The organism is Arenimonas sp. (assembly GCF_035312645.1).
Classification (GTDB): domain Bacteria; phylum Pseudomonadota; class Gammaproteobacteria; order Xanthomonadales; family Xanthomonadaceae; genus Arenimonas.
Genome location: NZ_DATGBO010000103.1, coordinates 1 through 56127, shown reverse-complemented (window position 1 = coordinate 56127; position 56127 = coordinate 1). Strand labels below are relative to the sequence as shown.

Below are 56127 nucleotides of genomic sequence, written 5' to 3'. Positions count from 1 at the left end.
AACCCGCTTGCCGGCCTGCGTCATCTCGATCTGCTTTTTCCCACGCGTCGACGCTATCGCGGTGTCTGGGAAAATTGCCGGCTCGCAACGATCGAGCGGCAGTTGCTGGGAGTGATCCGCGAAGACGATCTGCCAGGCGCCGAAGCGCCGCGCGCCTGGCGCGACTATCTCCAGGGCGGTGACGCCCGCGACTTGCGCCGCGTCGTCGCCCACAACGACCAGGACCTGCGCAGCCTCAGCGCCTTGTTGCTGCGGCTGGCGCAGGCCTGATGGACTACTGACGATCAGCGGCGGCGATACAGATCGCTGAACATCGAATGGCCGTTGGCGGAAGTCGCTGGCACCGCCTGCGCAACATCCCAGTGCTCGACCAGCTCGAAACCAACCACACGATACAGATCGCAAACCGCCGCGCCGGCGAATTCGTTGGCCGGATCCACGCCCGGATCGGTGTTCTGCGAACACACCAGCGACAGGTCGCCGTCGGCCATCGACTTCACCACGCGGTAGTTCGAACCCGCCGGCGCGATGTAATCGATGACTTCCTTGAGTGCGGCGCGACCATTGCCGACATAGGGATTGTGCTGGATATAGTTCTGCGCCCAGAACGTGTCCAGCAAGGCGAAATTGCGGTTGCCGAATACCTGTTCGGAAAGATTCTTCACCAACAGGCGGTTGAACTCTTCGTGCGCTTCATTGCTGCGCGGCACCGGGCCGGGATAGACATAGAGATTGCTGAACATCGAGTTGCCGCTTTCGGTCTGTGCCGGAACACCGCTGCGCACCGCCCAGTGTTCGACGATCACGCCGCGATCGAGGCGGTAGATGTCGTAGCGATTGCTGCCGCTCATCTCGTTGCCCGGCGTTGCCGATACCTGCGAATGCACCAGCACCAGGTCGCGGTCGGCGAGGACATGCTTGATCGTCAGCGTGCGCGCCGGCACCAGTGCGCGTTGTGCGCTGATCCACTGCAACATCGCCGCACGACCATCCTGCACGGCGGGGTCGTGCTGGATCAGATCACTGGCGAAGAATGTTCCGAGTGCGTTGATATCGCCGTGGCCGAGCAGGTTGTTGGACAGCAGCGTGATCAACTGCTTGTTCAGGCCTTCGATGACCGGGTCGCGCGAAGGGAGCGACGCGATGTTCGACGGCGCCGAAGTTGCCGCACTGCCGGAGGTGTCGGCGACGGCAGCGGTCGAGAGCAGCGCAAGAGTGAGGGCGAAGGCGAGTTTCGAGAAGGCGTTTTGCATGCACGATCCTTTGGCGGAAAATCCAGCTTGGAGCCGGCATGCCATGGGGCGTTGCCGGCGGTATAGCCCCGCCTGACAGAGGCCCGGGCCAGACCAAGCTGCCCCCACCGCCGCTTCCGCGCTGCGGTTCTGGTGCGAACCGTGATTAATCCGGTGCCAGTCCCGACGAAAGCATCACAAAATAGACCCGGGTCCGGTACCGTGCCCTACCCACTCCGCCCAATCCGATTTCCAGTTCCCCGTCAGCAAGGAAAGCCCCATGGATTTTCGTCTCGCCAAGCGTCTCGCCTATTGGGGCGCCTGGAGTCTGGCCGCCTTCTACAATTTCTGCCGGGACGTGTTCAGTGGCTCGATCGGCTACCTGGCGGTCTTCAACCTGGTGCATTTCTTCCTGTGGGGCTGCCTGGGCCTGGTGGCGATTCCACTGATCCGGCGTTACCCGATCCGCTGGCACTGGCAGCCCTGGCTGCTGCATCTTCTGCTCGGCACGGCGTTTACCCTGATCGATATCGTGCTTGGGCACTGGATCACGTTCCGCCTGCTGGGCGTCGGTCGCCACATGTCGCTTTCAAAAATCGCCATGGTGGCGTTCGAGAACTGTTTCCACCTGGGCCTGCTCACTTATGCCTTCATGGTCGGAATCGTCCAGGGGCTGGATGCGCACGAATTATCGGGTCAGCGCGCAGTCAAGGCCGCGCAGCTGGAAGCGCGACTGGTGCAGGCGCAACTGCAGTCCTTGCGGATGCAATTGCAGCCGCACTTTCTCTTCAACACGCTGCACGCGATTTCCTCGTTGATGCATTACGACGTTGCGACCGCGGACCGTATGCTCAATCGCCTCAGCGAATTGTTGCGGATTTCGCTGCAGGAATACGACGGCAAGGCGGTCAGCCTGCGCCAGGAAATGTCGTTCATCGAAGCCTATCTGGAAATCGAGAAACTGCGCTTCGAACAACGATTGCGCATCGCCTGGGCGATTCCCGAGGATCTGCAAGGCAACGTCATCCCGCCCTTCATCCTGCAACCGTTGGTCGAGAACGCGATCAAGCACAGCATTTCACCGCGCGCCAAGGGTGGCGAGATCGTCATCCGCGCCTACACGGAGGGCAGCGAGCTCATGCTGGAAGTCGAGGATGATGCTCCGGCGCAACTGCCCAAGCAGGTCGGCTTCGGTATCGGCCTGCGAAACACGCGATCGAGGCTGGAGACTTTGTATGGCGTTGGTCAACGCTTCGAATTGATCCGCGCCGGCATGGGAACGATCGCCCGCCTCCGCCTGCCTCTCGCCGAGCCGATCGCGGTGCCGGCATGAAGACCGCCATCCGCGCGCTCATCGCCGATGACGAAGCCCCGGCGCGTCGCCGTTTGCAGCAATTGCTCGCGAGCGAAACCGACATCGAGGTAGTGGGTGAAGCCAGCGACGGGTTGGAAACCGTGAACGCGATTGAACGGCTGGCTCCCGATCTTGTTTTCCTCGATGTCCAGATGCCGGAACTTGACGGCTTCGACGTGGTGGCAACCATCGGCATCGCGCGCATGCCGGCGACGATTTTCGTGACTGCGCATGATCACTACGCGCTGGCCGCCTTCGAAGCCAACGCCATGGACTACCTGCTCAAACCTTTCGATCAGGAGCGTTTTCTGAAGTCCCTGCGCAAGGCCAGGTCGTGGCTGCGCAGCGAGAAAGCGCTGGAACTGCAATCGCAACTTCGCAATGTATTGAACGAATTTTCCAGGGAGAAGAAATTTCCCGAGCGCATGCTGGTGCGTGCCGGCGACTCGCACCAGTTGATCAGGACTGCCGATCTCCAGTACGTGAAAGCTGAAGGAAACTACGTGCGCCTGCATACCATCGATGGCCAGTCATTGCAGATGCGGGAAAGCCTGCGCGGCATCGAGGAACGGTTGGACCCGCAGAAGTTCCGTCGGATTCACCGTTCGCACATCGTCAATCTCGACCAGATAAAGAAACTGCTGCCGTGGTTTGGCGGCGATTGCCTGGTGATGATGGCCGATGGCTGTCGCCTTACCCTGAGCCGAAGTCATCGCGATGCGCTCAAGGAATTCATGTAAACGAAATTCGTTGCGGCTCGATCAAACAGACCCGCAGGTCATCAATGTCCGTCGGCGCAGAACGCCACGACCTCGTCGTAGGGCAGCGCGACCCGGCCCGGCGCGCAGCGGCGGCAGGCAGGATCGGGCTTGAGTCGGGTTTCGCGGAACTGCATGCCCAGCGTTTCGACATGCAGCAGACGGCCGATCAATGGTTCGCCGATCTGCAGCAGCAACTTCAGTGTTTCGGTCGCCTGCAGCAGTCCGATCAGTCCAGGCAAAACGCCGAGCACACCGGCTTCGCTGCAATTCGGCGCTTCCGCTGCGCTGGGCGGATCCGGGAACAGGCAGCGATAGCACGGTGCGCTGCCGCGCTGACGCCCGGCATCGAACACGCTGACCTGGCCCTCGAAGCGATGCACGGCGCCATAGACCAGAGGTTTGGCAAGCTGCACGCAGGCATCGGACAGCAGGTAGCGCGCGGTGAAGTTGTCGGCGCCATCCACCACCACGTCGACATCGCCGATCAAGGCTTCGACGTTGTCGGCAGCGAGTCGTGTGGCGATGGCCTCGATTTCGATCTTCGGATTCAGAGCCGACAACGTTTGCTTCGCCGAATCAACCTTGAGTTGGCCGACACGGTCATCAGTGTGCAGAATCTGTCGCTGCAGGTTGCTTAGTTCGACGCGATCGTCATCGACCACACGCAGGAAGCCGACGCCGGCCGCTGCGAGATAGTAGGCCGCAGGTGAGCCGAGACCGCCGGCACCGACAATCAGGACTCTCGCCGCCGCGAGTTTTTTCTGGCCGGACACACCGACCTGCGGCAGGCGCAGATGCCTTGCGTATCGCTGCAGGAAATCCGGCGACTCGGAAGAAGCGATCGGCAATCCCTCCGCCTGCCAGCGCTGGAAGCCGCCGATGACCGAATAGAGTTGCCGATAGCCTTGCGACGCGAGACTTTCCGCTGCAAGCAATGAGCGACGGCCACCGGCGCAGATCAGCAACAACGCCTGCGTTTGGTCCGGATGATATTGCGCGGGATCGGCTTCGAGTCGTGCGCGCGGCACCGGCGCAGCAGCCTCGGGCAAGCCGAGTGCGTGTTCGTCGGCTTCGCGCACATCGATCAGGGGCGCGCCTTTTTTCTGCAACTGCAGCGCTTCGGCAGGGGTGATTTCGCGGATGCTCTGAGTCATGCGGTCGGCCTGGTGTGATCAGAAGCCGCTGAGAGGAAGCACATCGACCACCTGCCCCGCCGACCATTCGCCGGCTTCTTCGGGCAGGATGATCAGCGCATTGGAATCAGCGGCGGCGCGCAATCGATGCGAACCGTCGGCGGGATTGGGCATCACCCGTAATTGTCCGTTCTCGTCACAACGCAGCAGACCGCGCAGGAATTCCAGGCGCGGGTGCGTCTTGCGCACCGGACCATCGAGCAGAGCGCGAACGTTCGGACGGACATCACGCCGACCTTGCAGGCCATCCAGCAATCGCCGCGCCAGCGTTAGATAGGTCGCGAATACCGAAACCGGATTGCCGGGCAGGCCAATGAAGTGCGCGGCATCAAGTTTGCCGAACAACACTGGCATGCCCGGGCGCATACGCACTTTCCAGAAATGCACTTGCCCATGTTGCTGGATCAGATTCGGCAGATGGTCTTTTTCGCCGGCGGAAACGCCGCCGCAGGTCAGCACAAGATCGAACGAGAAGGCGGCATCACGCAGCACGGGCAACATCCGCGCGGGATCGTCGGGCAGCACCGGCCACGCCACGGGCTCGTAACCATCGGCGATCAGCAGCGTCTGCAGCAATGCGCGATTGCTGTCGTAGATCTGTCCTGGCATGAGTGCCTGGCCGGGCGGGCGCAGTTCGTCGCCGGTGGTGAATACAGCGACCGTGGGGCGTCGCGACAGCGACAGATCGTGATGGCCCAACGCCGCTGCCAGACTGATCTGCGCTGGACCGAGCACTTGTCCGGGCGTGAGCACGACGTCGCCACGACGCACATCTTCTCCGGCGCGACGGACATGATTGCCTGCACGGATGCCGCCGGGAATCGTCACGACATCAGCGTCGATGCGCACGTCTTCCTTGATCACCACCGTGTCGCTGCCCGACGGCATCGGCGCACCGGTGGTGATGCGCACGCATTGCCCGGCGGCGACGGAAAAATCCTGCGACTGGCCGGCGAATTGCTCGCCCAGCAATTTCAGAGTCGCATCGCCATCGCCATCGACATGACGGAATGCGAAACCATCCATCGCGGAGTTGTCGAAAGATGGCAGATCGATGCCGGCGATCACTGGCTCGACCAGTACGCGTTGCAAAGCGCGCGCCAGCGGGACGCGTTCGTTTTCCAGGCGCGACTGCGCGGCGACGCGATCGATGATCGCCCGGGCTTCGGCGAAAGCGATGCGTTGCGGGAAAGCTTCAGTCATCGTTCGCATCCTCGAAATCACCGGGGCTGTTGAGGTTGCCCAGGCGTAGCGGCGAAATATCGTGCAATTGCATCGTCAGGGTTTCGAACAGGCCATGCGCGCTCCATTGTCCGTCATCGAGGCGTCGGCTGACGACCGGCAGCACGGTCGCCACGCGCCAGAGCGCACACAATGGTTGCAGGCCATCGCCGTCGCACAGCGCACTGCCGTCAACGGGCTCGATCGAAGCGAGCGAAGCCAATGCGGACCCCGGCATGCGAGCGAGATCGACCGGCAATGTCAGCAACCAATCGCTGGTACAGACTTGCATGAGTGCTTCGAGACCGGCGAGCGGACCAGGGTGCGCAGGACGCAGGTCCGGAACAGCGCGCAAGCCGAATGCATCGAAGCGCGAGTCCTGTGCAGGATGACTGATGAGCATCTGCGCGTAACCGTTGCCGGTGGCGCGTAAGCTGCGTTCGACCAGCGGCTGCCCGCGATATTCGGCGAAGGCCTTGTCGACACCGCCAAGTCGGCGGGCCTGGCCGCCTGCGAGAATCCCCAGGGAAATCCTCGCCCGCGCGATCACTTTACTTGACGTGGCGGAGCAGGCGCCGGCGTTTCTTGACCTGCTTTTCGGTGAGCGGATTCTTCTTGCCTTCGAAGGGATTTTCGCCTTCGCGGAAGATGAACTGGATCGGCGTGCCGACCAGTTTGAAGCGCTTGCGGAAAAAGTTTTCGAGGTAGCGCTTGTAGGACTCGGCGAGGCTTTTGAGGCGGGTACCGTGGACGATGAAGGTCGGCGGGTTGCTGCCACCCGGATGCGCGTAACGCATCTTCGGCAGATGCCCGCGCACCGCCGGCGGCTGGAAGCTGGCGTAGGCGACTTCCAGTGCCTTGGTGACTTCCGAGGTGCTGAATTCGCGTGTCGCAGAGGTATGGGCACGATGGATGGCGCGGAACAATTCGCGCATGCCAGTGCCATGCTTGGCCGAGATCGTCATGTTCTCGGCCCAGGTGCAGAAGCTGAGCTTGCGGCTGATCAGGGAAAGGGTTTGTTCGCGCTGATAGCTGGTTTGGCCATCCCATTTGTTGACCGCGATCACCAGCGCCCTGCCCGCTTCGAGCACATGCCCGAGCACGGTGGCGTCCTGGTCGGTGACGCCTTCACCGGCGTCGAGCATCACCACCGCGACCTGGCAGCTCTGGATCGATTGCAGCGTTTTGAACACGCTGAATTTTTCCACGGCTTCTTCGACCTTACCGCGACGGCGCAGGCCGGCGGTGTCGATCAGGCGATATTTGCGACCGTCGCGTTCCATGTCCACGGCGATGGAATCGCGCGTGGTGCCAGGAACATCGGAAGCGATCATCCGTTCTTCGCCGAGCAGGCGATTGACCAGCGTCGACTTGCCGACATTCGGACGGCCGATGAAGGCAACGCGCACGCGTTCCGGATCTTCGGCGAGCACTGCGGCATCGCGATCCTCGGGCAGGCGTGGCAGGATCAGGCCGAGCAGTTCCGGCACGCCACGCTGATGCGCTGCGGCGACCGGAAGCGAAATTTTTACGCCGAACTTGGCGAACTCGTCGATGCATGCCGCTTCGTCGAGGCCGTCGGTCTTGTTGACGACGAGGAAGAACGGACGTCCGGTCTTGCGCAGCCAGGCCAGAATGGTCTGGTCGAGTACGGTCGGTCCTTCGCGGCCATCGACGACGAACAATACGAGATCGGCTTCCTCGGCAGCGGCGCGCGATTGTTTCGCGGTCGCGCCGGCGAGACCTTCTTCGTCATCCGATAAGCCACCGGTATCGCAGATCGCGAACGGGCGATCTTCGTCGAGGCGGCAAATACCGTAATGACGATCGCGGGTGACGCCGGGTTCGTCATGGACGAGGGCATCACGCGTGCGCGTGAAAGCGTTGAACAGCGTGGACTTGCCGACGTTGGGCCGTCCGACCAGGGCGACCAGCGGCAGCATGGATCAGTTCCCCAGCTTGTAGGCAGTGAGCTTGCCTTCGTTGCTGACCGCATACAGCACGCCATCCGGGGAAACCTGCGGCGTGCCACGCAACGCCGCGCGTTCGATGCGGGTGCGGGCAACGATCACGCCTGTATCCAGGCGCAACCAATGCAGGTAACCGTCGAGATCGCCGACGACCGCGTAATCGCCCTGCACCACCGGCGTGGTGAGCTGGCGACGCGCGAGGGCATCCTGTTTCCATAGCGAATTGCCGGTGGCGCGGTCCAATGCCCAGACGTTGCCGCCCTTGTCGGACACCAGCACCTTGTCGCCGAGCAAGGCGATACCGGCGTAGCTGCCGACCGGTGCGGTCCAGATCGGGTGGCCGTTAGCCGCCGACATCGCCATGGTCTGATCGTGATAGCTGGTGGCGAATACTTCCTCGAGACCAACCTGCACCTCGCCGTCGATATCAGCCATGCGATCGATTTCAGTGCGGCCGTCGGGTTCGGCAACCGCCTGCTCCCAGACACGCAGACCGTCTTCATCGCGCAGCGCGACCAAGGTGCCGTCGTCGTAACCGATATAGACAATGCCATTGCCCGCCACTGGCGATGCGTTACCGCGAACGGTGAGCAGCGGCAAGCCGCGATCGAACAGCCACTTGCGCGAACCGTCGGCTGCATCGAGGCCGAACACGCGGCCGTCGTTGCTGCGCACGATCACGCGACCGGAAACGATCAGCGGCGCGCTCAACACTTCCGAGCTGACCTTGGCGGTCCAACGCTTGGTGCCGGTGTCGGCATCCATCGCCACGACTTCGCCATTGCGGCCGCCCACGACCACCAGGCCGTTGGCAACGCCGGGGCCGCCGGTGAGGCCTGCTTCGAGTTGCTCATGGCTCCAGAACTTCAGCTTGCTACGCTTGCCCTTCATGTCTACGGCAGAGGACGTCCAGAGTTTCTTGCCGCTGGTCGCGTCGATGGCGATGACCTCGCCCTCGTCATCGATCGCGTAAAGACGACTGCCTTCGAGCACCGGATGCGAGCGCAGCCAGCTGCGGCCTTCGCCATCACCGAGGCTGATCGACCACAGCTTGTTGACCGGCATGGCGTTGCTGAGCTTCTGCAACTCGGCCGGTTCGGCGGGTTTGACCTTGCCGCCGCCAAACCATCCTTTCACGGTGGTGCAGCCGGGCGCGATGGCGATGATGAGCGCAAGCAATGCAATGCGACGAAGCATGTATCAGATCTCCGGCTGGGCAGGCGGTTGGCCGCCAGCATCAATGAGCTTGAATTCGAGCAGGCGACGCTCCGGCGATGCCTGGTCGAGATGGGTCAACGCTTGTTCGTAAGCCTTGCGGGCGAGATCGCGATGACCAAGTTTGGCTTCGACGTCGCCACGCAGTTCCTGCGTGAGTGCTGGGAAGGCAGGCGTCTTGATCGCATCAATCCGCTTGAGCGCGGCATCGGCCTTGCCATCCGTCAGCTGCAGACGGGCAAGCCGCAGGGAAAACATTTCCGCAAGGAGCGGATCGGAAACTTTTGGAACCGCTGCCTCAAGCACCTTGACGGCATCGGCGGTCTTGCCATTCTGTTGCAGGTACGCGGCGTTGCGCAGCACAGCCAGACTTGCGTAGGCAGTATCACCGTACTTGTCGGCGATCACCGCGGCGAAGGTCTTCATCTTCGCTTCGTCCTTGGCTTCAAGGGCATCGGTGTAGGCCAGGTACTGGGTCGCGGCTTCCTGCTGATGCTGCCCGGTCTTGCCCTGCCACCACTGCCAGCCGAACACGCAGGCTAGGCCGAGCAGAATACCGGTAATCAGCGAGCTGCCGTTCTGCCGCAGCCATTTGCGGACTTGTTCGCCCTGTTCGTATTCGTCGAGTTGGTCCATTCGGAGTGACTTCATTGGCCTGCATTGACTGCAGGCGGTGGAAAAAAGTTCAGGAGATCGGCAGCGAGTAGATCAGCCGCCGGGGGGAATGATCTTGCCTTCGGAGGATACCGTAAACCGGGCCACGTTGGCCTCACGAAATGGCGCGAGGCTGATGGTCTGGCCCGATTGGGACACGTCCACGGCCTCGGCATTGCCGACCGTGATGCGCACCGTTTTTCCGGCGCCATAGCGACGCTGGCTGCCAGCAGGGAGCAATCCGCGCTCGACGCGCGCACCGGCGGCATCGACGACATCCACCCAGCTTTCGCCGCGGAAATTGATCACCAGGTCGTCCCCGACAACGGCGGAGGCAGGCAACGAAGGCGCCAGCGATGCCATGACCGTCGGCTGCGCCATGTTCTCGGGCGTCGTCGCAACGGGCACTGCGCTGCTTGCCACATTCGCCGCAGGCGTCGCGGCAATACTGGTCGGCGCGGGCGCGGGCGCGGACAGCGAGGTGCTCGCCGGCGGATCCAGCGGCATCACATCCGCGACCCGTGGCGTCGATGATTGGAAATGCATCGCGAACATCACCACGCTTCCGATGATCGCGCCGGTCATGACCAGGTACGTGAGTTTCTGCACGCCGCGATCGAACAGGCGCGGCTGCCGAATGCCGGCGACGGTCTGTGCAAGCGCTGGCGCGGGCTGGCTGCGCACGACTTCGTCGGCAAGCGACGGCGGCAGGCCCAGCGCTTTGGCGTAGCTGCCGATGTAGCTGCGGACATAGACAGGTGCGCCGAGGCGCGACCATTGCTCAAGTTCGATGGCATCGATGATCGATAGCGGCAGCTTCAATTGCTGCGCGACGGCTTCCTTGCTCCAGCGCAGCTTTTCACGCGCGTGCTTGAAGCGGCTGCCGATCGGGTCCTCGAACAGGGTTTCCTGGAAAGATTCGTTGGTCATGGCTGGCTTGCGCCCTCTCCCGTGGGCAAGTTGGCACCGTTGGACAGGCTTTCGATGCGTTCGCGATACTTTTTTGCCGCCGCGTGGTCGCCGGCGAGGTCTTCGATGCGCGCACCGAGCTCGAGGACGGCACGATCCGGTCCGCCGACGGCCTCGCGACGCTGAATGAAAGCGCGTGCCTCAAGATACTTGCCCTGCGCGAGTTCGACATTGGCGAGCATGAACAGGATGTCGCCCTGGTCGGGTGCCTGCTCCAACGCGCGGCGCAGATACGCTTCCGCCTTGGGCATCTGGCCTGCGTCGTGCGCGCACTTGCCGGCATTGAACAGCGCCTGCGCAGGGATCGTGTAGAACGGATCCTGCACGGCTTTGACGAACGCCGCATCGGCTTCGTCGCTTTTGCCGCGACTGCACAGATAGGTGCCGTAAGCGTTGAGAACGCCGCCGTCGGTCGGCGCCAGCGCGAGTGCGTGCTGGAACTCTTTCTCTGCCTTGGGCTGGTCACCAATCTTGTTGAAGATCAAACCCAGCATGGCGTGGACGTCGCTGGATTCGGGGTCGCTGCGCAGCGCCAGGTTTGCGCGGTCCAGCGCTTCCTTGAGTTCGTTCGACTGGAAATAACTCTGGGCCAGGCCGAGATTGATCTGTCCCGTATTGGAAATCTTTCCGCGCGTCTCCGCGTCGGAGCTCTTGTCGCGGGCAACCGCGCCGGATGCCAGCATCGCTGCCAGCAGGGTTGCGAAAATGGTCAGAACCTCAGGCCGCCGCATCCGAAATCCCCTTGGCTTCTTCGATCTTGCGCTTGAACTCGGCCTGGCGACGGGTGCGATCCATTACCTGCCCCTTGAGTTGTCCGCAGGCTGCGTCGATGTCGTCGCCGCGGGTGCGGCGGACCATCGTCAGCACCTGGCTGTCGAGCAGGATTTTCTGGAATGCGCGGATATCGGCTTCGTCGGAACGCTCGAAGCGTGTGCCGGCGAAGGGGTTGAACGGGATCAGATTGACCTTCGCGCTGTCGCTGCGCTGCACTTGGCGATCCATGGCGTGCATCAGCTTGGCCAGCGCTCGGGCATGCTCGGGCTTGTCGTTGACGCCCTTCATCATCGTGTATTCGAAGGTCACCGACGCACGCGGCTTGCTCAGCGCATAACGCACGCAGGCTGCCATAAGTTCGGCAATCGGATATTTTTTGTTGAGGGGCACGAGTTCGGTGCGCAGGTCGTCGTTCGGCGCGTGCAGGGACACTGCGAGCGAAACGTCGCTGACTTCGGAAAGCTTGTCGATCATCGGCACCAGACCAGCCGTCGAAAGCGTGACGCGCTTGTTGGCAAGGCCGAAGCCGTTGTCGTCGCGCATCAGGCTCATCGCCCGCACGACGTTGTCGAAGTTCAGCAGCGGCTCGCCCATGCCCATCATCACGACATTGGTGAGCTTGCGCTGGTGATGGGTCTTGTTGCCGAGGTGTTTCGAGGTGGTCCAGACCTGGCCGATGATCTCTGCGGTGGACAGGTTGCGGTTGAAACCCTGGGTGGCAGTGGAACAAAACTGGCAGTTCAATCCGCAACCGACCTGGCTGGATACGCACAGCGTGCCGCGGCCCTTGTCGGGAATGAACACCGCTTCGATGGCGTTGCTGGGATCCATGCCGAGCAGCCATTTGTGCGTGCCGTCGGTGGATTCCTTGTCGAACAGCACCTGCGGCGGGCGAATTTCGCAATGATCGTTGAGCTTGGCGCGAAGCGCCTTGCCGACGTCGGTCATCAATTCGAAATCCGTGACGTGCTGGTGGTACATCCACTTCATCAACTGGTGGGCGCGGAAGCGCTTCTCGCCGAGCGTCTCGGCGAAGAAGCGCTCCATGCCCTCGCGATCGAGGTCGAACAAATTGATCTTGGTGGAAACCTCGGTCACGGCTCTACTCGCTTAGCGCGGGCAAACTTCGGTGGCGGCGAAGAAATACGCGGTCTCGATCGCGGCGTTCTCCAGGCTGTCCGAACCATGCACGGCATTGGCATCAATGCTTTCGGCGAAGTCGGCGCGGATGGTGCCGGCGGCGGCTTCCTTGGGATTGGTGGCGCCCATCAGTTCGCGATTCTTGGCGACGGCGTTTTCGCCTTCCAACACCTGGATCATCACCGGGCCGGAAATCATGAATTCGACCAGCGCGTTGAAGAACGGACGCTGCGCGTGCACGGCATAAAAACCTTCCGCTTCGCGACGCGAGAGGTGCTTCATCTTCGCGGCGACAACCTTGAGGCCGGCGTTTTCGAAACGGGCGTAAATCTGACCAATGACGTTCTTGGCGACCGCGTCAGGCTTGATGATGGAAATGGTGCGCTCCAGCGCCATGACAAATACTCCAGCTAACAGGTGTGGGAAGCGGGCAAATTTAGCACAAAACCCTCGTCGAAACACGGGTTTAGCGCCAACTCTGAGAATCGGACTAGGGATCGGGGCGGCCCCTCGGGACGGTCCTGGCCCAAGCGGACGCATGCGGCGTTTGACCGAAGCCCGGCTTCAGTCATAGGATTGAAACACCTGTTTCAATCGAACGCTCGGTGGCTCATGACGACGACCCATTTCAACACCAAGGACCGCATCCTCGGCGCCGCCGAAGAACTGTTCGCCCAACACGGCTTTTCCGGCACCTCCCTGCGCCAGGTGACCAGCCGTGCCGATGTCAACATCGCGGCGGTCAACTACCACTTCGGCTCCAAGGAAAACCTGGTCAACGAGGTCTTCCGCCGGCGCATGGACGAGATGAGCGAGCGCCGCTTGGGCAGCCTGCGGGAAGCACAGGAAGAGCATCCGAACGAGCTCGAGCCGATCCTCGCAGCATTCATTCGCCCCGCCCTCGCCCTGACGCTGGATCGCCACGGATCGGCCTTCGTCCGCGTCCTGGCCCGCGCCTACGCCGAGAAAAACGACCGCCTGCGCAAGTTCCTGTCCGACAACTACGGCCAGGTGCTGCGCGAATTCGCCAAGGCGATCGCGCCCTGCCTGCCTGATCTGGGCAAGGAAGAACTGTACTGGCGCATGGATTTCGTCGCCGGCGCCCTGACTTACGCGATGGCCGATTTCGGCCTGATCAAGCGCCCGGCCGGTGTCAGCGAGAAAACCCATTGCGACAAGGCCGCACAGAACCTGATCCGCTTCGCCGCCGCCGGTCTCCGCGCGGCCTGACCTTTTCCACATCTCCCCCACGGAGCAACACCATGTCGCAACTCCGCATCCGCAAGGTGGCCGTCCTCGGCGCCGGCGTGATGGGCGCGCAGATCGCCGCCCACCTCGTCAACGCCAATGTCGACACGATCCTGTTCGATCTTCCCGCCAAGGACGGCGACAAGAACGGCATCGTCACCAAGGCCATCGCCAACCTAGGCAAGTTGTCCCCGGCGCCGCTGGCGGGCAAGGACAAGGCCGCCGCGATCACTGCCGCCAACTACGACCAGCATCTCGAGTTGCTCAAGGGCTGCGACCTGATCATCGAGGCGATCGCCGAACGTCTGGACTGGAAGAAAGACCTCTACGCCAAGATCCTGCCCTTCGTGGCCCCGAATGCAGTGCTCGCATCCAACACTTCTGGCTTATCAATCAATGCTTTGGCGGAAGTTCTTGATGAATCACTTCACCATCGATTCTGCGGCGTCCACTTCTTCAATCCGCCGCGCTACATGCATCTGGCCGAGCTGATTCCCTGCAAGAACACCGATGCCGCCGTCCTCGAGGGCCTCGAGTCATTCCTGGTCACCACCCTGGGCAAAGGCGTGGTCTATGCCAAGGACACGCCGAATTTCATCGGCAACCGTATCGGCGTGTTCTCCATCCTTTCGACCCTGCACCACACCGCCGCCTTCGGCCTTGGCTTCGATGAAGTCGACGCGCTGACCGGTCCGCTGGTCGGGCGCCCGAAGTCGGCGACCTACCGCACCTCCGACGTGGTTGGCCTGGACACCATGGCCCACGTCATCAAGACGATGGCCGACACCTTGCCGGATGATCCCTGGAAACAATATTTCCTGGCGCCCGACTGGCTGCAGGCGCTGATCGCCAAGGGCGCGCTCGGCCAGAAAACCGGCGCCGGCATTTTCCAGAAGCGCGGCAAGGACATCGTCGTCCTCGACCTCAAGGCGCAGGATTATCGCCCTGCCACGGGCGAAGCCGCCGCAGAAGTCGTCGAGATCCTGAAGATCAAAAATCCCGCGGAGAAATTCGCCAAGCTGCGCGCCTCCGCGCATCCGCAGGCGCAATTCCTCTGGTCGTGCTTCCGAGACCTGTTCCATTACAGCGCCTTTCATCTGGAATCGATCGCCGACACCGCCCGCGATGTCGACTTCGCGATCCGCTGGGGCTACGGCTGGAACCTGGGGCCGTTCGAGACTTGGCAGGCCGCTGGCTGGCAGCAGGTTGCCGGGTGGATCGCCGACGATATCGCCGCAGGCAAGACGATGAGCAATGCCGCCCTGCCCGCCTGGGTGACCGACGGCCGCACCGGCGTACATGAGGCCGCAGGCAGTTTCAGCCCCGGTCGCAAGGCACTGGTGCCGCGCTCGAGCAATCCGGTCTATCAGCGCCAGCGCTTCCCGGACCCGGTACTGGGCGAAGTGTTCGCGCAGGGCGAGACGGTGTTCGAGACCGACGCGGTGCGCATGTGGCACGACGGCGACGGCATCGCGGTGCTCAGCTTCAAGACCAAGATGAATACCGTCAGCGATGGCGTGCTCGCCGGCATTCAGCAGGCGATCGATGCTGCCGAAAAGAATTTTCAGGGGCTGGTGATCTGGCAGACCAAGGAGCCGTTCTCCGCCGGCGCCGATCTCTCGGGTGCGATGGCATCTCTGGCCGCGGGCAAGATCGCCGAGTTCGAGGCGATGGTCGCCAACTTCCAAGCCACCAGCCAGCGCATCAAGTACTCGCTGGTACCGGTGGTCGCAGCGGTTCGCGGTCTCGCACTCGGCGGCGGTTGCGAATTCCAGATGCATTCGGCGCGCAGCGTGCTGGCACTGGAAAGTTATGTCGGCCTGGTTGAGGCCGGCGTCGGCCTGTTGCCGGCGGGTGGCGGTCTCAAGGAAATCGCGACGCGCGTCGGCCTCGCTGCCGGCCCGGGTGGCGATGTCTTCGCCGGCCTCAAGCCGTATTTTGAAGCCGTCGCGATGGGCAAGGTCTCGGCCTCAGCGCTCGAAGCGAAGGAGCTCAAGCTGGCGCGCGACAGCGACCTCGTGGTGTTCAACCAGTACGAATTGCTGCATGTCGCCAAGCAGCAGGCCAAGGCGCTGGCCGAATCGGGTTATCGCCCGATGCTGCCGCCGAAACAAATTCCGGTTGCCGGCGATGTCGGCATCGCAACCTTCAAGATGATGCTGGTGAACATGCTCGAGGGTCGCTTCATTTCCGAACACGACATGGAAGTGTCCACGCGCATCGCCACCGTGCTCTGCGGCGGCGACATCGATCGCGGTTCGCTGGTCGACGAAGAATGGCTGCTCAAGCTCGAGCGCGAACACTTCGTCGCCCTCGCGCAGATGCCCAAGACCCAGGAACGCATCGCGTACATGCTCAAGAACGGCAAGCCGCTGCGCAACTGATGGTGAGCGGTCAGCAGTGAGCGGTGAGTGGGGGAGCATCCCGACTCGATCCGTTCACCAATCACCAATCACCGCTCACCCATCACGCAAACGAATTCAGAGAATCCACCATGACCAAGCAAGTTCAAGAAGCCTACATCGTCGCCGCCACCCGCACGCCGGTCGGCAAGGCGCCGCGCGGCGTGTTCCGTAACGCCCATCCCGCCGATCTGCTCGCGCACGTGCTGCGCTCGGTCGTCGCGCAGTCGCCCGGAATCGACACCCGCCGCATCGACGACATCATCGTCGGCTGCGCGATGCCCGAAGGCGAGCAAGGCATGAATGTCGCACGCATCGGCGCGCTGCTGGCCGGGCTGCCCGACAGCATCGCGGCGCAGACCATCAACCGTTTCTGCTCGTCCGGTCTGCAGGCCGTCGCGCTGGCCGCCGACCGCATCCGTCTCGGCGAGGCCGACCTGATGATCGCTGGCGGCGTCGAATCGATGAGCATGGTGCCGATGATGGGCAACAAGGTCGCGATGACCCCGAGCGTGTTCAAGGACGACAACATCGCCATCGCCTATGGCATGGGCATCACCGCCGAAAAAGTCGCCGAGCAATGGAAAGTCTCGCGCGAGGACCAGGACGCCTTCGCCCTCGCCTCGCACCAGAAAGCTCTCGCTGCGGTCGCCGGTGGCGAATTCACCTCGGAGATTTCGCCCTACAACGTGATCGCTCGCCAGCCCGTGCTGGGCGGCAATACCGTCGCGATCCGCGAGTTGCTGGTGCAGAACGACGAAGGCCCGCGCGCCGATACCAGCCTTGAAGGGCTCGCCAAGTTGCGTCCTGTGTTCCGCAATGGCGGCAGTGTCACGGCCGGCAACAGCTCGCAGATGTCCGACGGCGCCGGCGCGGTGATGCTGGCCTCGGCGCAGGCGATCAAGGATTACGGGCTGACGCCGCTGGCGCGTTTCGTCGGCTTTTCGGTGGCCGGCGTAAAACCCGAGATCATGGGCATCGGCCCGAAGGAAGCGATTCCGAAAGCGCTCAAACAGGCCGGGCTGACGAAGGATCAGATCGACTGGATCGAGCTCAATGAAGCGTTCGCCGCGCAGGCGCTGGCGGTGATCCGCGACCTCGGTCTCGATGCCTCGAAGGTCAATCCGCTCGGTGGCGCGATCGCGCTCGGCCATCCGTTGGGCGCGACCGGTGCTGTCCGTGTCGCCACGCTGACGCACGCCCTGCAACGCCGCAAACTCAAGTACGGCATGGTGACGATGTGCATCGGCACCGGCATGGGCGCCGCCGGCATCTTCGAAGCTTTGTAATTTTTGGTAGGAGCGACGCAAGTCGCGATCCTTCCATATTGCGGAAACAAAAAAACGGGCAGCCTGAGCTGCCCATTTTCTTTTGCAACAACGCCCGGATTACTTGGCGCAGGCGATGAACTTGCCCTTGGCATCGCGGCAACGCGTGGCAGCCGGCTTCTTCGCGCAGGCAACGAACTTGCCCTTCGCGTCGTGGCAGCGCGCCGACGAACCCGCCGGCTTGGCAGCCGGGGCAGCGGCAGTGGTGGTGGCAGCCGGAGCGGCAGCAGCGGCCGGCTTCGCAGCCGGAGCAGCGGCAGTTGCCGGCTTGGCAGCCGTCGCGGCGGCGGTAGCCGGTTTGGCGGCAGGTGCGGTAGCTGCCTTGGCGACGGGCTTGGCAGCAACCGCCGGCTTGGCGGCCGTGGCGGGAGCCGCAGCCTGCGGGGTGGCGGCGCTGGCGCCGAAAGCCATGAACATCAAGGCAGTGGCGAGCGAGAGAGTGAGTCGACGCATGGGTATTCTCCTGGGATTGGTGCCCGACCAACGCCGGGGCAGGCACAGACTGCCGCGCGCCAGGTTACCGATTGCCGCTACCTCGGATTAAATTCTGGTAATGCGCAGCGACGATTACGCCGGTGGCGCCTCTCTTCCCGGTCTCAGCCCCAGCGTGCCTTCCAACCATCCTTCGCCTGCAGCCACCAATAGCTGAGCTGCGCGCCGGCAAATCCCGCTGGTTTCAGCGCCGACACCAACCCATAGCTGGAAAATTCCCGCCAGCGCGGATCGCCCTCGGCAATCGCCGCGGCGAGCACTTCGCCCGCGAATGTCGTCGGTGCGACGCCGTGACCGCCGAAGGCCTGGCCCAGCCAAAGGCCGTCGTCGATCCGGCCGATCTGCGGCATTTCGTGGCGCGCATAACTCATCAAACCCGACCAGGCCGATTCGATGCGCACACCTTCCAGCTGCGGAAACACTTTCATCAGGTCGCGATAAAGCAGACGCTTCACCGCCGCCGGCGAGCGATCGAGCACCGAGATGCGACCGCCCCAGAGCAGCCGCGAATCGGGCAGCGGGCGGTAGTAGTCGAAGGCGAAACGCGTGTCGTAGATCGCCGCGCGGGTGCGCAGGACCTCGTCCATGCGCTCGCGCAGCGGCTCGGTAACCATCACATAGGTGGCAATCGGCAGCACGCCGGCATCGACATCCGCGCGCAGACCGGCGAGATAGCCGCCGCAGGCCAGCACTACTTGCTCGGCCTCGACCTCGCCTTCCGGCGTACGCACGCGCCAACCCGCACCGGAGCGCACGAGCGCGGTCGCCGGCGAGCGCTCGTGCAGGCTGACGCCTTGCGCGGCGGCCGCTTGGGCGATGCCCAATGCATAGTTCAGCGGATGGAAGTGCATGGCATTTCGTTCGAACAGGCCATCGCTGTAGCGATCGCTGCGAATCAATTCGCGCAGTTCCGCGGCCGGCACGAACTGCCACTCGTTGCCGAAGCCATCCTTGAGCATGCGCTGGAAATCACGCAGCACCGCCGGATCGCGAAACCAGTTCGCCCAATACACGCCGGCATCGGTGTGCTGGCAGTCGATCCGGTATTGGTCGATGCGGCGGCGGATCAGGTCAACGGCATCGGTCGTGCCCGAATAGAGATTCCTGGCGCGCTGCGCGCCGAGATCCTTGAGCAGGCTTTCCGGCCCACGCGAAAACCCCGCGAAAACAAAACCGCCATTGCGTCCGGAAGCGCCGAACGCGATCTGCTGTGCTTCCAGCACGACGACGTCGCGGACGCCGCGTTCGGCCAGGCCGAGCGCGGTGTTGAGCCCGGCAAAGCCGCCGCCGATCACGCAGACTTTCGCGGTGCGCTTGCCGCTGAGCGCAGGAAAAGAAACATCCGTCGCTGCCGTTGTGCGGTAGTAGTTGCTCGATTCCATGCTGGATTCGCAGTCGTTTGTCGTCGGCTGGAAAAGCGATCGGATCGCTTCGCCCTGCCCGCTTCAGCGCTCGAGCGCGGCGCGCATATAGGCGCGGGCGGCGTCGGCAAGATCGTCATGGTCGAGCGCGTACTGGATGGTCGCCTCGATCAGACCGATCCGGCTGCCGCAGTCGAAACGCCGGCCTTCGAAACGATATGCCAGCGCTCGCTCCTGTTTCATCAACGCGGCGATGCCGTCGGTGAGTTGGATTTCACCGCCGGCACCGGGACGGGTTTTCTCCAGCAAATCGAAAATTTTTCCGCTCAGGACGTAACGACCCACCACCGCGAGATTGCTCGGCGCGACTTCCGGTTTCGGTTTCTCGACGATCGCGGAAATCAGCCCATGCCGGCCGCTGAAATCCTGCGTCGCGACGATGCCGTAACTGCCGGTCTGTTCGCGCGGGACATCCTGCACGGCGATCACACTGGCCTGCTCACGCTCGGCGAGATCGGCCATCTGCTTGAGCGCGCCGGGGCCGCGGTTCCAGATCAGATCGTCGGGAAGCAGCACGGCAAAGGGCTCATCGCCAATCACCGGCTTGGCGCAGAGCACGGCATGGCCGAGACCGAGGGCTTCGGCCTGGGTGACGAAAACGGCGCGCACGTTACGCGGCAACACGTCGCGGATCAGCGCCAGCAATTCCGATTTGCCGGCTTTCTCGAGCTTCTGTTCAAGCTCGTAGGCCTTGTCGAAATAATCGGCGACCGAATGTTTGTAGCGATTGGTGACGAACACCAGCGTGTCGCAACCGGCCTCGATCGCTTCATCGACCGCGTACTGAATCAGCGGCTTGTCCACGACCGGCAACATTTCCTTGGGCACGGTCTTGGTGGCCGGCAGGAAACGCGTGCCGAGACCGGCGACGGGGAATACGGCTTTTCGGATGCGGAAAGTCATGCGCTTGCGTCGCCATCGCTGGGGGTAATCGTCGCGGGAGTGTACTCGGGGACCGCTTCGCACAGCAGGGCCGAGAGAGCGTCGTCGCTGGCGTCTTCGGCAAGCGCCGCCAGCAGTCGCGTGAGCAAGGCGGTCACCTGTGGCTCCGATGCCTGGCGCGGCTGCGCGCGCAGGATCAGCGGGTTGATCGTTCGGTCGTGGCGTTCGCCGGCGGCGAACAGACGCTCATGCAATTTCTCGCCGGGGCGCAGGCCGATGTATTCAATGCGAATGTCGTCGCCGGCACGTTTGCCGGTAAGCAGGATCATCTGTTCGGCGAGCTCGCGGATCGCCACCGGCCGGCCCATGTCCAGCGTATAGATCGCTGCTGCCGATTCCGGCAACGCCGCGGTCTGCAGGATCAACTGGCAGGCTTCGGGAATGGTCATGAAGTAACGGGTGATTTCCGGATGCGTCACCGTCACCGGACCGCCCTCGGCGATCTGGCGACGGAATAGCGGCACCACGCTGCCGGCGGAATCGAGCACGTTGCCGAAACGCACGATCGACAAGCGCGTCGCCGACCCGGCGAAACAGGCTTGCACGATCAACTCGGCGAAACGCTTGCTGGCGCCGAGCACGTTGATCGGATCGACGGCCTTATCGGTCGAGATCAACACGAAATTGCCGACGCCGGCATCGCGACAGGTCGATGCGAGCACGTCGGTGGCGGCGACATTGTTGCGCAGGCCTTCGCGGATCTGGCCTTCGAGCAACGGCACCTGCTTGTTGGCGGCGGCGTGATAGACGAAATCGGGACGCTGGCGCAGCGCACGCCGGCAGGCGACCGCATCGCCGCAATCGGCAAGCATCAGTTCGATGGGAACCTGCGGAAAATCGTTGGCCAAACCTTCGCTGACCAGCAGCAACGGCAACTCGGCGCGTTCCAGCAGAATCAATCGCGCGGCACCGGCACGCGCGCATTGCCGCGCCAGTTCCGAGCCGATCGAGCCGCCTGCGCCGGTGATCAGCACCGATTTTCCGCCGACGCTTGCGCGTACGCCTTCCCAGTCGAACTTCACCGGATCGCGGCCGAGCAGGTCCTCGATCGCGACCTCGTTCAAGCGCAATTGTCCCGGCGCGGAATCGAGCATGTCGGAAAGACGCGGCACTTTCCGGAATGGCAGGCCGGTGGTCTCGCAAAGATTCACCACACGCCGCATCTGCAAAGGTGTAGCGCCGGGCATGGCGATCACCAGCATCTGCGCCGCGGTTTCGCGCGCGACTTCGGCGACGTCGTCGATGCGACGCAAAACCGGTACGCCCTGCACTTTCCGGCCGATCAGGTCCGGGCTGTCGTCGAGCAGGCCGACAGGCAAATAACGGCCGTCGCTGCGGAAATCACGCAACAACATTTCCGCGGCACGGCCGGCGCCCAGCACCACGACCCGGGTCGCATCGGAATGCCGCGCAGCCATGCGCTGGTCTTTCCAAAGTCGGTAAAGCAGGCGCGGGGCGCCGAGCAGGAACACCAGCACGATCACATACGGCAACAGCACGCGGCGTGGGATATCCGGCAGCATGCCCAACAGCCAGAACACCAGGATGATCAGCGCCAGGCCAAGCAATGCGGCACGGGCGAGATTGGCGAGGTCGGGCAGGCTCGCGAAACGCCAGACGCCGCGATACAGACCGACGGCCCAGAGCATCAGGCCCTGTGCCGCGATCACCACGATCAATTCGGTGATGAGCCCCGGCGCATCGGGCGCACCGGCGACGCTGGCCAGCCAACGCAGCCCGACCCAGGTCAGCGCGACGACGAGCAGGTCGTGCAGCAATACCAGCAGCCGCGGCGCCATCGCCAACATCCAGGTCGCGCGCGTCATGCCGCGCTCCGCCGACGACGTTGCAGCAATCGCCGCCGAAGGCCGGCGTGTGCGATCACGCCGGTTGCGAACAGCAGCAGCGTCGCGATGCATTGCGCCAGCATCGTGGCAGCGCTGAGCGCGAGCGCGATGCCGATCGCGAGCGCGGTCGCTGTTCCGTAAGCCAGGCAAACCTGCCACGGCGCGCGGCCGCAACGCACCGCGAATTGATATAGATGCTCACGATGCGCCTGCCACAGCACCCGCCCCGAACAGGCGCGACGCAGCAAGGTCACGCCGGCATCGATCAGCATTACCGAAGAAATCATCAGCGCTTGAGCGATGGTCAGCGTGTGCAGATGCAGGCTGATCAACAACAGGCCGACCACCCCGCCCGCCAGCACGTGACTGCCGATATCGCCAAGAAAAACCCGCGCGTTCGGAAAGTTGAAAGGGAGGAATCCCAGGCAGGCACCCGCCAGCACGAAAGCAGCGAAGCGCAGGTCCATGTCCTGCCCGGGCACGAAAGCCACCGCGAGCGCGATCAGCGCACCCTGCACTGTCACCAGACCGTGGCTGCCGTCCATGAAATTCCAGACATTGATCACCGCGACCGTGACAAGGCTAGCCGGCAGGAGAATCAAGACGAGCATGGGCATCGGCATTTGCCGGAGCAGCGGGATCAGCATCGCCAACGCCGCCAGCCATTGCAGGCAGAATTTCGGCAGTGCCGAAAGCGAGCGCAGATCGTCGACCAGCCCGAGCACGGTCAGCAGCACGATGCCGATCGCCAATCCACACCAGGCCGATGCCAGCGGTGATGCCTGCAAGGCGAGGATGATCGTCAGCAGCAACAGTACCAGCGCGATACCGATGCCACCGCCGCGCGGCGTGATCTGCGAATGCACGCGCCGGCCACCGGGGACGTCGAACAGGCCGCGCGCATGCGCGAAACGCATCCAGCCCATGCAGGCGAGCGCAGAAAGGATCGCCGCCGCCACCATCAGGATCAGGGCAAACGCCAGGCTTGCGCTCATCAATCGCCTGCCGCGTTCAACAGCGGCTTGATGCTGCCCCAGTGCTTGCAGCTGGGGCACTGCCAGTGGTGCGCGCGCGCGCCGAAACCGCAGCGTTGGCAGCGATAACTTGTGGTGCGTACGACCAGCTGATCGGTGATCTGCTTGATCACGCGCAGCGATTCACCAGGATCGTCGCCGGGATTTTCCAGACTCAGATCGATAAGAGCCGCTTCGCCGCGCACCGACGGACGCTGCTGCAGCTGCCGCGACAGGAAGGCTTGCGCCGCATCGATGCCCTCGTCGCGCTGGATCAGTTGTGCGAGCGCCAGCACCGGCGACACGCCGGGATAGTGCTCGATGGTTTCCTGCAGAAAGCCGCGGGCGCGCGCGGTTTCGCCGCGTTTTTCGTAGCAGGCCAGCAACGGCGCGAGGATTTCCGGGAGGAATTCGATGTCGTGGCGGGCGACGCGCTCGAACGCGCGGATCGCCGCCGCGTCGTTGCCTTCCGCAAGCTCCAGCCGGCCTTCGATCACGCCGGCGCGCACGCTGTTGCTGTCGGCCGAGTACGCCAGGCCGATCTGCTCGCGGGCGATGTCGCCTTGGTTTTCCAGACGCGCCTTGTCGGCGAGTTCGCAATGGAAATGCGCGATCACCCGGCCCATCGGTTCGCCGGAGGTCTGTTCGTAGCGCGTGGCGTGTTCGATCGCCTTGTCCCAGTCGCGCTCGGCCTGATAGATCGCGATCAACTGGCGCAGCGCCTGCGGCGCGTGCACGCCCATCTGCACGAGATCGGTGAACAGCGTCTCGGCACGATCGAGCAGGCCGGCGCGCATGTAGTCCTCGCCGAGCGCGAGCACGGCGCGCGTTTTTTGTTCTTCGCTCAGACCGTTGCGCGCGACCAGGCTTTGATGCAGCCGGATCGCACGGTCGACTTCGCCGCGTCGACGGAACAGATGGCCGAGCGCGAATTGGGTCTCGACGGTGTCCTTATCGACTTCAGCGATCTGCAAAAAGATCTCGATCGCCTTGTCCTGCTGTTCGTTGAGCAGGTAATTCAAACCACGGAAATAAGTGTTGGACAGTCGCGATACGCGCGCACCGCCCTTGATCTCGCCACCACGCCGGCCGGCAAGCCAGCCGCCAGCCGCTGCTGCGGGAATCAGCAGCAACCAGGCCGCATTGGTCATTATTGCCATGACGCATCCTTGTCTTCGCCCAGCTCCTGGATATCCGGTCCAGAGCCCGTGCCGCCGGTCTTGTGCAAGCGTCGCCGCAACGGCCAGACCACACCCGCGGTCACCACCAGGCCACCGATCAACGCGCCGGCCAGAAGAACAGTCAGGAGAATCAGACCCAGGCGCACATCAAAGCTGCGCAGCCACAGGTCTACGTGCACGGTCTGCTTGTTGAGCGCACCGAAAATCACGCCGAAAGCGATGAACAACAGGGCGAACAGGGCTTTGATCAGACGCATCGAACGGCCAGTCTGAGAGGGTGACGGGAGTTTAGCCGTTTGCCGGCGACTTGCTCAGCCCTGACACGCGGCGGGATCAATCCCCGACCGGATCCTTGCCGCCATTGACGCGGTCGCGCAACTCTTTGCCGGGCTTGAAGTGCGGCACGTACTTTCCGGGCAGGGCCACGGAATCGCCGGTCTTGGGATTGCGACCCAGGCGCGGCGGACGGAAATGCAGGGAGAAGCTGCCGAAGCCGCGGATTTCGATGCGGTCACCATCGGTGAGGGCATTGCTCATCATTTCCAGCAGGGTCTTGACCGCCAGGTCCACGTCGTCGGCCTTCAGATGGGCCTGGCGACGCGAAAGTATCTCGATGAGTTCCGACTTCGTCATGTATTGCGATCTCTCGAACGCTGGATTGGCAGTGCGATGGCGACGGTCATGCCTTCATGGCCGTCGCTGCATTCAAGACAAAACATCGCGGCCCGGGCGAACCCGGGCCGCGATTGACGCTTACTCGCTCTTGTTGAGCTGCTCGCGCAGCAACGCGCCGAGCTTGGTGGTGCCGCTGGAAGCGTCGGCAGCCTTGTTGACCTCGGCCATCGACTCGGCCACTTCGGCCTCGTCCTTGGCGCGGATCGACAGCTGCATGACGCGGCCCTTGCGGTCCATGCCGATGTACTTCGCTTCAACGCTGTCGCCGACCTTCAGGTACTGCGTCGCGTCCTCGACGCGCTCCTTGGCGATGTCGTTGGCCTTCACATAGCCTTCGATGCCGCCTTCGAGCTCGATCGTGGCGCCCTTGGCATCCACTTCCTTCACGGTGCCGGTGACGATGGCGCCCTTCTGGGTGGTGGCCATCATGGTGCCGATCGGATCCTGCTCAAGCTGCTTGACGCCCAGCGAGATGCGCTCGCGCTCCGGATCCACGGCCAGGACAACGGCTTCCAGCGTGTCGCCCTTCTTGTAGTTGCGGACCACGTCTTCGCCGGTGGTGTTCCAGCTGATGTCGGACAGGTGCACCAGGCCATCGATACCGCCGTCCAGGCCGATGAAGATGCCGAAGTCGGTGATCGACTTGATCTGGCCGGAAACCTTGTCGCCCTTCTTGAAGATGGCGGCGAACGCTTCCCACGGATTGGACGCGCACTGCTTGATGCCCAGCGAGATGCGGCGACGCTCGGCGTCGACGTCCAGAACCATCACTTCGACTTCGTCGCCCAGCTGGACGACCTTGGACGGGTTGACGTTTTTGTTGGTCCAGTCCATCTCGGACACGTGCACCAGGCCTTCCACGCCCGGCTCGATCTCGACGAACGCGCCGTAATCGGTGACGTTGGAGACCTTGCCGACCAGACGCGCGCCGGTCGGGTAACGACGGGCGATGTTGTCCCAGGGATCTTCACCGAGCTGCTTGAGGCCGAGGCTGACGCGGTTGCGCTCGCGGTCGTACTTGAGCACGCGGACCTGCAGTTCTTCGCCGACGTTGACGACTTCGGACGGATGGCGCACGCGCTTCCAGGCCATGTCGGTGATGTGCAGCAGGCCATCGATACCGCCGAGGTCGACGAACGCGCCGTAATCGGTGAGGTTCTTGACGACGCCGGTGACGATCGCGCCTTCCTGCAGGCGCTCGAGCATCTGCTCGCGCTCGACGCTGTTTTCGCTCTCGACAACTGCACGGCGGGAAACGACGACGTTGTTGCGCTTGCGATCGAGCTTGATGATCTTGAACTCGAGTTCCTTGCCTTCCAGGTAACCCGGGTCGCGCACGGGACGCACATCCACCAGGGAACCCGGCAGGAACGCGCGAACGTCGCGGATGTCGACGGTGAAACCGCCCTTGACCTTGCCGCTGATGCGGCCGGTGACGATTTCGCCGGCTTCCATGGAGGTTTCCAGCTCGTCCCAGACCATCGCGCGCTTGGCTTTCTCGCGGGACAGGACGGTTTCGCCGAAGCCGTTTTCCATGGATTCGAGGGCGACCTTGACGGTGTCGCCAACGGCGACTTCCAGTTCACCCTGCTCGCTACGGAACTGTTCGATCGGAACGATGCCTTCGGACTTCAGACCGGCGTTGATGACAACCACGTCGGAGCGAATTTCCACCACCACGCCGGAAACGATGGCGCCGGGCTTGAGCTTGGCGAAGCCGATCTGGCTCTGTTCAAACAGTTCTGCAAATGATTCGGTCATTGTTATATCTCGGTTGAACACACGGGTTGCCGACATTCGTTGCCGGGCCCACCTGTTGTGCGCAGATGCGCGTTGGGTTGTCCCGCACCGTCTGGTGCGGGGGTTTTCTGCCTGGGGAATCGCCGCCGGTTGGAGGGCGGTGCGATGGCGACGGCGCTAGCGGCGCCGCAGGGAATCCGGCAGCACCGCGAGCACACGTTCGATCACCTCGGTGATCGGCATGCCGGTGGAGTCCAATACGACCGCATCTTCTGCGGGCTTCAGGGGCGCCACGGCACGTCCGGCATCACGCTCGTCGCGAGCGGCGATTTCGTGCAGCAGACTGTCAAGATTAACGGAAACCCCTTTTTCTTTCAACTGCTTATAGCGTCTTTTGGCTCTTTCGGCGGCGCTGGCAGTCAAGAACACCTTGTAGCCGGCATCGGGGAAAATGACCGTCCCCATGTCGCGGCCGTCCGCCACCAGTCCCGGCGCCTGCCGGAAACGCTTCTGCAGATCCAGCAGGGCGGCCCGCACCGGCGGGTGCGCGGCGATCGCCGAAGCCGCCGCACCGGCGGTTTCCATGCGCAATTGATGGGTCGCATCCTTGCCATTGACGATCACCCGCGGCTCGCCGGAATCGTCGGTTTCGAAGTGGATTTCCGTGCGGGCGGCGCAGGCGGCCACCGATTCCGGGTCGCTGAGGTCGACGTTTTCCCAGGCAGCGGCAAGGCCGACGGCTCGGTAGATCGCCCCGGAATCGAGGTAGTGCCAGCCCAGACGGTCGGCTACCGCGCGGCTGATGGTGCCTTTGCCTGAGCCCGAGGGGCCATCGATGGTGAGGACGGGGATGGTCGCGGGCATGGTCGAAGTCTAACCGAAGGCCTCAGCCAGCCAGAAGCTCGAACCCGATCGAGCGCGCGAGTTCGACGAATCCCGGGAACGAAGTCGCGACGTTTTCGCAATCGCCGATGCAGGTCTCGCCGCTGGCGCACTGCGCCGCGACCGCCAGGCTCATCGCGATGCGGTGGTCGCCGTGGCTGTCGGTATCGGCGCCGCACAGGCTGCCCCCATCGATCACCGCGCCGTCCGGCGTTTCCGTGATCGCCGCACCCATTGCCCGCAACGCGATCGCCATCACCGCGATCCGGTCGGACTCCTTGACCCGCAGCTCTGCCGCACCGGAAATCGTTGTGCGACCTTCGGCGACCGCAGCGGCGACAAAAAGCGCAGGAAACTCATCGATCATGTCCGGCACCAGGGCCTCGGGTACAGCAATGCCCCGCAACTGGGCGTGACGTACACGCAAGTTCGCGACCGCTTCCCCGCCCTGCTCGTCCGGGTTTTCCTCGGTTATATCCGCGCCCATCAGTCGAAGCGCGGCGAGCAGTCCGGTGCGCCGGGGATTCATGCCTACCCGGCGCAGCAGCAAGTCCGAACCCGGAATCACCGATGCCGCGACCAGGAAAAATGCCGCCGAGGAAAAATCCGCTGGCACCGAAACATCGGTGGCGCGGAGACGATGTCCGCCGCTCAAGCGCACCTGGCCCGGTGCAAATTCGATCGGCCAGCCGAAGGCGCGCAGCATCCGCTCGGTGTAATCGCGGGTCGGATGCGGCTCGATGACGCGGGTTTCGCCATGGGCATACAGGCCCGCCAGCAGAATCGCTGACTTCACCTGAGCGCTTGCCACCTTTGTTTTACAATCAATACCTTGCAGATCTTTATTAATGTCAATCCTGATTGGCGGCAACCCGCCGTCAGTCGATGTCAGTTGCGCCCCCATCTGCCGCAGCGGCTCGATCACCCGACTCATGGGTCGCTTGGATAGCGACGCGTCGCCAACCAGCACGCTGGCGAAGCCCTGCCCGGCCAGCAGGCCCGTGAGGAGACGCATGCCGGTGCCGGCATTGCCGCAATCCAGCGACTCGGAGCAGCCGCGCAAGCCGTGCAAGCCGACGCCATGGACGATGCGTTCGCTGGCTTCCGGCGCTTCGATGCGTACGCCGAGCTGGGCAAATATGCGCGCCGTCGCCCGCGTGTCCTCGCCTTCCAGGAAGCCGGAAATCCGCGACCTACCTTCCGCGATGGCTGCCAGCATGATCGCGCGATGCGAAATCGATTTGTCGCCGGGGACGGAAATTTCGCCGCGCAGGGGCGTGCCCGCCGCTGCGCGCCAACCCAGACTCACGCCAACACCTCGTCGAGCACCTGCAGCAGGCGGCGGTTTTCATCGCGATTGCCGACGGTAATGCGCAGGCAGGTCGGCAGACCGTAGCCAACCATCGGTCGCAGCACGACGCCGCGCGCCACCAGAGCCTTCTCGATCGGCGCTGCCTCACGACCGAAATCCACGAGCAGGAAATTGGTCTGCGAATCTGGCACGAACAGGCCGCGCTCGCGCAGCAAGCGCGCCAGCTCCACGCGCGCATCGGCGTTGTGATCGCGCACCCAGTCGAGGTGATCCTGGTCGTAGAGCGCCGCCTGCGCCGCGGCCAGTCCAGGCAAATTGACATTGAACGACTCGCGCACCCGCTCCATTACAGCGATCAATTCCGGATGCGCCGCGATGAAGCCGACGCGCAAACCGGCCAGCGCATAGCCTTTCGAAAACGTGCGGGCGACGATCAGGTTCGGGAAGCGCTCCAACAAAAGCAAGGCCGAAACCAACGCCGGATCAGTGACAAACTCCAGGTAGGCCTCGTCGACGACCACCAGCACCTCGTGCGGAACCCGCACCAGGAAACTTTCGAGATCGGCGCTGCCGAACCAGGTTCCGGTCGGGTTGTTTGGGTTGGCCAGATAGACGAGCCGTGTCATCGGCGTGATCTGCGCGATCATCGCTTCGAGGTCGTGGCCGCGCGACATCGTGGTGTCCTTCGCGAGCGCCGGAGCAAGACGCAACTCGGCGCCGGCCGATTGCGCCGCGAGCGCATAAACCGCGAACCCGTACTGCGATGCCACGACCTCGGAACCGGGCCCTGCGAAGACCTGCGCGAGCATCATCAGCAGTTCGTGCGAGCCGTTGCCCAGCAGTATCTGCACGGTATCGAGGCCGTGATACGAGGCCAACGCCAGCTTCAGGTCGCCCCCCAGCGGATCGGGATAGCGATGCAACTGGTTGATCGTGTCCAGCACGGCGGCCCGTGCACGTGGACTCGGGCCGTGGCTGTTCTCGTTGGAACCGAGTTCGACCAGGAAGCCGTTCGCATGTTCGCGCCGCAGCGCCACCAGGTCGTGGCCGGGATCGTAGGCGCGCAGCTTACGGATACCGGCCTGCGCCAGCGCGTTGAAGTCCGGCACCGGCGGCAAGGACGTCGTCATGGTCAGAGCAAGGCCACCGGATAGGAGCCCAGGATCTTCACGTCGGCGGCGTAATCGCCGAGCTCCGACAGCGCCTTTTCCACCTTCTCTTCTTCGACATGCCCGCTGACGTCGATGAAAAACGCGTACTGCCAACGCCCCGTATGCGAGGGCCGCGATTCGATGCGATTCATGCTGACGCCGTATTTCGCAAACGGACTGAGCACGTTGTAGAGCGCGCCGGGCTGGTCGCGCACGAACACCAGCAAGGACGTGCGGTCGTGGCCTGAGGGCGTGAACAGTTCGCGGCCCAGCACGAGGAAGCGCGTGGTGTTGTCGGGGCGGTCCTCGATCGGGCCGGAAACGATTTTCAGCCCATAGACGTGTCCGGCGGACTCACCCGCAATCGCTGCCGCATCGTCAGCCGTGCGCGCACGCCGCGCCGCCTCGGCATTGCTGGCGACGGGAATCTTTTCCGCTTTCGGCAGGTTCTGACGCAACCAGGTCTTGCATTGCGCCAACGACATCGGATGCGAGTAGACGCGTTCGATGTCCTCAAGCCGGCCGGTGCGCGACATCAGGTGCTGGTGTACATGCAGCTCGACTTCGCCGCAGATCTTGAGATTCGAGGTCAGGAACATGTCCAGCGTCGACTGGATCGTGCCCTGCCCGGAGTTTTCCACCGGTACCACGCCGAAATCGGCATGCCCGGCTTCGACTTCCTGGAACACTTCTTCGATGCTCGCCAGCGGCAGGCCGCGCGCGGAATGGCCGAAATGCTTGATCACCGCCTGTTGCGAGAAGGTGCCTTCCGGACCGAGGAATCCGATCTTCAGCGGCTCCTGCTGCGCCAGGCAGGCCGACATGATTTCGCGAAACAGGCGCAGCAACACTTCATCGTTGAGCGGGCCATCATTGCGGTCGAGCACCTGCCGCAGCACCTGCGATTCGCGCTCGGGCCGGTAATAATCGACCGCGGCCTTCAATGGCCCCTTGGCGCGGCCGACCTGCTGGGCGAAGCGCGCGCGCTCTGAAATCAGCGACTGGATCTGCTTGTCGATGCCGTCGATATGGGCGCGCACCTCCGACAACACCGGTGCGGCGACGGCCGGCTCAGCCGCTTTCGCCGTCTTTTTCGCAGCTTTCTTTGCCGGTTTGCCCGCGGCCTTGGCCGCCGGCTTCTTTCCCTTGTCCTGGCTGCTCATCACTCATCCGTTGCGTTGGGCGAAATCAGCCATGAAACCTACCAGAGCCTGCACCCCTTCGACCGGCATCGCGTTGTAGATCGACGCGCGCATACCGCCCAGAGCGCGGTGGCCCTTGAGGCCAAGCAGCCCGGCTGCCTCGGCCTGCTTGAGGAAGGCCTTGTCGAGCTCGGGATTGGCGAGGAAAAACGGCACGTTCATGCGCGAGCGGCACGCGGTGGCCACCTCGTTGCGGTAATAACCGCCGGAACCGTCGATGGCGCCGTACAGGATTTCTGCCTTGCGGCGATTCTGCACTTCCATGGCTGCGGCACCACCCTGCGCCTTCAACCACTTCAGCACCAGGCCGACCACGTACCAGGAGAAGGTCGGCGGTGTATTGAACATGGAGTCGTTCTTGGCCTGATTTTCCAGCTCGAAGATCGGCGGCAACTTGCGGCCGTGCTTGCCGAGCAAGTCCCTGCGCACGATCACGATGACGATACCGGCCGGGCCGAGATTCTTCTGCGCACCGCCGTAGATCACGCCGAAGCGGGAAACATCGATCGGGCGCGAAAGCAGGCTGGAGGAAAAATCGGCGACCAGCGGCGTGTTGCCGACGTCAGGAATATCGTGGAATTCAACGCCATGAATCGTTTCGTTGGGCGTGTAGTGGAAATACGCGGCGTCCTCGCTGAGCTGCCAGCTGGCACGTTCGGCGATGCTCTTGTAGCCGCTGTCCTTGCTGCTGGCGACGACGTGCGTGCCGATCGAGGGCCTGGCGTTTTCAAGGGCTTTTTCGCCCCAATGGCCGGTGAGCAGGTAATCGGCGGTGGCGTCGGGGCCGGCCAGATTCAGCGGCAGCAACGCGGCCAGTGTGGTGGCGCCGCCTTGTTCGAACAATACGGCGTAGTCATCGGGAATGCCCATGAGTTCGCGAAGGTCGCGCTCGGTTTCGGCGGCGCAGTCGATGAAGGATTGACCGCGATGACTGACCTCCATGACCGAGGCGCGTTCGCCCCGCCATTCGAGCATTTCCGCCTGGACTTGCTGCAAAACCGATTCGGGCAACGCGGCGGGGCCGGCGCTGAAATTGAAGGCACGCGACATGAAAAAACCTCGACAGGAATGATGGCAGGCTAGCACGGCATTCCGTCGCGCCGGGAGAGGCGCAACGGTGCGAAATCCGAGTCTGTGCGAACGCCCCTAGAGCCGCTGCTCGAATTCCTCAGGCGACAGCGGTTTCGCGAACAGATAGCCCTGTCCGAACTCGCAGCCGAGTTCGATCAGCAGCTGCCGCTGGTCTTCGTCCTCGATGCCTTCGGCGGTCAGCAGCAGGCCCAGATCCTTGGCGAAACCGATGATGGTGCGCACGATCGCCCGGTGCCGCGGATTGGTGGCGAGATCGCGCACGAAGATCTGGTCGATCTTCAGCGCATCGAACGGCGACGCCGCGAACGACTCCAGCGAGGAATAGCCGGTGCCGAAATCATCGACCGCCAGGCCCACGCCCAGCGCTTTGAGCGCGCCGAGCTGCGCTTCGGCATGCTTGCGGCCGGAGCGGAACACCGTCTCGGTCACCTCCAGGCGCAGACGCCCGGCCGGCAGCTTGAAGGTGTGCAGCAGGTTGAAAACATCGTCGAGCATTTCCTTGGACGCCATCTGCCGCTCATCGACATTGACATTGATCACGAAGGCTTCCGGCACCTGGCTCAGGCGCCGCCAGCGTGAAAGCTGCCGGCAGGCTTCGCCCATCACCCAGGCATCGAGGCCGGTGATCAGGCCGGTTTCCTCGGCGACCGGCAGGAATTCGCCCGGCGAGAGAATGCCGCGCTCGGGATGGCGCCAGCGCACCAGCGCTTCGGCACCGACCAGGCGGCCCGATGTCAGCTCGACGATCGGCTGGTAATAAAGCAGGAACTCCGAACGCTCGAACGCCAGTCGGAAATCGGTTTCCAGGCGCAGGCGCGCCCTGGCCTGCGTGTGCATTTCCTCGTCGAACACCACGAAGCCCGATTTGCCCGCGGCCTTGGCCCGGTACATCGCAGTGTCGGCATCGCGCAGCACCTGATCGGGTGATTCGTAGTCGGAACGGCCCAGCACGATGCCCAGGCTGGCGGCGGAAAACACCTGCTGCCCGCCGATCTCGAACGGTTGCTCAAACAAATCGATCACGCGTCTGGCGATCCCGACCGCGCGCTCGTAATCGCAGGGCCCCTCGGGCAGCAAAGTGAATTCATCGCCACCGTAGCGCGCGATCAGCACGTCCTGGATCAATTCGTTTTCCAGGCGACGGGCGATTTCCAGCAATAAACGGTCTCCGGCGCTGTGACCCAGACTGTCGTTGACCCACTTGAAGCCGTCGAGATCGAGAAAGATCACCGCATAGGAATTGCGACCACGCCGATCTTCCGGTGCCAATCGCTCGGCGAGGCGACGATTGAACAACGCGCGGTTCGGCAGTCCGGTCAGCGGATCGTGGGTTGCGTGGAAACGCAGCCGCGATTCCGCCTCGCGCTGGCGGGTGATGTCGAGGATGGTGCCGGTACTGTGGGCGATGCCGTCGAGCTGCACCGAGGACAGGCTCACCTGCACGTACACGCGGCCGCCGTTGCGGTGCAGGAAACAGGTTTCGTAATGCTGCGGGATACTGCCGGCCTCGCGATAGGCGGCGCGGTCGCGGGTGGTGCGCATCACCGCTTCCGGCGCGAGGTACTGGAAATAATCCTTGCCGGTGAGTTCTTCCTCGGTATAGCCAAGCATCTGCGCCAGCGAGCGGTTGACGTAGACAAAAAACGAATCGCGGATGATGAACACACCGACATTGCTGAGCTCGACCAGCGTGCGGTATTTGCTCTCCGAACGCAGCAACGCCTGCTGCATCTGGTGCTGGCTGTCGACATCGAGCACCGAGCCGGTGAACGATTGCGGATTGCCGGCAGCATCGCGGTCCACCCGCACGCTGGCGCTGACCCAGTGCCGCCGGTTGTCGCGGCGGCGGATCTGGATCTCGACGCCATTGAAATAACCATCGCGCAACGCACGCTCGAGCATGGCCTGGCGTTGCTCGGGAATGGCGTAGACATCGCCCATCCCTTTCACTTCGGCGCGCAACTGCTCGACGCTGTCGTAGCCGGCCATGCTCGCCATTACCGGATTGACCTCGATGATCGCGCCGTCCAGGCCGGAGCGGAACAGGCCCGCCGGCGAATCATGGAACAGCTCGCGATAGCGCGCTTCCGCCTCGATGATCGCGCGCTGGCTGCGCCGCTCCTGCGTGACGTCGCGCAAGGTGCCGGTGGAGGCGATTTCGCCCTGGAAATCGACGGCATCGGCACGGACTTCGCAAAGGATGGTCTCGCCATCCTTGCGGCGCATGTGCACCTCGTACACCTGCAGGTCGCGCGAACCGGATTCGCGTTGCTGCCTTCGCGATTGCTGGGCGGCGGCATCGGCGGGATCGATCAGCTGGAAATAGTCCATGCCGATCAAATCTTCCGCGACGTAGCCGAGAATCTTCGCCATCGCCTCGTTGGCGAAGCAGACCTTGCCGTGCTGGATCAGGAAAACGCCATCACGGCTGTTGTCGAGCAATACCCGGTACAACGACCGCGTCTGCTTCAGCGCTTCCTCGGCATCGACCTGGGCGGTGATGTCCTCGATCGAACCTTCGTAAAAGCGCGGCTGCCCCTGCTCGTCACGGATCATGCGGGCGTTGAGCCGGGCCCAGATCATGCTGCCGTCGCGACGGCGGACACGGACGCGTTTTTGCACGACGCTGCCATCGCGGGCGAGCAGACCGACGACTTCATCGGCCTCGGCGGCGTCGACATACACCGCGCGCGCGCTGACGCTCAGAGCCAACAGCAGTTGCGCGGGAGATTCATAACCCAGAATGCGCGCCATCGCCGGATTGGCATCGATTAGACCGCCGCCGGGCAAGCTGCGGAAAATGCCTTCGGCGGCATTGAGGAAAATTTCCCGATGCAGGATTTCGCGACGCTGGATCGCCTGGATTTCGTTGTCGTCCGGCAGGATCTGCAACAGGCAGAAAATTTCCGGCGCGCCCTCGCTCGCCAACGTTTCCACATGCAGGCGGCCGGGAAGCACGCGGCCGTCGGCACAACCGATCAGCGTCGCGGCATTCACCACCCGCCGTTCCACGCGCAGGCTTTCCCATAACCCGGCGCGAAATTCCGGGTCGTTCCAGAGGCCGATTTCCATCGGCGTGCGGCCGATCACCTGGTCGCGACGATAGCCGGTGATACGCTCGAACGCCGGATTGACGTCGCGAAATCGCCCGTCGGCCGCGTTCAACAGGGCGACGATGCTTTCCGACGACGCAAAAGCCTCGAACAGGCGCATCCCTTCTCCCCGAGGGGCCCTCTGTCTCCCGAGGATAGCCGGGGCTCCCGGTATCGCCTAGCCCCAAGGAGGTCCGCATGCTCATTCGCACCCGGCCCGACATCGCCGGTTCCGAGATCACCCCGGAAAGTGTCTACCGCCAGCGTCGAGATTTCATCGCCCTGGGTTTGTCCGCACCGTTGTTGATGCTCGCCGGCTGCCATTCCCGCGACAACGACGGCATCCCCAACCGGATCGCGGCCGACAGTGCCGACGGCTTCCGCACCGGCGAAGAACCCACCCGTCTGGCGGACGTGACCAGCTACAACAATTTCTACGAATTCGGCACCGGCAAGAACGATCCCGCGCGCAACGCCGGCAGCCTGCGGCCGAGCCCCTGGTCCGTGGAAATCGCCGGCGAAGCGGCGATCACCGGGCGATTCGCGCTGGAGGACATCCTCAAACTGGCGAAACCGTCCGAGCGCATCTATCGGCATCGCTGCGTCGAAGGCTGGTCGATGGTGATCCCCTGGCTGGGAATTCCCCTGGCGACCGTGCTCGCGCATTTTCAGCCGACATCGAAAGCGAAATTCGTTGCCTTCACCACCCTCGCCGATCCGCAGCAGATGCCGGCGATCATCGACGGCGTGCTTGCCTGGCCTTACCGCGAAGGCCTGCGCATCGACGAGGCCATGCATTCGTTGGGTTTTCTCGCGACCGGTCTCTACGGGCAAGCGTTGCCCAACCAGAATGGCGCGCCGCTGCGGTTGGTGCTGCCTTGGAAATACGGATTCAAGAGCATCAAGTCGATCGTCAGGATCGAGTTCACCGAGACGATGCCGGCCACCAGTTGGAACAAATCGGCGCCCGGCGAATACGGGTTCTATTCCAACGTGAACCCCGTTGTCTCGCACCCGCGCTGGAGCCAGAAATCCGAACGCCGCATCGCCGGCAGTGCCAGCAAGCTGTTCGCCGAGCGCATCGCCACACGCCCGTTCAATGGCTATGGTGCGCAGGTGGCGTCGCTCTATGCGGGAATGGATCTGCGCAAATGGTTTTGAAGTTCGCGGAGCCGCGCTGGCTCGTCGCAAAAACAACGACGCACTTGCTGGCATTGCTGCCGCTGGCCTTGATGATCATGGCGGCGATGCAGGGCGGCCTGGGCGCTGATCCGGTCGCCGAGCTCACCCATCGCAGCGGCCGCTGGGCATTGCGTTTTCTGCTTTTCAGTCTGGCGATGACGCCGTTGCGGCGCTTGCTTTCGCGGCCTTGGCCGATCCGCTTCCGGCGCCTGCTGGGGCTGTACGCGTTCTTCTATGCCAGTCTGCATTTGCTGATCTATCTGGTACTCGACCTGCAGGGCGAGTGGGCGCAAATCCTCACCGACATCGTCAAACGGCCTTTCATCACCGTCGGTTTCGCCGCCTGGCTGTTGCTGTTGCCGTTGGCGATCACCTCGAGCAAAAAATGGATCAAGCGGCTGGGCCGGAACTGGGGACGCCTGCACAAGGCGGTCTACGCGATCGGTCTGCTGGCGATTCTGCATTTCTTCTGGCTGGTCAAAGCCGACAAGCGCGAGCCGCTGTTTTACGCGGCTATCCTTGGCGTGTTGTTCGCCACGAGGCTGATCGCGGCTTGGCGCGGTCGTGCGGCTAAGCACCCATCCGCGGCGAGTACACCAGCAAGGCGGTAAGCGCGGCCGCAAGAACCGCGGCGGCAGCGATCAACCACCACAAGGCGCCGGGATCGGCACCGGCGGCCGGCAACGGCTCGCGTTCTTCCTCGACCTCGGCGGCCGGATAGCTGTTGCGATCGGCTGCCAGCGGCACCTTCACCGCCGGCAAGGTCTGCGTATGCGTCATCGGGCTGATGCGCACCGCAGCGGTCTGGCCGCGCGATGGCAGGCCCGGACCTTCGAGGACAAAGCGATGCTGGTCCATGGTGATCTGATCACCGGGAGCCAGTACCGCGTCCTGCACCGGCACGCCATTGACCACACTGCCCTCGCCTGGGCTGAGCGCGCGCAGGACGACGCGGTCGCCGTGCAGTTCGAACTGCGCATGGCGTTCGGCCAGCGCCGCATCGTCGATATGGATGTCGCAATTGTTCGCGCGGCCGACCACGCGCACTTCGGTCAGGGTGAAGCAACGGCCGAAATGCGGCCCGGAGACACCGCGCAAGGCCACACGGACACCGTTGACGTGCTGAGCTTCGGGCAGTGCCGGCGGCGCTGCGGGCGGGATGTGGCGATCGATGGTTTCCGGTCGGCTGTCGCTGATCACGACCTGCACCTGCTCGAGGCAAAGCTGGTCGCCGACCCGCAGCAAGGCGGTGCGGCGTACGGGTCGGGCATTGAGATGCACGCCAGGCGTGCCTGGCGGAACGCGCAGCCAAAGCCCGCGACGATCGGCAATGATGCTGGCATGGTGCGACGCCAGCCCGTGTCCGGGAATGGATATCCCCAGGCCAGCGCGGCTGCCTATGCTCATCTCGCCATGGTCGAACGCGACACCGGGGTGTTCGCCGTTCGGAAACGTCAGCTGCATCGTTACCCTCCGACGGGCGAATCTAGCACAGGGTCTGCGCGGCAATGTTGGTCTCGACGGCAATTGCCCCCAGAATGGGCCTTCGCGATACGCAAGGCCGACAGGGAGGCCGACCATGCCCAACATCGACATCACGCGCCAACACGACCGTCCGCTCGCCGATGCGAAAAAATCCATCGACCGCGTCGCCGAGCACATCGCCAAAAAATTCGCCGTGGCCTGCGAGTGGGACGGCAATACCCTCAACTTCTCCCGCCCCGGCGTGAGCGGGCACATCAAGGTCACGGCCAAACAGGTGCACGTCACGGCCAGTCTCGGCTTTCTGTTGATGGCGTTGCAGGGGCCGGTGGAACGTGAGATCAACCGTTATCTGGACGAAGAATTCGGCTGAGCGAACGGATCGGCGGCGTTCGCGAACAGGCGCCGCGACACTTCCAACTCTTGCGCGCGGATCCGCGACAGGAATTCATCGGCGCCACCGAGCGCGGCGAACGCGGTAAAGCCGCGCTCGAGAAATCCCTGCAACTCCGACAGCCCGGCAAGTTTCGCCGGCAGCCGTGAGGCCTTCAGCAGCTTGAACACGCCGTGCTTGTGCACGGACGCATCCAGCGCCTGGCCGACGCGCAAAATCAGTTCGACCTGATGACGCCGCAGCCGCGGCAGACGCGTGGCGCGATAGGCGCGGGCGTAATCGTCGACGGAAATGGCTGCGAGCGGATTGCGCCGCTTCGCCAGCGCTTCCGCGAGGCGCAGGTCGAGGGCATGGCTCAGCACGGCCAGCTCGATCGCTTCGCTGGCGGCATGCAGCAGGAATTCCGGCAGGATCCGCGCCATCAAGGGCAGGATGCGTGCGGCATCGCGATCGCGCGCGGAAAAATCCCGGTCGCCGTAAAGATCGCTGAGGAAAAACTCCGCGGCGGGGCGCATGTGCGGCGTCGCCAGGAAGTCGGCGAAGCTGGTGGTCAACCTCTGCGTCTGCCATTGCCGGAGCAGCGGCAAGGTTGGCAGCAGGTTGCGTGGCTCGCGGTCCGGATCATTGACCGCCTGCTGCCAGGCCAGTCGTCGCGCCAATCCTTCCCTGAGTTGCTGGTTCATTCCCGCTCCGTGACTGCCGTCCCTTGTTCGCAATGCGAGCCGGGCTACAATCCGGGCGCTTTCCAAGGGTCCAATAGCATGCTTCTTCTTCAATCCGCCCGGAAGCCACCCCGCAGCCAGGGCCGGATCGGCCTCGCGATCGCCGGTGGCGGACCCATCGGCGGCATGTACGAACTCGGCGCCCTGCGTGCGCTGGACCGGGCGATCGAAGGCATCGACCTGACGCGGTTGGAGGTCTACGTCGGCGTGAGTTCGGGCGCCTTTCTCGCCGCCGGCCTCGCCAATCGCCTCGATACCGCCGAGATGTACCGGATCTTCATCAGCGGCGACAGCCACGAAGCGAAATTCCGACCCGATATCTTCCTGCAGCCGGCCTTCCTCGAATACCTCACGCGCGCTGCCAATCTGCCGCGACTTGCTTACGAATGGTGGCGCGACCTGCTCACCGATCCGACCGGCTCGCATCTGAGCGATGTCGTCAGCCGTCTCGGCGGCCTGATCCCGACCGGCATCTTCAATAATGCCGAAATCGAACGTTTTCTCGGCAAGGTTTTCAGCAGCCGCAGCCGCAGCAACGATTTCCGCGAACTCGAACGCCCGCTCTACGTGATCGCGGTGGATCTGGACAACGGCCAGGCCGTGCGTTTTGGCGGTCCGGGTTGGGACGACGTGCCGATCTCGCGTGCCGTGCAGGCCAGTGCCGCCCTGCCCGGCCTGTATCCGCCGGTCGACATCCGCGGCCGTCATTTCGTCGATGGCGCCCTGCGCCGCACGATGCACGCTTCGGTCGTGCTCGATCATGGTGTCGACTTGATGATCGGCCTCAATCCGCTGGTGCCGTTCAATGCCAGCCGTGCCCGCAGCCGGCCGGAAGGCCTGGACAAGCTCGCCGACGGCGGCCTGCCAGTGGTGTTGTCGCAGACTTTCCGCACGCTGCTGCAATCGCGCATGCAGGTCGGCTTGGGCAAGTACGCGCAGAAATATCCGGAAGTCGATCAGTTGGTGTTCGAACCGAACGAGGACGATGGCGAGATGTTTTTCACCAACATCTTCAGCTACTCGTCGCGTCAGCGCGTCTGCGAGCATGCGTTCCAGAGCACGCTGGCGGACCTGCGAAAACAGCGCGCGATTCTCGGCCCCGTGTTGGCAAGACACGGGCTGCGCCTGCGCGACGAGATTCTCGACGACCCCGATTGTTCCGTCGTCGATGGCCTGGGCAAAGCGCATCGCCCGACCGATACCACTGCCAGACTGCGCCGCGCACTCGATGATGTCGGCCACCTGATCGAACAACGGCGACGTTCACGTGCACGTTCATCGCTACGCCGGCGTTGACGAAAACCATCGGGGACCCGCGCCCTGCAAGCCGCGCCTATGGTGTGAAAGCTCTAGACAGGGCCGTCAGATTGGCGCCACTCCGGGCTCATGCCCAAAATTTCTGAGGGAAGATTCGCATGGCCAAGCTCAAGAAAACCGTCCGCGCCAAAACCGCAAGCAGCAAGGCCAACAACGCCGCCGACCTGCAAGCGAAAGCCGAGCAGATGTCGCGCTCGCTGGTCGAATCCGCGCAGCAGATCTGGATGGCCGGTGTCGGCGCATTCAATCGCGCGCAGGGTGAAGGTTCGAAGATGTTCGAAGCGCTGGTCAAGGAAGGCATGAGCATCGAGAAGAGCACCCGTCAGCTCGCCACCGGCCGCGTCGATGCTGTGCGTGATGCCGTCGAAGACCGCGTCGGCGTCGTCCGTGAGCGCGCTTCCGATACCTGGGATCGTCTCGAGAAAGTTTTCGAAGAGCGCGTGCAGCGCGCCCTCAATCGCCTCGGCGTCCCGGGCCGTGACGAATTGTCCGACCTGATCGCCCGCGTCGACACGCTGACCACCGAACTCAAGAAGTCCGGCAAGTCGGTCGCCAGCAAGCCGGCCGTGAAGGCCGTGAAGAAAGCCCCGGCCAAGAAAGCCCCGGCCAAAGCTGCGAAGAAAGCTGCGCGCAAGTCGCTGCCGAAGGCGCCGAAGCCGATCGCACCGAAGGGCTGAACCATTCCGGTTGTGCCCGCCAGCCAGCGTGAAGTTCGTTAGATCCCTCCCCTTACGACTTCGGCTGGCGGGCCTTTCTAAACCGCAAGACGCCTGGCCTCGGCCAGGCGTTTCTGCTTTCCGGGAACAGGTTTCCGGGTCCTGCTTCGCGACGGCGCTCGGGTTATCCTTGCGCTCTTGGCGAATCGGGAGATCTTCATGTCGGCAGTGTTAGTAGCCATCCTCGTCACCGTGCTTGGACTGGCTTCGACCGGCTGGTGGTTTGGCGTGTACAAGCGCCGCCAAGCGGAGACCGAAGCCGGCATCAACTCGCTGGCAGGCATGAAGTGGCGCGAGTGCGTCGGCCTCGTGCTTGAAGCTCTGAGTCGCGAAGGTTTTCGCGAAGCGCCGTCCTCGCGGCAACCTGGCGACGGCGGCACCGAATTCCTGCTGACCCGCAACAACGAACAAGTGCTGCTCGGCTACAAACACGGCACCGCGTATCGCCTGGGCGAGGCCAATGTCCGCGACTTCGCCAACGGCGTGCAGTTGCAGGGCGCCACCAGCGGCATCCTGCTGACGCTGGGGTCCGCCGAAGGCCTGGCTCGCGACGTCGCCAGGCGCTATGGCGTCGAATTGATCGACGGCAGCGCGCTGTGGCCAAAGGTCCAGGACTACGTGCCTGCCAATATCCTGGAAAGTGTCCGCGCCGAAGCTGCGGCGAAAACGCGCAAGGGCCTGTGGACGGGCGCGGTCATCAGCGTACTGGTCGGCGTGGCAGCACTGCTGATCGGCAATCCGCTGAATTTCGACATCAAGACCGATGCGACTCCTGCCCCGACGACGACGGCCGCAACGACTGCGACCGTTGCGGACCCGACAGCCAAGGAAGTCAACGCCGCCGCGGCGGCGCTGGCGGAAGTGGCGAAGATGACCGACGCCGAGCGCAACCAGCGCCGTGCCGAAGCCGCCAGCAAGGTCGGCCTGATATCGCAGATCGCTTCGGCGGGTTGGTCCACGCAATCGACCTTGATGGTGTCGCTCAAGACCACCGACGAGAAGGACACGGAACTCACTCAGGAGATTTGCCGCATCCTCACCCAGTACGAAGAGCTGCGTTACACGCGCGTGCAGCTCGACCCGCCGATGAATTCGACGATACCCGTGCGCTGGCGGCAGTGTCAGTAACTGCGCTATTGCTGCATTGTCGGAAAAGAAAAACCCGCGCCTGGCGCGGGTTTTTTATTTGCTCAGGCAATGTCGAACCATTTCGCGAATTGCCATCCCTGGCGATGGCTCCGGTCGGCGTCCTGCCTCCACAGAAATCCCGTCACGACATGCCTTTGGGCATGTCGTGAACGACGTCTATCTTCCGGGCGAATTGCCATCCCTGGCGCAGGCTCCAGTCGGCATCCTGCCTCCTCAGAAACTCTGGCACGACATGCCATTCATGGCATGTCGTAAACGCCAGAGTTTCTACCAATGCACGCCGCGCATGAGGGCGGCGAAGGCGATCTGTTCGCTGCTCGGCTGCTCGCTCCTGAGTGCCTTGCGATCACCCTTGGCCGCGGCCGAGTCCGGGAACATCTCGAACGCGGTGTTCATGATCACTTCGTAGGCCTTCGGCACCAGCGCATTCAACGTGGCCGCGAAAATACCCATGCGCGTGGCGACGCGGCTCGGGCGTTCGATGATCGCCTTGACGACCAGATCGGCGGCTTCTTCCGGCGACAGCGTCGGGATCGAGTCGTACATCTTGGTCGGCGCGATCATTGGCGTTTTCACCAACGGCATGTTGACCGTGGTGAAGGCGATGTTCTTGCCGCTGAACTCGGCCTGGGCGCAGCGGCTGAAAGCATCGAGTGCCGCCTTCGACGCCACGTACGCGGAGAATCGCGGCGAGCTCGCCAGCACGCCGATCGAGCTGATGTTGATGATGTGTCCTTTGTGCCGCTGCGTCATTCCCGGCAGGAAACCCATGATCAGGCGCAGACAGCCGAAATAATTGAGCTGCATGGTGCGTTCGTAATCGTGGAAACGATCGTAGCTGGCCTCGACCGAGCGGCGGATCGAGCGGCCGGCGTTGTTGACCAGCACGTCGACGTGCTTGTGGTCGTGCAGCACTTTCTTGACCAGTTCGTCGCAGGACGCGAGATCGGTGAGGTCGCAGGTATACGCCCAGCATTTGCCGCCGAGAGCGAGGATTTCATCGCGCGTCTTGGTGAGCTCTTCCTCGCCGCGGGCGACGATAATCACTTTCGCACCGGCTTCTGCGACCTTCAGCGCCGATGCCCGGCCGATACCCGAAGAACCGCCGGTGATCAGCACGACCTTGTTCTCGACCTTGCCGCGCAGCGAGCGATCGACGAACAGATCCGGATCGAGGTGCCGCTCCCAGAAATCCCAAAGACGCCAGGCGTAGCTTTCCAGATCCGGCACGGCGATCTTGCTGCCCTTGAGCGCGCGCTCGGTTTCGCGGCTGTCGAAGCGCGTTGGATAAGTGATCAGTTTCAGCGTCTGCGGCGGCAGGCGCAGGTCCTTGAGCAGCATGCTGGTAAAACGCTTCACCGGCGGCAGGTTGAGCACGGCACCACGCACCGCGCTCGGCACTACCGCGAGCATGCGCGCATCCAGGCGCATGGTCATTTCCGGCGCATGCGCGGCACGGCAGAAGATGTTGAGTACTTCGCCGATGCGCTGCGGGTTTGGATCGACCAGATGGAAGCAGTGTCCGTCCAGGCCTTTCTTGTGCGCGATGTGGTCCATCGCATCGACGACGAAATCCACCGGCACGATATTGATGCGGCCGCCCTCGATGCCAAGCGTCGGCATCCACTGCGGCAATGCCTGGCGCATTTTCTTGATCAGGGTGAACAGATAGTAGGGGCCGTCGATCTTGTCGATCTCGCCAGTCTGCGAATGCCCCACCACCGCGCCAGGACGATAGATACGATAAGGAACCTTGCATTCCTTGCGCACCAGGCCTTCGGAATCGTGTTTGGTGCGGAAGTAGGGATCGGACAAGCCCTCGGCTTCGTCGAACATGTCTTCGCGGAACACGCCCGGATACAGGCCGGCGGCGGCGATCGAACTGGTGTGGTGGAAACATCCGGCCTTGATCGCGGTGGCGAGCTGCACCGCATGGCGGGTGCCTTCGACGTTGGCGATTTTCTGCGATTCGGCATCGGCCGACAGATCGTAGATGGCGGCAAGATGGAAGAAGTGCAGGACTTTGCCGTTGAGCGCCTTGATCTGCGCTGCGGTCAGACCGAGTTTGGGTTTGGCCAGGTCACCAGTGACCACGACGATGCGGCTGCGATCCCAGTCCATCTTCTCGGCAATCGCGTCGAGCTTCTTCTCCGAACCCTTGCGCACCAGCACGTGGATCGTGCCTTTGCGCTTGAGCAGTTTGCTGACCAGGAACCGGCCGACGAAGCCGGTCGCGCCCGTGACGAAATAGCTCATGATTTTCCCCACCCCGATCGATAGCCAGCCACGCCAGCCAAGAGTGGCTAAATTGCCAGACCTCGGACGCGCTGACAAACACTGTTGACGACTCGTTGACCGACATGGGGGGGCGTGTTATCACGAAATCCTGTCCACTGCCGAGACGTGCCGCCATGGCTGACCTGAAAGCCCAGTTTGAAAAAGCCTCCAAGGACATCATGGGCCTCGCCGATCGGCCCGACAACGACACGATGCTGCGCCTGTACGGCCTCTACAAGCAGGGATCGGAAGGCGACGTCAAAGGCCCGAAGCCGGGCTTCTTCGATTTCGTCGGCACGGCCAAGTACGAAGCCTGGGAAAAAATGCAGGGCACCGATTCCGAGCAGGCGATGAAGAAATACGTCGATCTGGTCAAGAAACTGGTCGGCTGAGGCAATGGCGAGGCAGACCCGCCAACGGATTCTCGACACCTCGCTCGCCATGTTCAACGAACAGGGCGAGCCCAACGTCACCACCAATCACATCGCCGACGAGTTGGAGATCAGCCCAGGCAATCTCTACTACCACTTCCGCAACAAGGACGACATCATCGAGCAGCTGTTCCAGCGCTATGAAGAGCGCATGGATTCGGCGCTGGTCGCCCCTGAAGGCCGCCTGCCCAATCTCGAGGACATCTGGCTGCAATTGCACCTTGTGTTCGAATGCATCTGGGAATATCGCTTCCTGTATCGCGACCTGGTCGACATCCTCAGCCGCAACCGCCATCTGCGCATGCGCTTCGCGCGCATCCTCAAACGTGCTGCCGCCAATGCCACCGGTGTGATGCGCGGGCTGGTGCAGGCCGGAGTGATGCGGGCCTCGGCCGCCGAGATCGAGGGCACCGCCACCAATATCCTGGTACTGGCCACGTTCTGGCTCAATTACGCCAGCGTCCGCGGCGACAAGGACGAGCAGGAGGCCATCCGCCTGGGCATCGTCCAGGTGATGATGCTGGTCGCGCCGTTCATGCGCGACGAGGAGCGCATGCACCTCAACACCCTGACCAAGGCCTACCTGCGCTAACCCATGCCGGCTCGGGGGATTTTTGCAAGTGCTTGTATTGCAAGCGCTCTTTTTCTCGCCTATACTTCCGCCTCTTTTGTTAGCCGTTCTAGGAATCTGCCATGAAAGTCCTGTCGTCCCTCAAGTCGGCGAAGACCCGCCATCGCGACTGCAAGGTCGTCCGCCGTCGCGGCAAGGTCTTCGTGATCTGCAAGTCCAACCCGCGTTTCAAGGCCCGCCAGCGCTAAGCGCAGGGTTTGCGGAGTTGCACTGGAAACGCCGGCTGATGCCGGCGTTTTCGTTTTCCGGGCCCGGATTAGTCATTCCGGAACGGATTTGACAGAATCCCCCTTCCACAGCGGTCCGTATCCCCCCATCAGCGGAGCAACCCCATGAAGCGCACGACGATTTTTCTGGCGATGTCCCTAGGCCTGCTGGTCGCCGCAGGCGCCCAAGCCGAAACCCTGCTGGTCGACCGCGTCAAATCCGAGCAGGGCAACGCTCTGCCCAAGCGCGGCAACTCCATGGCCCAGGTCGAAGGAAAATTCGGCGCCCCGCAGCAGAAATACCCCGCCATCGCCGGCCCCGGCTCGCGCAAGCGCAACCCGCCGATCACGCGCTGGGCCTACGCCAACTTCAACGTCTACTTCGAATACAACCACGTCGTCGACGCCGTGATGATCAAGGCCAAGCCGGAAGAGATCGGTCCGGCGCCCGTCAACCACTGATGAACCCGTCCCCGCGTTTTCCGGCGGAATGGGAGCTCCAGTCCGCCGTCCTGATCGCGTGGCCGCATGCCGGCACCGACTGGGCCGATCGTCTGGCCCAGGTCGAAGACACCTATGTCGCCCTGGTTGCGGCGATCAGCCGCCGCCAGCGCCTGCTGATCTGCGTCGCCGACGCCGCACTTGAAGCCCGGGCCCGTGATCGCCTTGGCGCCGTCGGCGTCGACATCGATCGCATCCGCTTCGAACAACTCCCCTACGACGACACCTGGCTGCGCGACTCCGGCCCGATCACCCTGCGCGAAGACGACGGCTTCCTGATGCTCGATTTCCACTTCACCGCCTGGGGCGGGAAGTTCGAAGCCGGGCTCGACGACCAGATCGTCTCCACTTTGTTCGATCGTGGCCTGTTCCGCGGCGCCCGCCATCGGCGCATCGATTTCGCGCTCGAAGGCGGCGGCATCGAAACCGACGGCGCCGGCACGCTGCTGTCGACCTGGACCTGCCTGCACGAGCGCCATCCCGACGCCAGTCGCGACGACATCACCGGCAAGCTGCAGACCTGGCTGAGCCAGGACCGCACGCTCTGGCTCGATCACGGCTATCTCGAAGGTGACGATACCGACGCCCACATCGATACTCTCGCTCGCTTCGCCGGTCCCGATGCCATCGTCTATCAAGGCTGCGACGACCCCACGGATTCGCACTACGCCGAGCTGCAGGCGATGGCGGCCGAACTCGCGGCGTTTCGTACTCGCGCCGGCAATCCGTACCGATTGTTCGAACTGCCGTGGGCAAAGCCGGTGCTTGACGAAGGCCGTCGCCTCGCCGCGTCCTACGCCAATTTTCTGATCATCAACGACGCGGTACTGATGCCAGCCTATGACGATGCCGCCGATGCGGCAGCCGCCGCGGTGCTGGCCAAGGCATTCCCCGGCCACGAGATCGTCGCCATTCCCTGTCGTTCGCTGATCTGGCAGAACGGCAGCCTGCACTGCATCACGATGCAGCTTCCCGAAGGTTTGCTCGCATGACCATCCTCACCGTCGCCCTGGTCCAGGAGATCGATCACGGCAGCGTCGACGCCAATCTCGCGATGATCGAAACGCGCGTCGCCGAAGCCGCCGCCCGCGGCGCGCGCCTGGTGCTTTTGCAAGAGCTGCACAACGGCGCGTATTTTTGCCAGCACGAAAGCGTCGCCGAATTCGATCGTGCCGAAGCGATCCCCGGCCCAAGCACCGAACGCCTCGGCGCGCTCGCGAAAAAACACGGCGTGGTGATCGTCGGTTCGCTGTTCGAGCGCCGCGCCGCCGGGCTGTACCACAACACCGCCGTCGTGTTCGAAACCGACGGCCGCCTGGTCGGCAAGTACCGCAAGATGCATATCCCGGACGACCCTGGCTTCTACGAAAAATTCTATTTCACGCCTGGCGATCTCGGCTTTCATCCGATCGATACCAGCGTCGGCCGCCTCGGCGTGCTGGTCTGCTGGGATCAGTGGTATCCGGAAGGCGCACGCTTGATGGCACTGGCTGGTGCCGAACTGCTGCTGTATCCCACCGCGATCGGCTGGGATCCCGATGACCAGCAGGATGAAAAAGATCGCCAGCGCGGCGCCTGGATCCTCAGCCATCGCGGCCACGCGGTCGCCAATGGTTTGCCGGTACTCAGCTGCAATCGCGTCGGCCTCGAGCCCTCGCCGTTGGGCACCAGCGGCATCCGCTTCTGGGGCAGCAGTCATGTGCTCGGACCGCAGGGCGAATTCCTTGCGGAAGCCAACATCGACGCGCCCGAGTTGCTGATCGCGCAAATCGATCTCGCACGTAGCGAACACGTGCGCCGGATCTGGCCCTTCCTGCGCGACCGCCGCATCGATGCCTACCAGGATCTGCTCAAGCGCTATCGCGACTGAAAATAGCGATTGAAACGGACCGACCGGCCCGCATCTATCTATCCAGCACCGACATCATCGCAGCGCGCGGCAACGACGCCCTGCCCGCCTCTCCTTTCGCATCGACCCCCATGACCTCTTCCGCGCCGACCACCACGCCCGCCCTGCTCGACCAGCCGCATGAAATCGTCGAACGCGACGGCGTGCGCTTCACCTTGCTCGGCACCGCGCATATTTCCAAAGCGAGTGTTGAGGTCGTCGAGGCGGAAGTCGCCAGCGGCGCCTACGACACGATCGCGATCGAACTCGACAGCAATCGCCTGCGCGCGCTCACCGAACCGGACATGCTGCACAAGCTCGACTTGTTCCAGATCATCCGCGAAGGAAAGACCGGCCTGGTCGCTGCCAATCTTGCCCTGGCCGCGTATCAACGCCGCCTCGCCGAACAACTCGGCGTCGAACCCGGCGCCGAACTCAAGGCCGCTGCGCTCGGCGCGAAAAAACTCGATCTCGGCCTGGTGGTGATCGACCGCGATGTCGGTACGACCCTGCGCCGTGCCTGGGGCAAGCTAGGTTTCTGGGGCCGCAGCAAATTGATGACCGGTCTCGCCGGCAGCCTGTTCGTCAACGACCAGGTCGAAGAAGGCGAGATCGAAAAACTCAAGGAAGGCGACATGCTCGAGTCGAGCTTCGGCGAGTTCGCGGCGCAGACGCCGCAATTGTTCGAAGCGGTGATCGCCGAACGCGACCGCTACATGGCGGCGAAATTGCGCGCGTTGATCGGCAACGGTTCCGCGCGGGAAGTGCTGGCGGTAGTCGGCGCCGGGCATCTGAAAGGCCTCGCCGAACATCTGCGCAGCGATCAGGAACCGACCGAAGCAATGCTGGCCGAACTCGACACGCTGCCGAAGAAAAGCCGCGTGCCTTGGTTCACGCTCGCAATCACCGCCTTGTTCGCCAGCGCCATCGCCTGGGGTTTCTGGCATGGCGGCGCGGAGCTCGGCGTCGGTCTGCTGATGCAGTGGCTGCTCGCCACCAGCCTGCTCGCTGGGCTGGGTTGCCTGCTCGCCGGCGGGCACCCGCTGAGCATCCTCACCGCGATGATCATGGCGCCACTGAAACCCTTCCATCCCGGCGTGCCGGCCGGAACCTTCAGCGCCTTCGTCGAAGCCTGGCTGCGCCGCCCGACCTATGCCGATTTCCTCGCCGTGCGCGACGACGCCAGCCACTTCACCGGCTGGTGGCGCAATCGCGTCACGCGCACCCTGCTCAATTTCCTGCTGACCAATATCGGCACGATGATCGGCGTGTGGATCGCCGGCGCGGCGATCATTGGCAAGCTGATCTGATACCCGCGCTGCATGACGTCAGGCCCTAGTCGCAGCAACGAGTGATCAGCGTGCTGTTGTTGTTGCCGACCGAAAGTTCTTGTTCCGAATCGAAAGCAGCGGCAGCCTTCGCGCTCGTGGTTGAAGCGGCGCGCTATCAAGAGCTAACGGACCAGACGCAGCGACCAAATCGAATGACCGCTCCGGGTCGAAAGCGGACACTCGAGCAAGTCGTGCTGCCGTTGATAGCCGCTGCTATCGGCCAAAAGCGGACATCGAAAACGGAACCGGAACCGGAACCGAGAAAGTCGATGTGGCGAGCCGATGCCGTCAATTATCAGCTCGCGCCAATTTGAACATCCCAATATGGTTCGGGCCCGAAACGCTCAACAAGGAAGTCGATGAAGTTGCGCACCTTGGGCGGCAGGAACTTGCGATTCGGGTAAACGGCAAATACACCGAGCTCGTCGGTTTCCCAGTCCGCGAGGATCCGTGCCAGCTTGCCCTCGTGTAACGCCTCGAAGACCAGGAAATCCGGCTGGAGCGTCACTCCGAGATCCTCAGCGGCGGCGTTGCGCAGGATGTCGCCACTGTTGGCGCGCAGACCGCCCGACACGGGAATTCGTTGCTCGACGCCATTGCGCCTGAAGCGCCATTCGTTGGGTGAGCTCACGTAGGCGTAAGTCAGGCAATGGTGGTGAACGAGGTCCCCGGGCACGCTTGGCACGCCATGCTTCTGCAAATAGCCAGGGGACGCGCAGACCACGAGGCGCGAGCGCGCGAGCTTGCGTGCAACGAGTCCCGGATCGATCCTAGTCGCGACGCGAATCGCGAGGTCGAAACCTTCCTCGATCAGGTCGACCACCCGGTCGTTGAGCGTGAGATCAATTTGAACGCCCGGATATTTCTGCAGGTATTTCGTGATCGCCAGGCCCAGGTGACGGGCGCCAAACGCATTCGATGAGCTCACCCTCAGGATTCCGCGCGGAACGGAAGTCCTCTGCGCTATCGAATTCTCGGCCTCCGCGATCATGGTCAAGACCTGGATGGCTCGTTCGTTGTAGTCGTTCCCCGCTTCGGTGAGCGAGACCTTGCGCGTCGTGCGGTTGAGCAGTCGAACGCCCAAGTGCTCCTCGAGTTGCGCCACATAGCGCGTGGCCATGCCTCGCGACAAGTCGAGTTTGTCCGCTGCGCCGGCGAAGCTTCCTGCCTCGACCACAGCCGTGAAGACGCGCATGCAGGCAACCAGGTCGATGGACATCATTGTTCCAATAAAGGAAATAGTCAATTGACACTTTGCGAGTTTATGCCGCACCGCGCAACTGACTAAATGCGGACATTGCCCGCACCCCCCGTGCCCAACACCAAGGAAATGACATGACCGCCAACAAGTGGATGATCGACGTGAACGATGCCGTCCTGCTGCTGATCGACCATCAGAGCGGATTGTTCCAGTTGGTTCGTGACATGGAGTACACGACCCTCCGCAATAACGTGACGACGCTAGCGAAGGCGGCGCATATCGCGAAGATCCCGACCATCACGACGGCATCTGTTCCCGACGGTCCGAATGGTCCGATCATTCCCGAGATTCATCAGAGCAACCCCGATGCGGTGCACGTTCCGCGCGTTGGGCCGATCAACGCATGGGATCACCGCCCCTTTGTCGAAGCCATCGAGAAAACCAAGCGGAAGACACTGCTCATCGCAGGCACGCTCACGAGTATTTGCATGGCTTTCCCCGCACTCAGCGCCCTTGCCGCAGGGTACAAAGTGTTCTGCATTGTGGATGCCTCAGGTAACCACTCGCAGATGGCAACCAACCTCACCATTGCCCGGGTCACGCAAGCGGGCGCGATGCCGATCGACACCTTCGCGGTGATGTCAGAGTTGATGAACACCTGGAATCGCCCGGAAGCGATGGATTTCGCGAAGGTCATGATCGACCACATCGTTCCCTCGTACGGGGCGTTGATGGAGAGCTACGACACGGCGCAGAAAAGCGTGGGGTAGGTCCATTCTTTCGGGATGCCCACTTTGGGTCGTGAGCGGTCATCCAGAACGTGGCTCCGAGCTCCCCTCGTCCGCAACCGGAAAGATGCGGACGCTTGAGAAGTCATTCTGCCTCCGTGCCCGCTGACCGAACGGGGTCCGGAGTGTCGAGATCGGCGTTTGCAACGTCGTACGCATGGCGCTGCTGCGACGCTTCAATGCCGGGCTGTGGATTCACCGCGCCGCGGGCAGCGCGGCGGGAATGATGTAGTCGCTGACAAGATCCTGCAGCTGATACCAGGTAGAGAACTCACCGTAGCTGCCGGCGGTGATGGCCACGACCAGATCCAACTCCGGGACCACGATCACGAATTGGCCGCCATTACCCTCGGCCGCGTACACGCGATAGTCGTGGTTCTGTACTCGGAACCTGTGCAGATGCCAGGCATAGCCATAGTCGTGGTTGGGGCCGAATGTGCTGTGCCGAGCGACGGACGCATCGATCCAGCGCGAGTCCACCAGACGCTGTCCGTGCCAGACGCCGCCATCCAGATACAACTGCCCCAGCTTGAGCATGTCGCGTGGACGCAGCTGAATGCCGCCGGCCAGGTAGGCATCGTCGTCCGGCGTCAGATTGAGGTGATAGCCGCGCATCTGCATCGGGCCGGCGATCCAGTCGCGGAACAGTTCGGTGAGTCGGCGACCCGTGGCGTGACGGACTACGCCACCAAGCAGATTGATGCCGGCCGAGCAGTACACCGCCTTGTCCGCGCCCGGAGCCTGGGTCATCGGCAGGTCCAGCGTGTAGCGATACCAATCGCGCTGGTCTTGCTGGCCTTGCATCTTGTCTTCGGCGCCAGGTGAGTCTCCGGCGTTGTCATCGCAGGCCAAGCCGGAGCTCATGCTCATCAAGTCGCCTACGGTGATGGCGCGCTTGGCCGCATCAACATGCTGCAGTTTTTGGTACTCGGGAAACAAGGGAAGCACCGGCGTCTGCGCCGATAGTTTCGCGCCGTGATCGATCGCCATGCCAACGAGCAGTGATGCGAAGGACTTCCCGGCGGAACGGGTGTCGTGAGCCTGCTCGCGCGAATAGCCGTGGAAGTAGGCCTCGAACGCCAGCTTGCCGTGTCGCGCTACCAACAAACCGTGCACCTGTGGATGCCCAGGCTCGGGCGTGGCGATGGTCTGCACATGCTGCAGCAATTCGGTCATCGGCGCGACCCGCATGCCCACCGCTCCCAGCGCGGCCGTGGTCCAGCCATCATCAACGGGAACCGGCACGCGATACGCGTCGTCCATGTCGGCCGGGGTCGTTACGTAATAGCCGAGCGCATGCTCGCGATCGCGCCGCGTGAACGGAAACACCGCGATCCCCTGCCAGTCCACGCGCAGTTGATCAGTCTCTTCGTCGAAACGGCCGTTCAAGGCCCAGCCCTTGCGCTTGGGATCGGTCAACACAACGGCGTCATTGTCCACGTGCACGTCATAAGCGCGACCGCGACCCAAGTTGTACTCGGGGTTGCTCAGGAATGCCTGCAGCGAGGCGTCTGGCTTGCGCCGGATCTCCAGGTACTGCGTCACCCGATCCGGCAACGGACTCACCTGCCCCACCCAGACCTGGCTGTGGCCATGCGCCAGAACCACCGGCGTGGCGTACGCACTGGCAAGCGTCAGGCCGGCTGGCTGGATCCAGAAGCCATTGATGTCACCGTCGACAAGCTGGCCCCTGAAGTGCCCCTGCCCACCCGGCATGGCAAAACTAACCGCATCGCCATCGCGCTCGACGGTGACAGACAGGCCGCCGACACTGGCCCGCCACGGTGTTTGTCGCCCGTCCACCGTAATGGCGCCAGCCAGAAGCGGGCCGGACACTGTTTCGTTGCCCCACAACCCGACGAGGTCGGGTGGAGCCGCAGCAGCAGCGGGCACGGAAAGCAGCAGCAACAGGCAAAGCAGGCCAGCGCGCATCAACAACTCCTCAGGATGAATGGCAAATCCCGATCGCGACGGCGATCCGGTCTGAGGTCATTGTGCGTACGAAACCGGCGTCGATCTTGTACGGATTGAACCTGGCAGCCTCTGTGCCGACTTGGCACGCTGGCGGTAGCTACCTGGTGGCAAACCAAAAGCCTCGGTGAAGGCGCGCGAAAAGTGTGCCTGGTCGAAGTATCCGCAACGAATCGCGATCTCGCTCATGTCGGCCGAGTCGGCGGTCAACATCGCCGCGGCACGGTTCAGACGCAGGCGACGCCGGTAAGCACCGGGTGAGCAGCCGAAATGTCTGCGGAACGCGCGCGCCAGATGCACCGGATGCACGCCGCAGGCGTGAGCGATTTCGGCCAGTGCAAAAGAGCTTTCGGGATCGTCATTCAAACAGTCGCGTGCCCGAAGCAGCCAGCGCGGAGCCTGCTCGCAGACCTCCTCGTAACGCGTCGCCGTGGCAGTCATCAGTTCCACACAATGCGATTCCAGCGCCAACGCGCCGTCGTCATCGGCGTGGATCAGCCGCAGCGCCGCCTGCAACGCTGCCGGACCAGGCGTCATGGCGTAGTCGGGCAGGATCAGGACTTCTTCCAATCCACGCTGCGCCGCCAGCGAAAGTGACACGGTGACGAACCGGCCGGACTCGCTGCGAAAGCGATCCCGATGCAAAGTCCCCGGCGGGTTGTAAACAAGAATCGGCCCGGCACGTGTGCTCGAGACCTTGTTGGCGCCTGCCAGTCCGCGGGCGGAAGACACATAGTCTCCCTCCAGCACCAGGACGAAATGCGCTTCCGCGTGCGCGTGCTCGACGACGCCGTCTTCCGGCACCGTGGGCACCAACTGCGACACCGAGAACTCGGACGTACGCCATGTCGTCTGACGCGCACCGAGAAACTGGTCGTGCTCGAAAACGTTTCGCGTCATAGGGCCAAGAAAGCGATGCCGGTGAAGCAACCATTCTAGGAGGTATCAGGGCCGGAGTTCGACGCGTCGGCATTGGGCCGAGAGCGGACACCCAGAACTGCGTTCCGAGTTTTGCCGCGTCCGCTACCGGAAAGAAGAGGATGTCGGTGTACCGGCCAGAGGTCCTGGTCCAGCAGCTTCAAGCGGCCGGAATGGGGGGCTTGCATCTCGCTCAATAATTTAATATGATGATCATCATATGAAACGAGCCACCTCCCGATCCAAGGAAGCCAGCCACGAACGCATCGTCGACGCCGCCGCGCGCGCTATTCGGCGCAGCGGCTACAACGGTACTGGCGTCGCCGACATCATGAAGGAGGCCGGCCTGACCCACGGCGGCTTCTACGCCCATTTCGATTCGCGCGAAGCGATGCTCGCCGAGGCTGCCGACCGTGCCGGTGGCGATGCCGTGGCGGAGATGCAGCGAATCACCGCGAGCATGCCGCCGCAGCAAGCGCTCCAGGCCATGATTCAAGCCTATCTCTCCAAGGAACATGTCGAAGCGATCGAAACTGGCTGCGCCACCGCCGCGCTTTGCTCGGAGATGCCGCGGCAGGCACCGGAAGTCAGGCGCGCCGCCACCCGTCGCATCAAGGAGATGATCGATCTGGTTTCCCGGCAATCCCCCGACTGGGGGCAGCCGATCGCGCATGAACGCGCCTTGGTCACCATCGCAACGATGGTCGGAGCACTGGCACTGGCACGCGCGGTCGACGATGCCAAGCTTTCCGATGCCCTGCGCAAGTCCGTGCTGAAGCATCTCGCTCCATCCAAGAACTGACGCCGATTGGAAACCGCGCGTCTTTGCGCGGCCCATAAATATGACGAACATCATATATACCGCCCACGAAGGAACTGCCATGAACAAGAAATCCATTGCCCTCGTCACCGGCGCCTCATCAGGCATCGGCCAGGCCACGGCCTCGCGACTCGCCGATGCCGGCTACACCGTTTACGGCACCAGCCGACGCGGCGCTGTGTCGGGCCAACAGAACTTCGCCATGCTGCCGCTCGACGTCACCAGCGATGAGTCGGTCGCCGCCGCCGTCAGCGAACTCATCCGGCGGGAAGGCCGTATCGACTTGCTGGTGAACAACGCCGGCTTCGGCGTCGCACCAGGGGGCGCCGAAGAGAGCTCGATCGAACAAGCCAAGGCGGTCTTCGAAACCAATTTCTTCGGGCTCCTCCGAATGACGCGCGCCGTCCTGCCGCACATGCGTCGCCAGGGGTCGGGGCGCATCATCAACATCGGATCGGTGCTCGGATTTCTGCCCATGCCGTACGGAGCGCTCTATGCCGCCACCAAGCATGCGATTGAAGGCTACTCGGAGTCGCTCGACCACGAATTGCGCACCATGGGCATCCGGGTGTCGGTGATCGAGCCCGCCTACACCAAGACCCAGTTCGACGCGAACTTGCTCGCGCCCGATGCGAAGCTTGAGGAGTATCGCGAAGCCCGCGCGGGAGTGGACAAGGTAATCGCCAAGGTGATGGCAAA

55 protein-coding genes (1 of these 55 only partly in view) are annotated in these 56127 nt (G+C 63.2%); 23 read left to right on the top strand and 32 right to left on the bottom strand.

Going from position 1 to position 56127, the window contains the following annotated elements; genetic code table 11:
* Positions 1-270: the end of a ribonuclease H-like domain-containing protein gene (locus VKM35_RS09710; RefSeq protein ID WP_324320816.1), read on the top strand. The gene continues 627 nt to the left of window position 1, outside the view; only the last 270 of its 897 coding nucleotides appear in the window; the start codon falls outside the window, past its left edge; the stop codon is at positions 268-270.
* A 14-nt stretch (positions 271-284) separates the two neighbouring features.
* Here the strand turns inward: VKM35_RS09710 and VKM35_RS09705 are convergent, their stop codons facing one another.
* Positions 285-1253 carry a nuclear transport factor 2 family protein gene (locus tag VKM35_RS09705; protein WP_324320815.1) on the bottom strand — a complete coding sequence of 323 codons (969 nt, stop codon included), beginning with the start codon at positions 1251-1253 and terminating at the stop codon, positions 285-287.
* Positions 1254-1512: 259 nt separating this feature from the next.
* Between VKM35_RS09705 and VKM35_RS09700 the strand changes: the two genes are divergently transcribed.
* Positions 1513-2565 (top strand): sensor histidine kinase, encoded by a 1053-nt coding sequence (locus VKM35_RS09700; protein ID WP_324320814.1) that lies wholly within the window; start codon positions 1513-1515, stop codon positions 2563-2565.
* Positions 2562-3326 (top strand): LytTR family DNA-binding domain-containing protein, encoded by a 765-nt coding sequence (locus VKM35_RS09695; RefSeq protein WP_324320813.1) that lies wholly within the window; start codon positions 2562-2564, stop codon positions 3324-3326. Before VKM35_RS09700 ends, VKM35_RS09695 begins: the two co-directional genes overlap by 4 nt.
* Positions 3327-3367: 41 nt before the next feature.
* On the opposite strand, the gene moeB is transcribed toward VKM35_RS09695, so the two are convergent.
* From moeB to ndk, 10 genes are all read right to left on the bottom strand, one after another.
* A complete protein-coding gene (gene moeB / locus VKM35_RS09690; RefSeq protein WP_324320812.1) occupies positions 3368-4501 on the bottom strand; it encodes a molybdopterin-synthase adenylyltransferase MoeB in 1134 nt (377 codons plus the stop codon).
* Between the two features lie 18 nt (positions 4502-4519).
* The gene (gene glp, locus VKM35_RS09685) at positions 4520-5743 is read right to left on the bottom strand and encodes a gephyrin-like molybdotransferase Glp (protein ID WP_324320811.1); all 1224 of its coding nucleotides are present in this window, start codon (positions 5741-5743) and stop codon (positions 4520-4522) included.
* The gene (gene mobA / locus VKM35_RS09680) at positions 5736-6311 is read right to left on the bottom strand and encodes a molybdenum cofactor guanylyltransferase (RefSeq protein WP_324320810.1); all 576 of its coding nucleotides are present in this window, start codon (positions 6309-6311) and stop codon (positions 5736-5738) included. The genes glp and mobA overlap by 8 nt, the downstream gene beginning before the upstream one ends.
* A 1-nt stretch (position 6312) precedes the next feature.
* A complete protein-coding gene (gene der / locus VKM35_RS09675) occupies positions 6313-7704 on the bottom strand; it encodes a ribosome biogenesis GTPase Der (protein WP_324320809.1) in 1392 nt (463 codons plus the stop codon).
* 3 nt (positions 7705-7707) lie between these two features.
* The gene (gene bamB / locus VKM35_RS09670; RefSeq protein WP_324320808.1) at positions 7708-8928 is read right to left on the bottom strand and encodes an outer membrane protein assembly factor BamB; all 1221 of its coding nucleotides are present in this window, start codon (positions 8926-8928) and stop codon (positions 7708-7710) included.
* A 3-nt stretch (positions 8929-8931) separates the two neighbouring features.
* Positions 8932-9582: a YfgM family protein gene (locus tag VKM35_RS09665; protein WP_324320807.1), complete on the bottom strand. Its 651-nt coding sequence runs from the start codon at positions 9580-9582 to the stop codon at positions 8932-8934.
* A gap of 72 nt (positions 9583-9654) precedes the next feature.
* Positions 9655-10530, bottom strand: coding sequence for a RodZ domain-containing protein (locus tag VKM35_RS09660; protein WP_324320806.1), 876 nt, complete (start codon positions 10528-10530; stop codon positions 9655-9657).
* Entirely contained in the window at positions 10527-11300 is a 774-nt protein-coding gene (gene pilW / locus VKM35_RS09655; protein WP_324320805.1) for a type IV pilus biogenesis/stability protein PilW, read from the bottom strand. Before pilW ends, VKM35_RS09660 begins: the two co-directional genes overlap by 4 nt.
* Positions 11287-12390: a 23S rRNA (adenine(2503)-C(2))-methyltransferase RlmN gene (gene rlmN, locus VKM35_RS09650; protein WP_324320835.1), complete on the bottom strand. Its 1104-nt coding sequence runs from the start codon at positions 12388-12390 to the stop codon at positions 11287-11289. Before rlmN ends, pilW begins: the two co-directional genes overlap by 14 nt.
* Positions 12391-12453: 63 nt before the next feature.
* Entirely contained in the window at positions 12454-12879 is a 426-nt protein-coding gene (gene ndk / locus VKM35_RS09645; RefSeq protein WP_324320804.1) for a nucleoside-diphosphate kinase, read from the bottom strand.
* A gap of 216 nt (positions 12880-13095) precedes the next feature.
* Between ndk and VKM35_RS09640 the strand changes: the two genes are divergently transcribed.
* From VKM35_RS09640 to VKM35_RS09630, 3 genes are all read left to right on the top strand, one after another.
* Complete coding sequence (locus VKM35_RS09640) at positions 13096-13713, top strand: TetR/AcrR family transcriptional regulator (RefSeq protein WP_324320803.1); 618 nt, start codon at positions 13096-13098, stop codon at positions 13711-13713.
* 32 nt (positions 13714-13745) lie between these two features.
* Positions 13746-16115 carry a 3-hydroxyacyl-CoA dehydrogenase/enoyl-CoA hydratase family protein gene (locus VKM35_RS09635; RefSeq protein ID WP_324320802.1) on the top strand — a complete coding sequence of 790 codons (2370 nt, stop codon included), beginning with the start codon at positions 13746-13748 and terminating at the stop codon, positions 16113-16115.
* Positions 16116-16225: 110 nt separating this feature from the next.
* The gene (locus tag VKM35_RS09630; protein ID WP_324320801.1) at positions 16226-17422 is read left to right on the top strand and encodes an acetyl-CoA C-acyltransferase; all 1197 of its coding nucleotides are present in this window, start codon (positions 16226-16228) and stop codon (positions 17420-17422) included.
* Positions 17423-17521: 99 nt separating this feature from the next.
* On the opposite strand, the gene VKM35_RS09625 is transcribed toward VKM35_RS09630, so the two are convergent.
* From VKM35_RS09625 to VKM35_RS09555, 15 genes are all read right to left on the bottom strand, one after another.
* On the bottom strand, positions 17522-17914 hold the full coding sequence (locus VKM35_RS09625) for a hypothetical protein (protein ID WP_324320800.1): 393 nt from the start codon (positions 17912-17914) through the stop codon (positions 17522-17524).
* A 143-nt stretch (positions 17915-18057) separates the two neighbouring features.
* Positions 18058-19335: an FAD-binding oxidoreductase gene (locus VKM35_RS09620; RefSeq protein ID WP_324320799.1), complete on the bottom strand. Its 1278-nt coding sequence runs from the start codon at positions 19333-19335 to the stop codon at positions 18058-18060.
* A 63-nt stretch (positions 19336-19398) separates the two neighbouring features.
* Complete coding sequence (gene galU / locus VKM35_RS09615) at positions 19399-20277, bottom strand: UTP--glucose-1-phosphate uridylyltransferase GalU (RefSeq protein WP_324320798.1); 879 nt, start codon at positions 20275-20277, stop codon at positions 19399-19401.
* A complete protein-coding gene (locus VKM35_RS09610; RefSeq protein WP_324320797.1) occupies positions 20274-22142 on the bottom strand; it encodes a nucleoside-diphosphate sugar epimerase/dehydratase in 1869 nt (622 codons plus the stop codon). Before VKM35_RS09610 ends, galU begins: the two co-directional genes overlap by 4 nt.
* Positions 22139-23158, bottom strand: coding sequence for a lipopolysaccharide biosynthesis protein (locus VKM35_RS09605; protein WP_324320796.1), 1020 nt, complete (start codon positions 23156-23158; stop codon positions 22139-22141). Before VKM35_RS09605 ends, VKM35_RS09610 begins: the two co-directional genes overlap by 4 nt.
* Entirely contained in the window at positions 23158-24336 is a 1179-nt protein-coding gene (gene lapB / locus VKM35_RS09600; RefSeq protein WP_324320795.1) for a lipopolysaccharide assembly protein LapB, read from the bottom strand. The genes VKM35_RS09605 and lapB overlap by 1 nt, the downstream gene beginning before the upstream one ends.
* Positions 24327-24614, bottom strand: a complete 288-nt coding sequence (locus VKM35_RS09595; protein WP_324320794.1) for a lipopolysaccharide assembly protein LapA domain-containing protein — start codon at positions 24612-24614, stop codon at positions 24327-24329. Before VKM35_RS09595 ends, lapB begins: the two co-directional genes overlap by 10 nt.
* Positions 24615-24690: 76 nt before the next feature.
* Complete coding sequence (locus tag VKM35_RS09590) at positions 24691-24990, bottom strand: integration host factor subunit beta (RefSeq protein WP_324320793.1); 300 nt, start codon at positions 24988-24990, stop codon at positions 24691-24693.
* A gap of 120 nt (positions 24991-25110) precedes the next feature.
* Entirely contained in the window at positions 25111-26829 is a 1719-nt protein-coding gene (gene rpsA / locus VKM35_RS09585) for a 30S ribosomal protein S1 (protein WP_324320792.1), read from the bottom strand.
* A 120-nt stretch (positions 26830-26949) separates the two neighbouring features.
* A complete protein-coding gene (gene cmk / locus VKM35_RS09580) occupies positions 26950-27636 on the bottom strand; it encodes a (d)CMP kinase (protein WP_324320791.1) in 687 nt (228 codons plus the stop codon).
* Between the two features lie 22 nt (positions 27637-27658).
* Entirely contained in the window at positions 27659-28963 is a 1305-nt protein-coding gene (gene aroA / locus VKM35_RS09575; protein ID WP_324320790.1) for a 3-phosphoshikimate 1-carboxyvinyltransferase, read from the bottom strand.
* Positions 28960-30096 carry a histidinol-phosphate transaminase gene (gene hisC / locus VKM35_RS09570; protein ID WP_324320789.1) on the bottom strand — a complete coding sequence of 379 codons (1137 nt, stop codon included), beginning with the start codon at positions 30094-30096 and terminating at the stop codon, positions 28960-28962. The genes aroA and hisC overlap by 4 nt, the downstream gene beginning before the upstream one ends.
* 2 nt (positions 30097-30098) lie before the next feature.
* Positions 30099-31280 (bottom strand): prephenate dehydratase, encoded by a 1182-nt coding sequence (pheA, locus tag VKM35_RS09565; RefSeq protein ID WP_324320788.1) that lies wholly within the window; start codon positions 31278-31280, stop codon positions 30099-30101.
* Between the two features lie 3 nt (positions 31281-31283).
* Complete coding sequence (gene serC / locus VKM35_RS09560; protein ID WP_324320787.1) at positions 31284-32369, bottom strand: 3-phosphoserine/phosphohydroxythreonine transaminase; 1086 nt, start codon at positions 32367-32369, stop codon at positions 31284-31286.
* Positions 32370-32465: 96 nt separating this feature from the next.
* The gene (locus tag VKM35_RS09555) at positions 32466-35624 is read right to left on the bottom strand and encodes a PAS domain S-box protein (RefSeq protein WP_324320786.1); all 3159 of its coding nucleotides are present in this window, start codon (positions 35622-35624) and stop codon (positions 32466-32468) included.
* Positions 35625-35701: 77 nt separating this feature from the next.
* On the opposite strand from VKM35_RS09555, the gene msrP reads away from it, so the two are divergent.
* Complete coding sequence (msrP, locus tag VKM35_RS09550; RefSeq protein ID WP_324320785.1) at positions 35702-36664, top strand: protein-methionine-sulfoxide reductase catalytic subunit MsrP; 963 nt, start codon at positions 35702-35704, stop codon at positions 36662-36664.
* Positions 36655-37296, top strand: a complete 642-nt coding sequence (locus tag VKM35_RS09545; RefSeq protein ID WP_414636612.1) for a sulfite oxidase heme-binding subunit YedZ — start codon at positions 36655-36657, stop codon at positions 37294-37296. The genes msrP and VKM35_RS09545 overlap by 10 nt, the downstream gene beginning before the upstream one ends.
* Here the strand turns inward: VKM35_RS09545 and VKM35_RS09540 are convergent.
* Complete coding sequence (locus VKM35_RS09540; protein WP_324320784.1) at positions 37256-38149, bottom strand: FHA domain-containing protein; 894 nt, start codon at positions 38147-38149, stop codon at positions 37256-37258. The two genes, VKM35_RS09545 and VKM35_RS09540, sit on opposite strands and share 41 nt — an antisense overlap.
* 115 nt (positions 38150-38264) lie before the next feature.
* Here VKM35_RS09540 and VKM35_RS09535 point away from each other — a divergent pair, with 115 nt between their 5' ends.
* A complete protein-coding gene (locus VKM35_RS09535) occupies positions 38265-38540 on the top strand; it encodes a polyhydroxyalkanoic acid system family protein (RefSeq protein ID WP_324320783.1) in 276 nt (91 codons plus the stop codon).
* Here the strand turns inward: VKM35_RS09535 and VKM35_RS09530 are convergent.
* Entirely contained in the window at positions 38516-39244 is a 729-nt protein-coding gene (locus VKM35_RS09530; protein ID WP_324320782.1) for an FFLEELY motif protein, read from the bottom strand. The two genes, VKM35_RS09535 and VKM35_RS09530, sit on opposite strands and share 25 nt — an antisense overlap.
* Positions 39245-39322: 78 nt before the next feature.
* Here VKM35_RS09530 and VKM35_RS09525 point away from each other — a divergent pair, with 78 nt between their 5' ends.
* The 3 genes from VKM35_RS09525 to VKM35_RS09515 all read left to right on the top strand — a co-directional run bounded on the left by VKM35_RS09525 (position 39323) and on the right by VKM35_RS09515 (position 42444).
* A complete protein-coding gene (locus VKM35_RS09525; protein ID WP_324320781.1) occupies positions 39323-40579 on the top strand; it encodes a patatin-like phospholipase family protein in 1257 nt (418 codons plus the stop codon).
* Positions 40580-40698: 119 nt separating this feature from the next.
* Positions 40699-41277: a phasin family protein gene (locus VKM35_RS09520; protein WP_324320780.1), complete on the top strand. Its 579-nt coding sequence runs from the start codon at positions 40699-40701 to the stop codon at positions 41275-41277.
* Positions 41278-41475: 198 nt separating this feature from the next.
* A complete protein-coding gene (locus VKM35_RS09515) occupies positions 41476-42444 on the top strand; it encodes a restriction endonuclease (protein WP_324320778.1) in 969 nt (322 codons plus the stop codon).
* Between the two features lie 288 nt (positions 42445-42732).
* Here the strand turns inward: VKM35_RS09515 and VKM35_RS09510 are convergent, their stop codons facing one another.
* Positions 42733-44721 carry an SDR family oxidoreductase gene (locus tag VKM35_RS09510; protein WP_324320776.1) on the bottom strand — a complete coding sequence of 663 codons (1989 nt, stop codon included), beginning with the start codon at positions 44719-44721 and terminating at the stop codon, positions 42733-42735.
* 155 nt (positions 44722-44876) lie between these two features.
* On the opposite strand from VKM35_RS09510, the gene VKM35_RS09505 reads away from it, so the two are divergent.
* From VKM35_RS09505 to VKM35_RS09470, 8 genes are all read left to right on the top strand, one after another.
* Positions 44877-45134 (top strand): acyl-CoA-binding protein, encoded by a 258-nt coding sequence (locus tag VKM35_RS09505; protein WP_324320775.1) that lies wholly within the window; start codon positions 44877-44879, stop codon positions 45132-45134.
* Positions 45135-45138: 4 nt separating this feature from the next.
* Positions 45139-45765: a TetR/AcrR family transcriptional regulator gene (locus VKM35_RS09500; RefSeq protein ID WP_324320772.1), complete on the top strand. Its 627-nt coding sequence runs from the start codon at positions 45139-45141 to the stop codon at positions 45763-45765.
* Between the two features lie 101 nt (positions 45766-45866).
* Complete coding sequence (gene ykgO / locus VKM35_RS09495; protein ID WP_005913193.1) at positions 45867-45992, top strand: type B 50S ribosomal protein L36; 126 nt, start codon at positions 45867-45869, stop codon at positions 45990-45992.
* Between the two features lie 144 nt (positions 45993-46136).
* Positions 46137-46472, top strand: coding sequence for a hypothetical protein (locus VKM35_RS09490; RefSeq protein WP_324320770.1), 336 nt, complete (start codon positions 46137-46139; stop codon positions 46470-46472).
* Complete coding sequence (locus VKM35_RS09485) at positions 46472-47503, top strand: agmatine deiminase family protein (protein WP_324320768.1); 1032 nt, start codon at positions 46472-46474, stop codon at positions 47501-47503. The genes VKM35_RS09490 and VKM35_RS09485 overlap by 1 nt, the downstream gene beginning before the upstream one ends.
* Positions 47500-48381, top strand: coding sequence for a carbon-nitrogen hydrolase (locus tag VKM35_RS09480; RefSeq protein ID WP_324320766.1), 882 nt, complete (start codon positions 47500-47502; stop codon positions 48379-48381). The genes VKM35_RS09485 and VKM35_RS09480 overlap by 4 nt, the downstream gene beginning before the upstream one ends.
* A gap of 110 nt (positions 48382-48491) precedes the next feature.
* Positions 48492-49709 (top strand): TraB/GumN family protein, encoded by a 1218-nt coding sequence (locus tag VKM35_RS09475; RefSeq protein WP_324320765.1) that lies wholly within the window; start codon positions 48492-48494, stop codon positions 49707-49709.
* Between the two features lie 41 nt (positions 49710-49750).
* The gene (locus tag VKM35_RS09470; RefSeq protein WP_324320762.1) at positions 49751-50044 is read left to right on the top strand and encodes a hypothetical protein; all 294 of its coding nucleotides are present in this window, start codon (positions 49751-49753) and stop codon (positions 50042-50044) included.
* Here the strand turns inward: VKM35_RS09470 and VKM35_RS09465 are convergent.
* A complete protein-coding gene (locus VKM35_RS09465) occupies positions 50026-50949 on the bottom strand; it encodes a LysR family transcriptional regulator (RefSeq protein ID WP_324320760.1) in 924 nt (307 codons plus the stop codon). The two genes, VKM35_RS09470 and VKM35_RS09465, sit on opposite strands and share 19 nt — an antisense overlap.
* Positions 50950-51065: 116 nt before the next feature.
* Here VKM35_RS09465 and VKM35_RS09460 point away from each other — a divergent pair, with 116 nt between their 5' ends.
* Complete coding sequence (locus tag VKM35_RS09460; protein ID WP_324320758.1) at positions 51066-51701, top strand: isochorismatase family protein; 636 nt, start codon at positions 51066-51068, stop codon at positions 51699-51701.
* A 213-nt stretch (positions 51702-51914) separates the two neighbouring features.
* On the opposite strand, the gene VKM35_RS09455 is transcribed toward VKM35_RS09460, so the two are convergent.
* The gene (locus tag VKM35_RS09455) at positions 51915-53651 is read right to left on the bottom strand and encodes a serine hydrolase (RefSeq protein ID WP_324320756.1); all 1737 of its coding nucleotides are present in this window, start codon (positions 53649-53651) and stop codon (positions 51915-51917) included.
* 57 nt (positions 53652-53708) lie between these two features.
* Positions 53709-54590: an AraC family transcriptional regulator gene (locus tag VKM35_RS09450; RefSeq protein WP_324320754.1), complete on the bottom strand. Its 882-nt coding sequence runs from the start codon at positions 54588-54590 to the stop codon at positions 53709-53711.
* A gap of 238 nt (positions 54591-54828) precedes the next feature.
* On the opposite strand from VKM35_RS09450, the gene VKM35_RS09445 reads away from it, so the two are divergent.
* The gene (locus tag VKM35_RS09445; protein ID WP_324320751.1) at positions 54829-55410 is read left to right on the top strand and encodes a TetR/AcrR family transcriptional regulator; all 582 of its coding nucleotides are present in this window, start codon (positions 54829-54831) and stop codon (positions 55408-55410) included.
* Between the two features lie 79 nt (positions 55411-55489).
* Positions 55490-56127: oxidoreductase (locus tag VKM35_RS09440; RefSeq protein ID WP_324320750.1), on the top strand; the 638-nt coding region annotated here is incomplete at its 3' end.

Coding starts and splice junctions, on each gene's coding strand:
- VKM35_RS09480 (WP_324320766.1), top strand. CDS start 47,500: ATGACCATCCTCACCGTCGCCCTGGTCCAGGAGATCGATCACGGCAGC.
- VKM35_RS09520 (WP_324320780.1), top strand. CDS start 40,699: ATGGCCAAGCTCAAGAAAACCGTCCGCGCCAAAACCGCAAGCAGCAAG.
- VKM35_RS09530 (WP_324320782.1), bottom strand. CDS start 39,244: ATGAACCAGCAACTCAGGGAAGGATTGGCGCGACGACTGGCCTGGCAG.
- msrP (WP_324320785.1), top strand. CDS start 35,702: ATGCTCATTCGCACCCGGCCCGACATCGCCGGTTCCGAGATCACCCCG.
- galU (WP_324320798.1), bottom strand. CDS start 20,277: ATGACTTTCCGCATCCGAAAAGCCGTATTCCCCGTCGCCGGTCTCGGC.
- VKM35_RS09500 (WP_324320772.1), top strand. CDS start 45,139: ATGGCGAGGCAGACCCGCCAACGGATTCTCGACACCTCGCTCGCCATG.
- moeB (WP_324320812.1), bottom strand. CDS start 4,501: ATGACTCAGAGCATCCGCGAAATCACCCCTGCCGAAGCGCTGCAGTTG.
- VKM35_RS09555 (WP_324320786.1), bottom strand. CDS start 35,624: ATGCGCCTGTTCGAGGCTTTTGCGTCGTCGGAAAGCATCGTCGCCCTG.
- VKM35_RS09640 (WP_324320803.1), top strand. CDS start 13,096: ATGACGACGACCCATTTCAACACCAAGGACCGCATCCTCGGCGCCGCC.
- VKM35_RS09535 (WP_324320783.1), top strand. CDS start 38,265: ATGCCCAACATCGACATCACGCGCCAACACGACCGTCCGCTCGCCGAT.
- VKM35_RS09525 (WP_324320781.1), top strand. CDS start 39,323: ATGCTTCTTCTTCAATCCGCCCGGAAGCCACCCCGCAGCCAGGGCCGG.
- serC (WP_324320787.1), bottom strand. CDS start 32,369: ATGTCGCGTGCCTTCAATTTCAGCGCCGGCCCCGCCGCGTTGCCCGAA.
- VKM35_RS09490 (WP_324320770.1), top strand. CDS start 46,137: ATGAAGCGCACGACGATTTTTCTGGCGATGTCCCTAGGCCTGCTGGTC.
- VKM35_RS09630 (WP_324320801.1), top strand. CDS start 16,226: ATGACCAAGCAAGTTCAAGAAGCCTACATCGTCGCCGCCACCCGCACG.
- VKM35_RS09625 (WP_324320800.1), bottom strand. CDS start 17,914: ATGCGTCGACTCACTCTCTCGCTCGCCACTGCCTTGATGTTCATGGCT.
- VKM35_RS09705 (WP_324320815.1), bottom strand. CDS start 1,253: ATGCAAAACGCCTTCTCGAAACTCGCCTTCGCCCTCACTCTTGCGCTG.
- VKM35_RS09665 (WP_324320807.1), bottom strand. CDS start 9,582: ATGGACCAACTCGACGAATACGAACAGGGCGAACAAGTCCGCAAATGG.
- ndk (WP_324320804.1), bottom strand. CDS start 12,879: ATGGCGCTGGAGCGCACCATTTCCATCATCAAGCCTGACGCGGTCGCC.
- der (WP_324320809.1), bottom strand. CDS start 7,704: ATGCTGCCGCTGGTCGCCCTGGTCGGACGGCCCAACGTCGGCAAGTCC.
- hisC (WP_324320789.1), bottom strand. CDS start 30,096: ATGACGACGTCCTTGCCGCCGGTGCCGGACTTCAACGCGCTGGCGCAG.
- pilW (WP_324320805.1), bottom strand. CDS start 11,300: ATGCGGCGGCCTGAGGTTCTGACCATTTTCGCAACCCTGCTGGCAGCG.
- rlmN (WP_324320835.1), bottom strand. CDS start 12,390: ATGGAGCGCTTCTTCGCCGAGACGCTCGGCGAGAAGCGCTTCCGCGCC.
- VKM35_RS09505 (WP_324320775.1), top strand. CDS start 44,877: ATGGCTGACCTGAAAGCCCAGTTTGAAAAAGCCTCCAAGGACATCATG.
- lapB (WP_324320795.1), bottom strand. CDS start 24,336: ATGGCAATAATGACCAATGCGGCCTGGTTGCTGCTGATTCCCGCAGCA.
- VKM35_RS09610 (WP_324320797.1), bottom strand. CDS start 22,142: ATGACGCGCGCGACCTGGATGTTGGCGATGGCGCCGCGGCTGCTGGTA.
- VKM35_RS09660 (WP_324320806.1), bottom strand. CDS start 10,530: ATGACCAACGAATCTTTCCAGGAAACCCTGTTCGAGGACCCGATCGGC.
- VKM35_RS09455 (WP_324320756.1), bottom strand. CDS start 53,651: ATGCGCGCTGGCCTGCTTTGCCTGTTGCTGCTGCTTTCCGTGCCCGCT.
- VKM35_RS09445 (WP_324320751.1), top strand. CDS start 54,829: ATGAAACGAGCCACCTCCCGATCCAAGGAAGCCAGCCACGAACGCATC.
- cmk (WP_324320791.1), bottom strand. CDS start 27,636: ATGCCCGCGACCATCCCCGTCCTCACCATCGATGGCCCCTCGGGCTCA.
- VKM35_RS09465 (WP_324320760.1), bottom strand. CDS start 50,949: ATGTCCATCGACCTGGTTGCCTGCATGCGCGTCTTCACGGCTGTGGTC.
- glp (WP_324320811.1), bottom strand. CDS start 5,743: ATGACTGAAGCTTTCCCGCAACGCATCGCTTTCGCCGAAGCCCGGGCG.
- pheA (WP_324320788.1), bottom strand. CDS start 31,280: ATGAGCAGCCAGGACAAGGGAAAGAAGCCGGCGGCCAAGGCCGCGGGC.
- VKM35_RS09605 (WP_324320796.1), bottom strand. CDS start 23,158: ATGAGCGCAAGCCTGGCGTTTGCCCTGATCCTGATGGTGGCGGCGGCG.
- VKM35_RS09450 (WP_324320754.1), bottom strand. CDS start 54,590: ATGACGCGAAACGTTTTCGAGCACGACCAGTTTCTCGGTGCGCGTCAG.
- VKM35_RS09700 (WP_324320814.1), top strand. CDS start 1,513: ATGGATTTTCGTCTCGCCAAGCGTCTCGCCTATTGGGGCGCCTGGAGT.
- VKM35_RS09485 (WP_324320768.1), top strand. CDS start 46,472: ATGAACCCGTCCCCGCGTTTTCCGGCGGAATGGGAGCTCCAGTCCGCC.
- VKM35_RS09510 (WP_324320776.1), bottom strand. CDS start 44,721: ATGAGCTATTTCGTCACGGGCGCGACCGGCTTCGTCGGCCGGTTCCTG.
- VKM35_RS09545 (WP_414636612.1), top strand. CDS start 36,655: ATGGTTTTGAAGTTCGCGGAGCCGCGCTGGCTCGTCGCAAAAACAACG.
- VKM35_RS09635 (WP_324320802.1), top strand. CDS start 13,746: ATGTCGCAACTCCGCATCCGCAAGGTGGCCGTCCTCGGCGCCGGCGTG.
- VKM35_RS09515 (WP_324320778.1), top strand. CDS start 41,476: ATGTCGGCAGTGTTAGTAGCCATCCTCGTCACCGTGCTTGGACTGGCT.
- VKM35_RS09595 (WP_324320794.1), bottom strand. CDS start 24,614: ATGCGTCTGATCAAAGCCCTGTTCGCCCTGTTGTTCATCGCTTTCGGC.
- VKM35_RS09620 (WP_324320799.1), bottom strand. CDS start 19,335: ATGGAATCGAGCAACTACTACCGCACAACGGCAGCGACGGATGTTTCT.
- VKM35_RS09475 (WP_324320765.1), top strand. CDS start 48,492: ATGACCTCTTCCGCGCCGACCACCACGCCCGCCCTGCTCGACCAGCCG.
- ykgO (WP_005913193.1), top strand. CDS start 45,867: ATGAAAGTCCTGTCGTCCCTCAAGTCGGCGAAGACCCGCCATCGCGAC.
- bamB (WP_324320808.1), bottom strand. CDS start 8,928: ATGCTTCGTCGCATTGCATTGCTTGCGCTCATCATCGCCATCGCGCCC.
- VKM35_RS09460 (WP_324320758.1), top strand. CDS start 51,066: ATGACCGCCAACAAGTGGATGATCGACGTGAACGATGCCGTCCTGCTG.
- rpsA (WP_324320792.1), bottom strand. CDS start 26,829: ATGTCGGCAACCCGTGTGTTCAACCGAGATATAACAATGACCGAATCA.
- VKM35_RS09540 (WP_324320784.1), bottom strand. CDS start 38,149: ATGCAGCTGACGTTTCCGAACGGCGAACACCCCGGTGTCGCGTTCGAC.
- VKM35_RS09695 (WP_324320813.1), top strand. CDS start 2,562: ATGAAGACCGCCATCCGCGCGCTCATCGCCGATGACGAAGCCCCGGCG.
- VKM35_RS09590 (WP_324320793.1), bottom strand. CDS start 24,990: ATGACGAAGTCGGAACTCATCGAGATACTTTCGCGTCGCCAGGCCCAT.